We start from the raw sequence: 56,130 nt of genomic DNA on the forward strand, positions 1-56,130 counted from the left end.
AGCCGTCGAGTTCGGCGGCCAGCGCGCGGTGGCTGTCGGCGAAGAACGGCCAGTCGAGGTGGTCGCGGGCCGGCGCGCTGGCCGGCATCAGGTGCGCGGCCATGGCTCAGTTCCCCTTGAATTCGGGCTTGGCCTTGGCGGCAAATGCTTCGAAGGCGCGGCGGAAATCGCCGGTCGCCATGCAGATCGCCTGTGCCTGGGCTTCCGATTCGATCAGCTGGTCGATGCCCATCGCCCATTCCTGGTCGAGCATCTTCTTGGTCATGGCATGCGCGAACCACGGGCCGTCGGCGAGATTGCGAGCGAATTTCTGCGCCTCGGCGAGCAGTGCGCCGCGCTCGTGCAGCGCATTGTAGAAGCCCCAGGCATGGCCCTCGGCCGAAGTCATGACACGGCCGGTGAACAGCAGTTCGGCGGCGCGGCCCTGGCCGATGATGCGCGGAAGGATGCCGCAGGCGCCCATGTCGGCGCCGGCGAGGCCGACGCGGGTGAACAGGAACGCGGTCTTCGCCTCCGGCGTCGCGACACGATAGTCGGAGGACATCGCGATGATCGCGCCGGCGCCGGCGCAGATGCCATCAACGGCCGAGATGATCGGCTGCGGGCAGGCACGCATCTGGCGCACCAGGTCGCCGGTGAGGCGGGTGAAGTCGAGCAGGTCGGGCATCGGCATGCGGGTCAGCGGCTCGATGATCTCGAACACGTCGCCGCCCGAGCAGAAGTTGTTCTCGGCGCCGGTGATGACGACGACGCGCACGTCGCTGGCCCGGTGCAGGGCGCGGAACAGGTTGCCCAATTCCTCGTAGCTTTCGAAGGTCAGCGGGTTCTTCTTCTCGGGGCGGTTCAGCGTGATGGTCGCGACCTTGCCCTCGGCATCGGTCTCGAACCTGAAGTGCTTCGCCTGATGGCCCTGGAAGGGACGCTTCTTGTCCTGCATCGGGTTTGTCATCGTCATCCTCCCAGAACTTCGCCGCCGGCGACGGGGATCGCCTGGCCTGTGATTGCGGTGGCCTTTTCCGAGGCGAGCCAGAGCACGGCGTGTGCCACTTCCTCAGGCGTTACCAGCCGCCCTTGCGGGTTGGCGCGGGCGAGCGTGGCACGGGCCTCTTCCGCCGAACGGCCCGTCTTGCCGGTGATGGTTTCGACAGCATTGTCGAGCAGCGGCGTGTCGGTGAAGCCGGGGCAGACGGCGTTGACGGTGACGTCGGTACGGGCAAGTTCCAGCGCCAGTGCGCGGGTCATGCCGACCACGCCGTGCTTGGAGGCGCAGTAGGCGGAGACGTAAGCATAGCCGGTCAGGCCGGCGGTGCTCGCCACATTGACGATGCGGCCCCTGCCGGCGCGCCTGACCGATGCGAGCGCTGCCTGGGTGACCAGAAACGTGCCGGTCAGGTTGATGCCGATCACCCGGTTCCACAGGGCGAGGTCGGTCTTGTCGAAGGGCGCGGACGGCGCTTCGCCGGCGCAGTTGACGAGCACGGCGATGTCGCCGAACCGCTCGACCGCCTTGGCGACGCCGGTATCGACCGACGCCGGATCGGTGACGTCGAAGCCGTCGAGAACTGCCGCTTCTCCGCCTGCCTTGGCGATCTCGTCGCATACGGCTTCGAGCGGGCCAGAGCGGCGGCCGCACAGGCTGACGCGATGGCCATCGGCGGCCAGCGCCAGCGCAATGGCCTTGCCGATGCCACTGCCGGCGCCGGTGACGAGGGCGTGACGCTTGGCCATGCTCACGCTTTGCCCGCGGGGGCGGCGGCTTGCTGGGCGCGCTGCAGGTTGGTCACATATTGCTGGCGGCCCGAGCGGTACTGCTTCGGCCATTCCTGCTCGTCGTAGCCGATCTTCGCCGCCTCGTGCAGCACGAAGGCCGGGTCGGCGAGATGCGGGCGGGCAACCGCGCAGAGGTCGGCGCGGCCGGCGGCGATGATCGAGTTGGCGTGGTCGGCCTCCGAGATCGCGCCGACGGCGATGGTCGGCACCTGGATCTCGTTGCGGATCTTGTCGGAGAACGGCGTCTGGAACAGGCGGCCATAGACCGGCTGCTCTTCCTTCACCACCTGGCCCGACGAGCAGTCGATCATGTCGGCGCCAGCGTCCTTGAACATCTGGGCGAAGATCGCCGCGTCCTCGGGCGTGTTGCCGCCCTCGTACCAGTCGTGCGTCGACAGGCGCACCGAGATCGGCTTGTCCTCGGGCCATACGGCGCGGATGGCGCTGAATACCTCGAGCGGATAACGCGCCCGGTTCTCATGGCTGCCGCCATATTCGTCGTCGCGCAAATTGGTCAGCGGCGACAGGAAGGACGACAAGAGATAGCCGTGCGCGGCGTGCAGTTCGAGGATGTCGAAGCCGAGGTCTCGGGCGCGCTCCGTGGCGCTGACGAAATCCGCCAGCACGCGATCCATGTCCGCGCGAGTCATTTCGCGCGGCATGTCGGAGTGCCTGAGATAGGGTAGGGCGGAGGCCGAGATCAGCGGCCAGCCGCCTTGTTCGACCGGCTGGTCGATTCCCTCCCAGGGCACCCTGGTCGCGCCCTTGCGGCCGGCATGGCCGATCTGGATGCCGATCTTGGCCGGCGTCTGCTGGTGGACGAAGTCGACCATGCGCTTGAAGGCCTGTGCCTGCTCGTCGTTCCACAAGCCGAGGCAGCCGGGCGTGATCCGCGCGTCGGGCGACACGCAGGTCATTTCGGGGAAGACGAGCGCTGCGCCGCCCATGGCGCGGGCGCCAATATGCACGAGATGGAAGTCGTCGGGCAGGCCGTCGGTCGCCGAATACATCGCCATCGGCGACATCACGATGCGGTTCTTCAGCGTCAGGCCGCGGATGGTGAAAGGCGTGAACATCGGCGGCGGCACCGAGCCGTTGGGCGCCGGGTTGACGCCGGCGCGCTCGGCGAACCAGCGCTCGTAGCTTTCCAGCCAATCCTTGTCGCGCAGGCGCAAATTCTCGTGGCTGATGCGCTGCGAGCGCGTCAACATCGAATACATGAACTGCTCGGGCTCCAGCGTGTCGGCGTAACGCTTGCCCACCACCTCGAACCATTCCATGGCGTTGCGCGCCGCGTTCTGGATGCGGGCGACGTCAACGCGACGGATTTCTTCATAGGCTTCGAGTACGGCCGGAATGCTGGCCTTGTCGTGGCCGATGAGGTCGAATTGTCGGGTCAGCTCGATGGCGTCGTCGATGGCGAGCTTGGTGCCCGAGCCGATGGCGAAATGGGCGGTGTGGGCGCTGTCGCCCATGAGCACAACATGGCTGTTGCCGTTGAAGTGGCTCCACTTGTCGCAGATCAGGCGGCCGAAATTCAGCCAGGCCGAACCGCGCAAATGGCGCGCATTGGTCATCAGCTTGTGGCCGTCCAGCGTCTCGGCAAACAGCTTCTCGCAAAACGCGATGGACTGGTCCTGGTCCATCTCGTCGATGCCGTGCGCCTTGAACACGTCGTCAGTCGTCTCGACGATGAAGGTCGAGGTGTTGTCGTCGAAACGGTAGATATGGGCCTGGAACCAGCCGTGCTCGGTGCGCTGGAAATCGAAGGTGAAGGCGTCGAAACGCTTGTCGGTGCCGAGCCAGATGTAGCGGTTGGGCCGCATCACCATGTCAGGCTTGAAGATGTCGGCATATTTGTGCCGGATGCGCGAATTGACGCCGTCAGACGAGATGATGAGATCGGCGTCGGGGAAATCCTGATCGCCCTGCGCGTCGGTCTCGAACACCAGCTCGACGCCGAGCTCGATGCAGCGTTCCTGCAGGATGTTGAGCATCTTCTTGCGGCCGATGCCGACGAAGCCGTGGCCGGTGGTCCGGATCTTGCGACCCTTGAACACCAGCTCGATGTCGTCCCAGTGGTTGAAGGCGTCCTCGATGGTTTCGGCAGTGGCCGGGTCCCACTGGCGCATCGACTGCATGGTGGCGTCGGAGAAGACCACGCCCCAGCCGAATGTGTCAAAGGGACGGTTGCGCTCGACGACGGTGATGTGATGGCCGGGGTGCTGCTTCTTCATCAGCAGGGCGAAGTAGAGACCGGCCGGTCCGCCACCGATACAGACAATGCGCATGCCGTCCTCCTCCTGAAGCCGTGCGATCAGGAGGACATGCGTGCCCGACCCTGACCATGCGGGCACCATGGACGGTTTCCAAAAAAACTTCAAGCTTAAAGTTATTTTTGGGGACCGGACGCAAAGCGCACGCCCCGGTCGGCGTCGGCGCGACCGGGGCGGAGAGGGAGCGCGCACTATCGCGACAGGTAGGTCGCCGTATCCACCAGTTCGCCATAACCGAAGGCGATCGCCGCCATGACGGCGTCGTGGACCTGGGCTGCGGGCACGGTCTTGCCATTGAATTCGAGGTCGCGGGTGGCGCAGGCGTCGTGGACAACTGTCGTCTTGTAGCCGAAGTCGGTGGCGGCGCGGGTGGCGCCTTCGACGCACATGTGGCTCATCGCGCCGACGATCACCACCTGGTCGATGCCGCCGGCGTCGAGCGTCGCCTTGAGGTCGGTCTCGCGGAACGAATTGACGTAGTTCTTGGTGATGACTTTTTCGCCGTCGGCCGGGGCGACAGCGGCGTTGATCTCGATGCCTGATGTGCCCGGCGCGAAAATCGGCGCGTCGGCTGCCTTGGAGAGGTGGCGGACATGGATGACTGTGTCGCCCTTGGCGCGCGCCGCCTCGATGACGCGCGCGGCGTTGGCAGTCGCCTGCTCGATGCCGACGAGCGGCATGCGCCCCCCGGGGAAATACTCGTTCTGGATGTCGATGGCGATCACCGCGCGCTTGCTCATGTCCCCGATGCCTTTGCTGTTGGGAAGGATGTTGCACGGAAGATGCAATGGACTATGGTGCCGGCCCATTGGCGATATCGACATAACAAGGGGTGATTTCGACAAATGGGAGAAGCCGGCGTCATCGAGATCGGGCTGGTGTTCTACCCCGGCGCGCAGATGTCGGCGGTGCTCGGCATGACCGACCTGTTCGAGCTCGCCAACCGCACCGCCGGGCGCAAGAGCCGCGGCGCGCCACCCTCCACCTTGCGCGTCAGCCACTGGCGCACGGACGAGCCAGGACAGGCCCCGACGCGGGTGTTCGACACCCATCCCGATGCACCGGGTGTTCCCGAGATCTATGTCGTGCCGCCGGCGCTCGGCGATCCGATCTCGCCCGAGCATGCCGCGCCCGTGGCGGGCTGGCTGCGCCAGCGCCATGGGGCAGGCGCGGTCCTTGCCTCGGTCTGCGCCGGCGCCTTCGTGCTTGGCGAGACAGGGCTCCTGGCCGGGCGGGCGGTGACGACCAACTGGGTCTATGACGAGGCGTTCCGCACGCGCTTTCCGGAAGCCAGGCTCGACACCGACCGGCTGCTCATCGACGACGGCGACATCATCACCGCCGGCAGCCTGATGGCCTGGACCGATCTCGGGCTGAAGCTCGTCGACCGCTTCCTCGGGCCGACGGTCATGATCGAGACCGCCCGCATCCTGGCGCTCGATCCGCCCGGCCGCGAGCAGCGCTACTACAGCGCCTTCGCACCACGGCTCAGCCATGGCGACGCGGCCATCCTCAAGGTCCAGCACTGGCTGCAGGCGGGCGAGGGCAAGGACTTGAACCTCGCCACGCTGGCCGCATTGGCCGGTCTGGAAGAGCGCACCTTCCTGCGCCACTTCCAGAAGGCGACGGGGCTGACGACCACCGAATACGGCCAGCGCCTGCGCGTCGGCAAGGCACGCGAGCTTCTGCAGTTCACCACCCAGTCGGTGGACAAGGTGGCGTGGGAGGTCGGCTATGGCGACCCCGGCGCCTTCCGCAAGGTCTTTGCCCGCATCGTCGGGCTGACGCCGAGCGATTATCGCGCCCGGTTCCGCGCCTAGCTGCCCTTGGCCAGCGACGCGACGATCGAGCGCTTCAGCTTGCCGAGTTCATCGAGCAGGATGCCGCCGTCCTTGGCCGACAAGGTGCCGAACAGGTCGCCGATCCAGTCGGCATGGGCCGCAGCCATCTTCTCGAATTCGGCGCGGCCGAAGGGCGTCAGCGCGATGATCTGCACGCGGCGGTCTGTGGGCGAGGTGGTGCGGCTGATGTGGCCGCTCTCGGCCAGGCGCTCGACCAGCACGGTGATGTTGCCGGGCGACACCATCATGCGCTTGGACACCTCGCCCAGAACCATGCCGTCGGGCGCGCGTTCGAGCTGCGCCATCAGGTCGAAGCGGGGCAGGGTGGAATCGAACTCCTCGCGCAGCCGTCGGCGTATCTCGGTCTCGACCAGCGTCGAACAGGTCAGCAGGCGCAGCCACAGGCGAAGCTCGGTGCCGTGATCGGCCGGCGCTTCCAGCACCTTGGTCTCGCCGTCCACCCAGCCTTCGGCATTTGCCGCAGCCTCGTGCTCATCCATCTTGTGCCCGGTCATTCCTCACCTCACGAACCGCAAGGTCCGGTTCGACCCGGCTGTTGTAGTGCCGTTTCGCAGGTTATTACAAGCTTGAAGGTTCAAGGCGTGGGAATGTTTCCGGCAAGGACCGCGGCATAGGCTTCGGCGTCGATGTTGCCGCCCGAGATGACGCAGACGACGTTGCCCGTGGCGTGTTCGCTCTTCAGCGCCGCAGCCAGCGAAGCAGCAGCCGCGCCCTCGGCGACGACCTTGGCCTTGGCGAACAGCAGCCGCATCGCCTCGGTCACCTGTTCGAGGCTGACCATCACCGCGCCGTCGATCAGCTCGCGCGTCACGGGCCACAGCAGCGGCACCAACGACGGCCCGCCGATGCTCTTGACGAACGAGGGCCGCGTCTCGATGTCAACGATCTTGCCGGCGGCGAGGGCAGCGGTCACGGGTGCCGCGTTCCCGTCCTCCACGGCCAGAACCTTTACCCGCGGCCGCAGTGCCTTCAAGGCGCTCGCGACGCCGGTGGTCATGCTGCCGCCGCCATAGGGGGTGAGCACGACATCGACCTCGGGCAGGTCCTCGATGATCTCCACGCCGATGGAGCCATTGCCGGCCAGAACCGCCTGGTCGGTCACCGGATTGATCAGCAGTTCCGGGAAATCGGGCTTCTCGGCACCGATGATGTACTGCCACCACGTTTCCATGGAGATGAAGCGCACCTCGCCGCCGAGGCGGCGCACGCCCTCGATCTTGGTCTGCGGCGCACCGGAATACATGTAGGCGGCCATCGGCACGCCGAGAGCGTGGGCGGCCCAGGCCATGCCGTAGGCCATGTTGCCCGAGCTTGTCGTGGCGACGCCCCTGGCGAGCGCTACCCTGTCGCGAGAGAGCAGCGCGTTCAGCGCCGGCCTGAGCTTGAAAGCGCCAATGGGCGACAGCGTCTCGAGCTTCAGGAATATCTGGCGATCCGGCAGGCCGAGGTCGAGGCGCACGAGCGGCGTGCGCGGAATGTAGGGCGCGAGCCTGTTCCGCCCGGCTTCGATTTCCTGCAGCGACGGACGGCGGGGCGACGTCATTCGGCCGCCTGCCGCTTCCTCAGGCTACCGGGACGCGAAGAATGCTTGCCGCCGCTGTAGTCCTCGGTGTGGATGTAGACGTGCAGCGTGTAGCCGATATGCGCGATCATCAGCGCCTTGGCCCGCTCGACATCGCGGTCGAGCGCCGCTTCCATGAGTTCGGTGTGGTGCTCGATCGCCATGGCTTCGCGCAGCGCGGCCATTGCCTCCTCGTATCCCTCCTTCTGACCGGCGGCAGCGCGCAGCGTCGGGGCCAGGCCGAGGAAGCGGTGATGACGGCGCAATTGATCGGAAATCGTCGAACGGAAGCGCAGCAGCCAGCTCGAGGTCGCAGCGCTCAGCAGGGCGGTATGGAAGGCTTCGTGCTTTTCATCCCACTCGTCGACCGCCTCGTCGGCAGGGTCCTCGACTGCCGTCTTGCAACGCGTCAGGCGATAGTGGGCGGTCACTACCGCCGCTTCCCACTCGCTGCCGCCCTTGTCCATGGATTCGAGCAGCAGCGGCAACTCCACCACCATCCGGGCGCGGGCAAGGTCTTCGAGTTCTTCGCGGGAGACGGGGGCGACGGTGAAGCCGCGGTTGCTGATGGCGGTCACCAGACGCTCGGCCTCCAGCCGCGACAGCGCCTCGCGCAGCGGGGTCCAGCCGACCCCGTAGGTGTCCCGCAGCGCGCTGAGCTTCAGCGGGGCGCCGGGCATGAGGCGCGTCGTCAGGATTTCACGGCGCAGCAGGCGGTAGGCCGTTTCCGTCTTCGAGGAGTGCTCGTCATCCTGCATCGCTGTTCATCCGCAAGGCCGCTCGATTCAAAAATTATATATCATGCAGGCAACTGGCAAGAATTATATATAATATTTGACAGGAGCTCCCGGACTGCGCATGATCCGCGCCAGCCGCCGCAGGGATGTGCGGCGCCTTGTCAAATCTGGGAGGAATAGATGAGAAACCTGAAGTCCGGCCTGTTGTCGGGCCTGGTGCTGGCCGGCGCGCTCGCTGCCAGCCTCGGCGCCGCCATTGCCGAGCCGATCAAGATCGGCATCGCCAATTTTGGCGAACACCCGCAGCTCAACGCCTCGATCGCCGGCTTCAAGAAGGCGCTCGCCGACAACGGCTTCGTCGAGGGCAAGGACGTGGTCTACACCGAAAGCCACACCAACTTCGACGCCTCGCTGGTGCCGCAGATGATCGCCAAGCTCCAGGCCGAGCAGCCGAAGCTGATCTACACCGTGACCACGCCGGTGTCGCAGATCGCCAAGAAGGCGCTCGCGGGCTCGGGCATCAACATCGTCTTCTCCGCCGTGACCGACCCGGTCGCCGCCAAGCTGGTGCCCTCGTGGGACGCCGGCGACGAGGGCATGACCGGCGCCACCGACCTGCAGGACATGGCCGCCGTCATGGAATTCACCAAGAAGCTGCTGCCGAACGCCAAGCGTTTCGGCGTGCCCTACAATCCGGGTGAGGCCAACGACGTGGCCCTGCTCGAAAAGATCAAGGAAGTCGCCCCCGCGGCCGGCTTCGAGGTCGTCGCCGTGGGCGTCGACAACGTCAACGACATCCAGCAGCGCATCGCATCCTTCGCCGGCAAGGCGGACGTGATCTACACGCCGGCCTCGAACCTGCTCCAGCCGGCAGTTGCCGCCGTCTCCGCTGCAGCCCGCCAGGCAGGCATCCCGATCGTCAACTCCGACGACGGTGCGGTCCGCAACGGCGTCGTGCCAGCAAGCTTCGCCGTCAACTACACCCAGGTCGGCATGAACGCCGGCAAGATCGCCGCCGAAATCCTCAAGGGCAAGGACCCAAAGACGATCGCGCCGTCGCGCCCGGCCTATGAGGACCATGCGCCGACGATTTCGAAGAAGGCGATGGCGGCGTTCGGCGTCGAGATCCCCGAGTCGATGGCCGACTGCGGCTGCATCGTCGACTGATCTTCGGCTTCGTCAAACAGGTGGCGGCGCTCCAGGGCGCCGTCGCCATCTCGGGAGGAACGGATGCTCGAAATCCGATCTGCACGCAAGGTATTCTACAAGGGACAGCCCGACGAGAAGGTTGCCCTCGACGGCCTCAGCCTGAAGCTCGCCACCGGCGAGTTCGGCGTGGTCATCGGCTCCAACGGCGCCGGCAAGAGCAGCATGCTCAACGCCATTTCGGGCGCGCTGGTGCTCGATTCAGGCCAGGTCATCATCAATGGCGACGATGTCACCGGCATGCCGGTGCACAAGCGCGCCATGCGGCTCGCCCGCGTGTTCCAGGACCCGATGAAGGGTACGGCAGCGTCCATGACGGTGGCCGAGAACATGCTGCTTGCCGAGCTGCGCAGCAAGAAGCGCAGCTTGCGCCAGGGCCTCAACGCCAAGCGGCTTGCCGAATACAAGGAGCGGCTGTCGCTGCTCGGCCTCGGCCTCGAGAACCGTCTCGACACCCGCGTCGAACTTCTCTCCGGCGGCCAGCGCCAGTCGCTGTCGCTGATCATGGCCGTCGGCGGCCAGCCTGAGCTGCTTCTCCTCGACGAGCACACGGCGGCACTCGACCCGCGCACCGCCGACATCGTCATGCAGGCGACCGTGCGTGCCGTCGACGCGCTCAAGCTCACCACCTTGATGGTGACCCACAACATGCAGCACGCCGTCGACTTCGGTCACAGCGTCATCATGCTCGATGCCGGCAAGCTCCGGCTCGAGATATCGGGCGACGAGAAGGCCAGGACCACGGTACCCGACCTGATCGGACACTTCGCCGTCAAGACCGACCGCATGCTGCTGGCGAGTTGATCACCATGGACTTCATCCAGACCGTCTTCACGAGCTTCATCGCGCTCATTCCCGTCACGCTGGCGCAGAGCCTGATCCTCGCCTTCGTCGTGCTCGGCATCATGATCCCGTTCCGCACGCTCAACTTCCCCGACCTCACCAGCGAGGGTGCGTTCCCGCTGGGCGGCTGCGTTTGCGGCGTGCTGCTTGCCGCCGGCACATCGCCGCTGACCGCCATCGCGGCGGCCATCATCGCCGGCTTCCTCGCCGGCTGCTGCACCGCCTTCATCCACCTGCGCTTCCGCATCCACACGCTGCTCGCCGGCATCCTGATGATGACGATGCTCTACAGCATCAACCTGCGCATCATGGGCAAGTCGAACCTGTCGGTATTCGGTTCGCCCACCGTCTTCGACTGGGCGCCCTTCGTGCAGCCGGGTTTCCCCGCTGCGAAGATCATGGTTGCCGGCCTGATCGGCGCCATCGTCTTCGTCGTGCTCAACCTGTTCTTCAAGACCGAGAAGGGCACGGCGATCCGCGCCGTCGGCTCCAATCCCGACATGGCCGAGGCGCAGGGCATCAATGTCTGGGTCGCCACCATCGGCGGCGTCGGCCTCGCCAGCGCCTTCTCCGCCACCGGCGGCGCGCTGATGGTGCAGTCGCAGGGCTTCGCCGACGTCAACATGGGCCTCGGCATCCTGATCAACGGCCTGGCCGCGCTGATGATCGGCGAGGCGATCGTCGGCAAGCAGACCGTGTTCCGCCAGCTCGCGGCACCCTTCATCGGGGCCATCGTCTACTACCAGCTGGTCTCGCTCTGCCTGGCCGCCGGCATGCCGCCCCCCGACCTCAAGCTCGCCACCGGCCTGTTCGTGCTCGCCATGCTGGCGCTGCCCAGCCTGCGCCGCAGCCGCGGCCCGGCACCGGCCCGAGAAACCGTCCGCGAATAGTCGAGGATTGCCTGTATCATGAGTGGAATTCCGGATCTCGCTACTGTCGAGGCGATGGATGCCGCCGACAGTCTGCGCTCCATGCGCGACCGCTTCGTCCTGCCCGAGGGATTGATCTATCTCGATGGCAATTCGCTGGGGGCGGCCTCGCCGGCCGCTTATGCCGAGCTGGAAAAGGCGGCCCGCGAGGAATGGGGCAAGGACCTCATCCGCAGCTGGAACACGGCCGGCTGGTTCGACATGCCAGTCGAACTCGGCGACCGCATCGGGCGCCTGATCGGGGCCGCACCTGGCCAGACGGTGGTCGCGGACACCACTTCGATCAACATCTACAAGGCGCTGCACGCGGCGATGGGCCTTAGGCCGGATCGCAAGGTCATCGTTGCCGAGGGCGGCAGCTTCCCGACGGACCTCTACATGGCCGAAGGCGTGGTCTCCACCCGGCCGGGCGCGGTGCTTCGGCTGGAGGGCGTCGATGCACCGACCATCGAGGAACTGATCGACGATCAAGTCGCCGTGGTTCTCGTCAACCACGTCAACTACAAGTCGGGCGAGCTGCGCGACATGGCGGCGCTAACCAGGCGTGCGCACGAGGCAGGAGCGCTGGTGGTCTGGGACCTCTGCCACACGGCCGGCGCCCTGCCGGTCGAACTCGACCGCTGCGATGCCGACTTTGCCGTCGGCTGCACCTACAAGTACCTCAACGGCGGCCCCGGCGCCCCGGCCTTCATCTATGTGGCCGAGCGCCATCTCGGCAAGGCGGAGCAGCCGCTCAGCGGTTGGTGGGGCCATGCCCGGCCCTTCGCCTTCGAGCAAGGTTACGCGGGTGACGCCGGCATCCGCCGCTTCCAGTGCGGCACCCAGGGCGTGCTGTCGCTGCGCGCGCTGAAGGGCGCGCTCGACATCTGGGACGATGTCGACATGCAGGCGCTGCGGGCCAAGAGCGTCGCGCTGACCGACCTGTTCATCCAGCTGGTCGAGGCGAAGTGCGCCGGCTACGGCCTCAAGCTCGAAAGCCCGCGCGAGGGCGCCAAGCGCGGCAGCCAGGTGTCGTTCGAGCACGAGAATGCCTATGCGGTGATGCAGGCACTGATCGAACGCGGCGTGATCGGCGACTTCCGCGCGCCCGCCACCGTCCGCTTCGGCTTCACGCCGCTCTACATCGGTTTCAAGGATGTGTGGAGGGCGGTCGAGGTGCTGGAGGACATCCTGCGCACCGGCGCCTGGAAGGACGCCCGTTTTGCCGTGAAGTCGGCGGTGACCTGATTTCCGAATTGCCCTCCTCCTTATGGGGAGGGGAAGGGGCGTGAGCCCGCTCCCGACGTTCGAGAGCTGAGGGCCAGTATCCCTCCCCACAAGGGGGAGGGCGCCGCCAGCATTGCGACAAGCCTCCTTGTCCCCGTCATTACGGGGAGAAGGTCCCGGCAGGCGGATGAGGGGCAAAATCAAGTCGGCGATATGTCAAACGGGCGGCACTTGCCGCCCTTTTTCACACGCCGAGATAGCGGTCCTGTATGTCGGGCGTCAGCGCCTCCGGCGCGCCCTCGAACACCGTTAGGCCCTTTTCCAGCACGAAGCAGCGGTCGGCAACGGGCAGCAACTCCGACAGCGTCTTGTCGACGACGAGGATCGACTGCCCGGCGGCCTTGAGCTTGCGGATCGCGGCCCAGATGTCGTGGCGGATGACGGGCGCAAGGCCCTCGGTCGCCTCGTCGAGGATGAGCAGGCTGGGATTGGTCATCAGAGCGCGGCCGATAGCCAGCATCTGCTGCTCGCCGCCAGACAGCGTGTTGGCATACTGATCGCGGCGTTCGCCGAGGCGGGGGAACAGGTCGACCACCTTGTCGTAAGTCCAGTCGCTGCCGCGGGCGGCGGCGACGAGGTTTTCGAACACTGTGAGGTTGGGGAAGCAGCGGCGGCCCTCCGGCACCAGTCCGAGGCCGAGGCGGGCGATGCGGTGCGGCCGCTGGCCCGATATCTCACGGCCGTCGAAGCGGATCGAGCCACCGCGCGGACGCACGAGCCCGAGCACCGAGCCGATGGTCGTGGTCTTGCCCATGCCGTTGCGGCCCATCAGCGCCACGACCTCGCCCTCGCGCACGTCGAGCGTCACGCCGAACAGTGCCTGCGATGCGCCGTAGAAGGTCTCGACGCCCTTGAGTTCGAGCAGGCTCACGCGGCTTCTCCGAGATAGGCGCGGCGGACTTCCGGATTGTTGCGGATCTCGTCGACGCTGCCGGTGGCGATGACGCGGCCATAGACCAGCACCGAGATGCGGTCGGCGAGCGCAAAGACGGCGTCCATGTCATGCTCGACCAGCAGGATCGGCGCTTCCCGGCGCAGGCCGTCGAGGAACTTGGTCAGTGCCCTGGAGCCTTCAGGCCCCATGCCGGCCATCGGCTCGTCGAAAAGGAACGCCTTCGACCCGAGCGCCAATGCAATGGCGATCTCGAGCTGCCGGCGTTCGCCATGCGAGAGCTCCGCCGCCGGCAGGTGTGCGCGGGAGGCAAGGCCGACGCGCTCGAGCATCGCCATCGCCGGCTCGGTCAGGCTCCTGTCGCCCATCACGGGCTTGAAAAAGCGGAAGCTGGAGCCCTGCCGCGCCTGTGCCGCCAGCATGACGTTGCGCAGGGCGGAGAATTCCGGCGCCAACGACGAGATCTGGAAGCTGCGGCCGAGGCCGAGGCGGGCACGGGCGGCCATGTCGAGCCCGGCCATGTCCTGGCCGAGGAAGCGGATTGAGCCACTGTCTGGACGGATCGAACCGGAGATCTGGTGGATCAGCGTGCTCTTGCCGGCACCATTGGGGCCGATCAGGGCATGGATCTCGCCGGGCATCAGCTTCATGCTGACGCCGTCGGTCGCCTTGAGCGCGCCAAAGGTCTTGCGCAGTTCGCTGATTTCGAGGACCGGCTCAGCCATGACGTGCCTTTCCGGCCAAGAGGCCAAGCAGTCCGCCGCGCGCGAACAGAACGACCGAGAGCAGGATGAGCCCGAGGAAGAACTGCCAGCGCTCGGTGATGCCGCCCAGCACATATTCGATCAGCACGTAGAGCATGGCGCCGGCGACCGGGCCGAACGGCCGTCCCTTGCCGCCGAGGATGATCAGCACGATGAGTTCGCCCGACATCTGCCAGGACAGCATCGACGGGCTGACGAACTTGTTGAGGTCGGCGAAGAGAGCGCCCGCGATGCCCGTGACCATCGCCGATATCACGAAGGCGACGAGGCGGATGTTGAACGGGGCGATGCCGACGGCGGACAGGCGAACGGGGTTCTGCCGGGCAGCCTCCAGTGCTGCGCCGAAGCGCGAACCGCGCAGCATCCAGAACAGCGCGAGCGCCGCAAGCAGCAGCACATAGCAGATCAGGAAGAAGGGCAGTGGCTGCGCCGTGTTCAGGCCGGGGAACTCGTTGCGAACATAGATCGACAGCCCGTCCTCGCCGCCATAGGCCGGCCAGGACACGGCGAAATAGTAGATCATCTGCGCGAAGGCGAGCGTGATCATGATGAAGTAGACGCCCGCCGTGCGCAGGCTGATCGCGCCGATCGGCAGGGCGACGAGCCCGCAGACGGCGATCGCCGCAAGCCAGATGGCCGGCATCGATGTGGTGCCTTCGAAGCCGAACAGCATCGGCTCGGCGTTGAAGGCATGCGTCGCCAGGATGCCGGCGACATAACCGCCGAGGCCGAAGAAGGCGGCGTGGCCGAAGGACACAAGTCCGCCGAGGCCGAGCGCGATGTTGAGGCCGACGGACGCGAGCGCCAACACCGCGATGCGGGTGGCGAGCGTGATGTAGAACGGTTCGCCCATCGCCTGCGCGGCCAGCGGGAAGCCGAGCAGCAGCAGCGCCAGCGCCGAATTGACGGTGGTTTCGCGGATCATGAAGGGTGCGTTGGTCATGGCCGCCTCACGACTGCGCCGCAAACAGGCCGCTCGGCCTGAAGGCGAGGATGAGCGCCATGACGATGTAGATCAGCATGGAGGCGAGGGCAGCACCTATGGGACCGGCTTCGGCCGCCGGCATGGCGAGCGCCACCGCCTTGGGCAGCAGGAAGCGGCCCATCGTGTCGACGATGCCGACGAGGACGGCGCCGAACAGCGCGCCCTTGATCGAGCCGATGCCGCCGATGACGATGACGACGAAGGCGAGGATGAGCGCCGGCTCGCCCATGCCGACCTGCACCGACTGCAGCGCGCCGACCATGGCGCCGGCGAGGCCGGCAAGAGCCGCTCCCAACGCGAAGACGACGGTGTAGAGCGTGCGGATGTCGACGCCGAGGGCCGCGATCATCTCGCGGTCGGACTCGCCGGCGCGGATGCGCATGCCGAGCCGGGTGCGCGAGATCAGGAGGTAGAGACCGACGGCAACGACGATGCCGACGCCGATGATGGCGAGGCGGTAGAGCTGGTACTGGCCGCCGCCGGGCAGCGGCACGGCTCCCTGCAGCAGCGGCGGGATGTCGAGATAGAGCGGGAACGAGCCGAACAGCCAGCGCGTGCCTTCCGAGAACATCAGGATCAGCGCGAAGGTGGCGAGCACCTGATCGAGATGGTCGCGGTCGTAGAGCCTGCGGATGACCGTCACCTCGACGATCGCGCCGGCTGCGGCGGCAGCGACCAGGCTCGCGACGAGGCCGATCCAGAACGAGCCGGTGGCGGCCGCGACCGCAGCACATGCGAAGGCGCCGACCATGTAGAGCGAGCCATGGGCGAGGTTGATCAGCCCCATCACGCCGAAGATCAGCGTCAGACCCGCAGCCATGAGGAACAGCATCACCCCGAGCTGCAGGCCGTTGAGGAGTTGCTCGATGAGCAGTGCAATGGACAAGCGGATACTTTCGCTGGCTGGTCTGAGGATGCGACGAGGACGCCCCCCTCTCCCCGTTCACGGGGAGAGGGTAAGGGTGAGGGGCAGCGCCGGACTCAAAGGCGAGCGCGCCGCCCCTCATCCGCCCCTGCGGGGCACCTTCTCCCCGTAAACGGGGAGAAGGAAGCTCACATCTTGCACTGCTCGGCGTAGGCGTCGCCGCGCTTCTCGAAGGCGGTGCCGACGATCTTGTTGGTCAGAACGTCGCCTTCCTTCACCACCTCGCGAACATAGATGTTCTGGATAGGGTGGTTGTTGGTGTTGAAGGTGAAGTCGCCGCGCACCGACTTGAAATCGGCGGCCTTCAGTGCCGCGCGGAAGGCGTCCTTGTCCTTGACGCTGGCCTTGCCGAGCGCCGACAGGATCAGGTTGGCCGTGTCCCAGCTCTGGGCGGCATAGACCGAGGGCAGGCGCTTGTATTCTGCCTGGAAGGCTTCGACGAACTCCTTGTTGGCGGCATTGTCGAGGTCCTTGGACCAGCTGGCCGAGTTCTTGACGCCCAGCGCCGCATCGCCCACCGCCGGCAGGATGTCCTGGTCGAAGGAGAAGGCGGGACCCATGACCGGGATCTTCACGCCCGACTGCGCGTACTGCTTCATGAAGGCGATGCCCATGCCGCCGGGCAGGAAGAAGAACACCGAGTCGGCGCCGGAGTCGCGGATCTGCGCGATCTCGGCCGCGTAGTCGGTCTGGCCGACCTGGGTGTAGATCTCGCCGGCCAGCTCGCCTTTGTAGAAGCGCTTGAAGCCGGTCAGCGAATCCTTGCCGGCCGGATAGTTCGGGGCGAGGATGAAGGTCTTCTTGTAGTCCTTGTTGGCGTACTGCCCCATCGCCTCGTGGAAGTTGTCGTTCTGGTAGGCGACGTTGAAGTAGTTCGGATTACACTTGGCGCCGGCCAGCGCCGACGGGCCAGCATTGGGCGACAGGTAGATGATGTCCTGCGCCACTGCGTTCGGCACCACAGCCATTGCGAGGTTCGACCAGATGATGCCGGTGAGCAGGTCGACCTTGTCGCTCTGGATCATCTTCTCTGCCAACTGCACGGCGATCTCGGGCTTCTGTGCGTCGTCCTCTATGACGAGTTCGACGTCCTTGTTGCCCGACTTCTTCATGGCGAGTGTAAAAGCGTCGCGCATGTCGACGCCGAGGCCGGCACCGCCGCCCGACAGGGTGGTAATGACGCCGATCTTCACCGGCTCGGCATAGGCGAGGCCTGACGCCGCCATGGACAGGCCAAGAATTCCGGCCGCAATAATCTTCTTCATGAGTTCCTCCTCCCGAGTGTTCCCGTTTTTGATTGAAGTCCGTTAGAGCCGGGTGCGAACTTTCCAGAGTTCGGGGAACAGTTCAACCTCCAGCATCTTCTTGAGATACGAAGCGCCGGACGTTCCGCCGGTGCCGCGTTTCATGCCGATGATGCGTTCGACCGTGGTAACATGGTTGAAGCGCCAGCGGCGGAAGTAATCCTCGAAATCGACCAGCTTCTCGGCGAGTTCGTAGAACATCCAGTAGCGCTGCGGCTCGCGGTAGATCGCCTGCCAGGCAGTGAGCACCTCTTCACTCTCGCTGCGCGTCTCGCGCCAGTCGGTCTTGTTGGCTTCGGCGCCGACATCGAAGCCGTTGCGGGCGAGCAGCAGGATCGCCTCGTCGTAGAGCGACGGCTGGGCCAGGATCGCCTCCAGCCGCACCGTCAGTTCCGGCTCGTGCGCATGCGGCCGCAGCATGGCGAGGTTGCGATTTCCCGCCATGAACTCGATGGCCCGGTACTGCCAGGACTGGAAGCCCGACGACTGGCCGAGCGAGTTGCGGAACTCTGTATATTCGCTCGGCGTCATCGTGCGCAGCACGTCCCAGGCGCTGTTGAGCTGCTCGAAGATGCGCGACACGCGCGTCAGCATCTTGAAGCTTGGCTCCAGGCGGTCGGCGCGGATCGAGCGGATGGCGGCGCCGATCTCGTGCAGCGCCAGCTTCATCCAGAGCTCGGAGGTCTGGTGCTGGATGATGAACAGCATCTCGTCATGGGCGCTCGACAGCGGCGCCTGCGCGTCCAGCACCTTTTCGAGGTGCAGGTAGTCGCTGTAGGACATGCGGTCCTCGAACGACATCTGCGCACCCTCGGCCGAGGGATCGTAGGGCTTGCTCAATTTGCCTTCTCCGCGCGGAGCCGGAAGCGCTGGATCTTGCCGGTCTGGGTTTTTGGCAGGGCGTCGATGAACTTCACCGAGCGCGGATACTTATAGGGCGCGATCGTCGCCTTGACATGGTCCTGCAGGCGCTTGATCGTCTCGCCGTCGCGGGCGATCCCTTCGACCAGAACGACATAGGCCTCGACGATCTGGCCACGCTCGCCGTCCTCTGTGCCGATGACGGCGCATTCGGCGACGTCGGGGTGCGAGAACAGTGCTGCCTCCACCTCGGGGCCCGCGATGTTGTAGCCGGCGCTGACGATCATGTCGTCGGAGCGGGCGGCGAAGTGGAAGAACCCGTCCACGTCCTGGAAGAAGGCGTCGCCGGTCAGGTTCCAGCCGTCGCGGACATATTCGCGCTGGCGGTCGTCGGCCATGTAGCGGCAGCCGGTCGGGCCGCGCACGGCAAGCCGGCCGACCGTGCCGCGCGGCACCTCGTTCATGTCGGTATCGACGATGCGAGCCTCGTAACCGCCCACCGGCTTGCCGGTGGAGGCCGGCTTGCGGTCGGCGAAGCGGTTGGAGATGAAGATGTGCAGCATCTCGGTCGCGCCGATACCGTCGAGGATGGGCTTGCCGGTCTTTGCCGTCCATTCCTCGAACACCGGCCCCGGCAGCGTCTCGCCGGCAGAGACGGCGACGCGCAGCGACGAGAGATCCGCGCCCTCGTCCATGGCCTTCATCATGGCGCGATAGGCGGTGGGGGCGGTGAACGAGATCGTCGCCTTGTAGGTCTCGATGATGTGGATCATGTTCGGCGGCGTCGCGTGCTCGAGCAGCGTCGCGGCCGCCCCGAAACGCAGCGGGAAGATGGCAAGGCCGCCCAGGCCGAAGGTGAAGGCCAACGGCGGCGAGCCGACGAACACGTCGTCAGGTGTGACCTCGAGCACTTCCTTGGCATAGGCGTCCGCAATGATCAGAAGGTCGCGATGAAAGTGCATCGTCGCCTTCGGCACACCGGTCGTGCCCGAGGTGAAGCCGAGCAGGGCGACGTCGTCGCGGCCGGTCTTCACGGCCTCGAAGATGACCGACTTGTCGAGGGCGATGCGGTCGAGCTCGGCATCGTGGTTGGCGGTGCCGTCGAAGCCGATGACCTTCTTCAGGAACTTGCTGTCCTTGGCGCAGGCCACCATCTCGTCCATCAGGCGCGTGTCGCACAGCGCGATCGTGATCTCGGCCTTGTCGACGATCTTGGCGAGTTCGCCGGCGCGCAGCATCGGCATGGTGTTGACCACCACCGCACCAGCCTTGGTGGCGGCAAGCCAGCAGGCGACCATAGCCGGGTTGTTGGCCGAACGGATAAGCACGCGATTACCAGGCTTTACGCCGTAATTCTCGACCAACGCATGCGCCAGACGGTTGGTCCAGTCCGACAGCTCCTTGTAGGTGCGGCGGCGGCCGTTGCCGATCAGCGCGGTGTGATCGCCGAAGCCCTTCTCCACCAGGCGGTCGGTCAGTTCGACGCCGGCATTGATGTGATCGGGATACTGGAAGCCGTCGAGCAGGAAATCCGGCCACTGGTCCTGAGGGGGCAGGTTGTCGCGCGTGAACGTGTCGGTATGCGCTGACGGTCCAAGCATTCTGCCCCCTATATTGCCCATCGCAACGACTTCATCGCCGCGCTTGCGTTCTTGAATTTTAGAGGGGAGGTCGAGCACCGGTTCCAGTCAGGCCGCATTTCCGGCGACACCTTCGCACAGTCGACGATCTGACCGGCTTTCGGCGCAGCGAGACCTCCCATTCTCACCGATGGCCAAGCATCGCATCAGACCAAATTTATTTCAAGCCTAAAGTTTTTATCCGCTGGCACATTGACGCCGGCCGGTACGCCCGCCATTTCTGTGCTCCACGAACGATACCGCCAGAGGAGGGCGCCGGTGCTCGAACGTCATATCGCCGACTGGGACAACGCCTACACCAACGGCGCCAATATCGCCGGCGGCGACCGCTGGCCAGCGGCGTGGGTGGAGCCGGCCAAGGCGTTTCGTGACAGCCTCTCGGCTGCGGGCCGGGCTCAGCTCGATGTCGCCTATGGCGAGCAGCCGCGCAATCGGCTCGACCTGTTCCTGCCCGAGGGCAAGGCCAAGGGCCTCGTCGTCTTCGTCCACGGCGGCTACTGGATGGCGCTCGACAAAAGCTACTGGTCACATCTCGCCAAGGGGCCGGTAGACAGCGGCTATGCGGTGGCCATGCCGTCCTACACGCTGTGCCCCGAGGCCAGGATCGGCGCCATCGTGCGCGAAGTCGGCACGGCCATTGCCAAGGCGGCCACACTGATCGATGGACCCATCATGCTGACCGGACATTCCGCCGGCGGGCATCTGGTGTCGCGCATGGCCGCATCGGGCTCACCGCTCGCGCCAGAAGTCCTGGCGCGCATTCGCCATGTCGTCTCGCTGTCCGGCGTCCATGACCTCAGGCCGCTGATGAACACCGGCATGAACAAGACGCTCCACATCGACGAGACCGAGGCCCTGGCCGAAAGCCCGGCCTTGCTGCGGCCGGTTGAAGGCGCGCGCATCACCTGCTGGGTCGGCGGCGGCGAGCGTGCCGAGTTCCTGCGCCAGAACGAGCTTCTCGCCAATATCTGGACCGGCCTCGGCGCCATGACATCAGCCGTGGTCGAGCCCGACCGTCATCACTTCAGCGTCATCGACGGACTGATGGATGCAAGGCATCCTTTGACCAGGGCTCTGCTGACGGAATAGCTATTTGCCGGGATTGGAGCCCCGTCCGACGTCTGCGGATACGGCGCCGTCATCGCTGAGAATTCCGAAAGCGGCAGGCGCTTCAGTCGGCCTCGTGCATGGCGCGCCGCAAGCCGAGCAATGCATCCTGAAGGTCGGATCGCGATTCCATCGCCTCGGGGTAGACGGCATAGACCGGATAGGTGAATTCCGGCGCGCCTTCGACCCGCTCCAGTTCGGCCGCCGCGACCAGCGGCGCGACGACGCCCTTGCGGAAATATCCCATGCCGCCGGCCCTGAGGATGTAGCTCAGGCCGAGCGGACCGAGGCCGACGAACAGGCCGGGCTCGCCGAACGGATTGGAACCGGCATCGTGCTGGGCGGCAAATGTCGGGCCCCAGTCGACATAGACATAGTTCTCTGCCGGGTCCCGCCTGCCTTCATTCGGGGTGGTCCTGACCAGCACGAGTTGCTCCTCCTGCAGGATCTCGACCTTGAAACCGGGCAGCAGTTTCGGCGCGTAGAGCACGGCGATATCGAGAACGCCTGTACGTAGTTGGTCCAGCAACTGGTCTGGGACCCCGACATGGGCGCGGATGGCAATTTCGGGCTTTGCCTGCCTCATCCAGACCAGCCAGTCGAGCAGCAACGGGTTCCACAGGCTCAGCTCACCACCTATCGCCAGCAGGCTCGTGCGCCCCGAGGGGATAGCGAGCTGATGGCGGGCGCGCTCCCACACCTGCACGAAGGACAGCGCATAACGTTCGAAGTCCCGCCCCGCAGCCGTCAATTGTGCGCCGCTCCGATTGCGGACGAACAGCTGGCGCCCGAGTTCCTGCTCAAGCGTGCGGACCCGCGCACTGACCGTGGTCTGCGTCACATGCAGGCGCTCGGCAGCCTTGAGAAAGCTGCCGCCCTGGACGATTTCGAGGAACGTGCGGGCGCGGTCGATGTCCATGGCATCGATTCAATGCAATTTTCTTGCAGTAATCCAGCATTTAATTCCATTTGCCTTCCGGCTTGGATCGGCCCAGCTTCTCAAGGCGACGCAATCGTCGTGCTGCGACGGGAGAGGGAATGCGATGTCGGACAAGAGCGAACCCCATGAGCCAGCCGAATATGCGTCCCCGCCATGCTACATGCATGAATTCGAGCCGGCCCCAGGCACCGCGCCGGTCCATAAGGACAACTGGCCCGAAGTGGCCGGCTGGCGGAAAGTGGAAAGAGCGCGCCTGATCGACCAGCGCCTGACCGTCGGCGCGGACGAGCGAAAGGCCAGATCGGAAAGAATCGCCTCGGCCTTGGACCTGGCCATCGGCAAGGTGGGCGGACGGCTCATCAGCGTTTATTGGCCGTTCCGCGGCGAGCCGGACCTGCGCAACTGGGCCGTCAGCGTCATCGCCCGGGGCGGCCGCATCGCCCTGCCGGTCGTCATCAGGAAGGCGTGGCCACTGGAATTCCGTGGCTGGTCGCCGGGCGATCCGCTCGAGCGCGGCGTCTGGAACATCCTTGTCCCCGCCAATGGTCCTGCCGTGCAGCCCGACGTCGTCATCGCACCGGTCGTGGGCTTCGACGCGGCAAACTATCGGCTGGGTTACGGTGGCGGCTTCTTCGATCGCACGCTTGCGGCCGCGCCGAAGCGACCGCTCGCCATCGGCATCGGCTACACGGAAAGCCGCATACGCACCATCTATCCGCAGGCCCACGACATTCCGATGGATGCCGTCGTCACCGACGGGTGACGCGCCAGGTTCCAATGCCAGGCCTGCCCGCGGCGTCAGCGCCGGCGGGCAGGCGTTGGCAAAACCTCAGCTCAGCACCACGACCGTAGCCCCGACCGGCACGCGCTCGTAGAGGTCCTGGACGTGCTCGTTGGTCATGCGGATGCAGCCGTTCGACACTGCCCGCCCGATCGTCCAGGGTTCGTTGGTGCCATGGATGCGATAGTAGGTATCGCGGCCATTGCGGTAGAGATACAAGGCTCGTGCACCCAGCGGATTGGACTGTCCGCCCGGAACCCCATCGGCATACTTGGCGTATTTCTCGGGATCGCGCTTGATCATGTTCTTGGTCGGCGTCCAAGTCGGCCACTTCGCCTTGCGGGCGACTTCGGCCGTTCCCGACCAGGCCAGGCCGGCGCGGCCGACGCCAACACCGTAGCGCCGGGCGACGCCGACGTCCTCCACGAGATAGAGGAACCGGTTCTTGGGATCGACCACGACTGTTCCAGGAGAATATTGCGGTTCGAAATCCACGAGTTGCGGTTGGAACTTCGGGTCGAGGACGAAGGCCTTGGCCTTCGCCTTCTGAGCTGTGGCCACGGACGGCGCCGCAAACAGGGCGGCCACACCGAGCATGAGGGAACGACGATTTATCATGATGCACCTGTGAGAGAGAATTTTGCGAAAGGGCTAGGAGATCGCCTCGTCGCTGGGTGGTCGGTCGTCTCTGACAGGCTCGATGCCGGCAAGCGTTAGTGCAGTCGGCGGTTGGCTACGTTCGCGGATCTGCGTGGGCGCACCGAACAGCATGATACCGGTGAAGGCATGCACGGAATGGCATCCCGAAGCGGGCAGGGGATTGAAGGGACCGCCCTGGCCGCATCCGCCCGTCTCGATCACTGAGTGCTTGGCTGGCGCCGTGCTCAGGACCGCAGCCGAAGCTGGCGCCGCAAAATGCAGCGACAGCGCCAGTACTACGACCAGCCCCAACAACGACCGAGCCAGATACATGGACTTCATGAAAGACAGTCTGGTCCCCGACAGTTTTTCATCCGTTAGCGCTTCATCACAACTTCGTGAGCGCAGGGATGCACAGTGCATCGTTCGTTTCAGAAGGCGACTGCAAGCGTTTGCCGAAGCACTCGCAGCCGGCTCCACTCGAATTCATCGTAACCCTGGCTGGCATCCGCTGTCATACTACATCAATTGATTGTATTGCAGAAACAACTTCACTGGCAATGTTTCATCCGCAACCGCTCCGGCAGGTACCGGGATCGAACACCTACCGGACGCCTCCGATCAGGCTTGCACAGCCCCGACCGCTCGACCGGCGCTTCCGTCCGCCGGCACGCCCCTTCACAGCGCCGCAACGCTGCTGCAGGCAGGCTGGCGCATCTTTCATGGACGCCCGCCGGGGTCGTTGTTAACGTACCGAGCGCTGAACTTGGAGGATACGCAGCATGGACCGTTTCACCGGCGGTTGCCTGTGCGGCAACGTCCGAATTGTGGCGTCGGGCCGCCCATACCGGGTCGGCCTTTGTCATTGTCTCGACTGCCGCAAGCATCACGGGGCTCTTTTTCACGCTTCCGCGGTGTTTCCGCAGGACGCGGTGACGATCGAAGGCGAAACACGCGACTACGCCGGGCGGTTTTTCTGTCCCAGCTGCGGCTCGTCCATCTTCGCGCGCACCACAGACGAAATAGAAGTGAACCTGGGGTCCCTGGATGCCCCCGACCAACTGATGCCAACCTACGAACTCTGGACCGTCCGTCGCGAGTCCTGGTTGCCGCCGTTTCCGCTCGCAAGACGATACGAGCGCGATCGTGACGCCACGGGCCGCCTTGAGGAGTAGGCCGCACGGATGATTGATTTCAGAGGCAGGCCGACGGCTGGAAATGCGACAGTGGCGCGCGTGCAGATGTTCGCACCTCGCATAATCTATCTTATGGAACTTGCGTTTTGTTGGACAATGCCGGCTTCGCCAACTGGTCGTTCGGCACAAACGTCTGCTCTTCGACGTTGTCGAAGAGCAGACCACGGCATCATTGCTCAAGGCCCAGGCTCGCGGCCCAGCCCTTTGCGGGCACCTACACGACGGATGCCCCGATCTGCCGCGTCGACTTTGCCTGGTGGCGCCCCGCGTATGGAGGGCAAGCTGCTGCTTCCTTCCGTCGCCCATATCGGCGTCCTGCCCGGTCAGCGCGCTGTAGAGACGCTGGCCCAGGCGATCGTTGAAGGCATCGGAACGAAGTAACTTGGGGCAGGAACCGGGCGCCGCAATTTCGATCTCGGCTTATCGCCCGTCCATCCGGCCCGGCGCGCCGGCGGCCGATTCGCAGACCTCCACGTGCTTGCTCAGTGCCTCCTTGGACAGCACGGCACTGATCGTGCAAATGTCACGGTTCTGGAACTTGGGCATCTGCTGCAGTTCCTGAAGCCTTGCAAGCAGCTCCGCTCGGGTCATGCTGTCCTCCTTTGGCTCGGCCTGGCGGTAGCGGCGCTGCCACCGGGTCGAGTGCCATCAGCAGCGCGGACACGCGTGTTGAGCGGGATCTCGATGTCGACTTCGAGCGTCGAGACCTTTTCGCCGCGGTCCATTTTCACATTGACCTTGTCGCGATCGATCTGGACGTGCTTGGCGATGACGGCGAGGATTTCCTCCCGCAGTACCGCCACGAGGTCCGAGTGCCCTTCGGTGGCTCGCTCGTGCGCAAGCAGCACCTGCAGCCGCTCGCGTGCGGTCGGCGCAGAACTCTTCTTGTTGAAGAAATTGAAGATGCTCATGCCGCCGCCCTCCGCCCGAAAATCTTGCTGAGCAGCCCGCGCTTCTCGCCCGGAATGGTTACCGGCAGCGATTCACCGGCAAGCCGGCGCGCCGCGTCGAGATAGGCGAGAGCCGGCGCACTGCGGTTGTCGGCAAGCGTTACCGGTGCGCCCAGGTTGGAGGCGCGCAGGACGTCCATGCTTTCCGGAATGATGCCGAGCAGCGGGATCGACAGGATCTCGAGGACGTCGTCGACCTTCAGCATGTCGCCGCGCTCGGCGCGGTTGGCATCGTAACGCGTGAGCAGGAGATGCTTCTCCACCCGCTCGCCGCGCTCTGCCCGTTCGGTCTTGGAATCGAGAAGGCCGATGATGCGATCGGAGTCACGTACCGACGAGACCTCCGGATTGGTGACGACGACCGCGATGTCGGCGTGGCGCATGGCCAGGGTTGCGCCGCGCTCGATGCCGGCCGGGCTGTCGCAGATGATCCAATCGAAGGACTGCTTGAGTTCGCCGATCACCCGCTCGACGCCTTCCGGCGTCAGGTTGTCCTTGTCGCGGGTCTGCGATGCCGGCAACAGGTGCAGCGTATCCAGGCGCTTGTCGCGGATCAGTGCCTGCGGCAGCTTGGCGTCGCCCTGGATGACGTTGATCAGGTCGTAGACCACGCGCCGCTCGGCCCCCATGACGAGGTCGAGATTGCGCAGGCCGACGTCGAAGTCGACGACGACGGTCTTCTCGTTCCGCTGCGCCAGCGCCGCTCCGAGGGCCGCTGTCGAGGTCGTCTTGCCGACGCCGCCCTTGCCCGATGTAACCACGATTACTTTCGCCATCTCGCTCTCCTGTCCTCCGGTCTGCCGCCGATTCAGTTTAGAAGTTCTGCCATGATCGCATCGCCATCGAGCCAGAACTGGACGGCCTGGCCGCGAAGCTTGCGGTCCATGTGCTCGGCGGTCATGTAGAGGCCGTCGATCGCCAGCAGCTCCGCTTCCAGCTTCCGACAGAAGATCCGGGCCGACGCATTGCCGACCGAGCCGGCCAACGCCCGCCCCCTCAGTGCCCCGTAGACATGGATCGATCCGCCGGCGACGACTTCCGCGCCCGAGGCGACCGACCCCAGAATGGTGATGTCGCCTTCCGGAAAGACGACCGACTGGCCGGACCGCACCGGCTCATGGATGATGATCGATTGCACTGGGCGGACCATCTGGGTCTCGGCCGGCAGCGCCGGCGCCGGAGACGTGCCCTGCCCGTTCGTTTCGGTCGCCAGCGCCTCGAAATCGGGAGCCGGTCTGCCACCCTTCATGGCAGGGGGCATGCCTGGGCCCAGCAGCGAGGGACGAGCGCCCTCGATTCCCATGATCCAGACGTTGCGCTGGGCGAGCGCGCTGACGAGGTCCGCCAGTTGCGACCGGGTGATATCGAGGTTCTCGACATCGAGAACGATGGGGCGCCCGAGGAAAAAGCCCGCAGAACGCCCCGACAGGTCATCGAGCCGATCGAGCCATTCGCCGAAGGGCAGATCCGGCGAGAGCGTAAGCGCCAGGAAGGAGCGGCCCTTGAGGCGGATCGGACGCGTGTCTGTTAGCACTCTGGTCATCTTGGTTAATTTTCCGTTGCTTCGATGCCTATGGGCTGATGGTTAACCAATGGTTAACGCGGGCGCCCGGCGCGAGGTTGGAAACACGATTTGATCGGATGGAACCGCTTTCTACGGGGGGCCTGCATCGCAAGATTGTATCGGTCGGGAGCTTCGGCTCCCTCAGGTTTAGCTGCCCTTCAGCATAGCTGAGTCGCGCAGTTTAGCGCTTCGCTTTCGACGTTATGCAGCATGTTTCGGCACCGCCGACGCGGAGATCCACGCACGGGGCGGTACAGGGTCGATCACACTCTTTGGGAGATGAGCGGTACCCGGCGGAGGCCTGGTGCGACGCAACCTTGCGGCCCAACGAACACGCTGCATCCTGCTGTTTCGCAGCAGAGATTGCCATCGGGAGCATGACGGGCGATAGACTTGCGGTAACCGACAACGCTCGAACAAGGCCGACAGTCTGTTGAAATTCCGAACACCCGACCGGCAGGGGCAACGCGAGCGCCTCCAGTTGAACCTCGCCGACACCGTCGCCTACGCGGTAGGCGACGTGCACGGCTGCTACCGCGAACTGCGCTCGCTGGAGCAAAAGATCGTCGCCGATGCGGCACGGCTGCCCGGGCGAAAGCTCATCATCATGCTCGGCGACTACATCGACCGCGGACCCGACTCGGCGAAGGTCCTGGACCACCTGCTGGCTGCGCCGCCGGTCGGCTTCGAGCGCATTTGCTTGGTCGGTAATCACGAGACCCAGACGCTCGACTATCTCGACGGCAGGATATCGCTGGACGCATGGCTGGCCACCGGCGCGCGCAGCACGCTGTTTTCCTACGATATCGACCCCGAACATCTCGCCGAGATCTACGGAAACAGCGCGAGGCTCGACGGCTACATCCGCGCCAATTTCCCGCGCGAGCACATCGAATTCATGCGATCACTGCCGATCCTCGCCTATTCGGACCGCTTCGTCTTCGTGCATGCGGGAATCCGGCCGGGCGTGCCGTTGCTGGAGCAGGAAGACACCGACCTGCTCTACATCCGGGATGACTTCTTCGAAGCATCGCGGCGCCTCGATCGCTGGGTGATCCACGGCCATACGCCGATCGAGCGCCCTCGTCTCGACGGACGCCGGCTGGACATCGACACCGGTGCCTTCAAGACCGGCAGGCTGACGGCGGTGCGGGTCGGCGGCAAGAGCGGCCGCCTCCTGTACTCCTAATCGGCGATTGGCGATCCTCGCCGTCTTCGGATGGGACGACGGCCGCCGTACCTTGAAACGACGCCCCGCGCTTCCATTTATCTGGGAAGAGCGCACAGCTTTCCAGCCGAGGAAGTGCCAGGAGTGGGTCGCAGGGCCCTGCGGTCTCCCGAAACATATCCGCCCTCCTGGACGCGTGGACAGTCAGGATCTTCCTCGTCGCTGCCAGGCGAAGGGAGATGAAATATGGCCAAGGTTCTTTGCGTCCTCTACGACGATCCGGTCGACGGCTACCCGGCATCCTATGCCCGCGACAGCCTGCCGAAGCTTGATCGCTATCCCGGCGGCCAGACGCTGCCCAGCCCCAAGGCGATCGACTTCGAACCCGGCGCCCTGCTTGGTAGCGTGTCGGGCGAACTCGGCCTGAGAACATTTCTCGAAAATGCGGGACACAGCCTCATCGTCACCTCCGACAAGGACGGCCCCGACAGCGTCTTCGAGCGCGAACTCGTCGACGCCGAGATCGTGATCTCGCAACCCTTCTGGCCGGCGTACCTCACCAAGGAGCGCGTCGCCAAGGCCGGCAGGCTGCGGCTTGCGATCACCGCCGGCATCGGATCGGATCACGTCGATCTCGAAGCGGCGATGGAGCGCGGCATCACGGTGGCCGAGGTGACCTACTGCAACTCGATCAGCGTTTCCGAACACGTGGTGATGATGATCCTGTCGCTGGTGCGGAACTACATCCCGTCCTACGACTGGGTCGTTCGCGGCGGCTGGAACATCGCCGACTGCGTGGCCCGCTCCTATGACATCGAGGGCATGCAGATCGGTACCGTCGGCGCCGGCCGCATCGGCAGCGCCGTGCTGCGCCGGCTGAAACCCTTCGACGTGAAGCTGCACTATACCGACCGCCACCGGCTGCCCACAGCTGTCGAGAATGAACTCGGCGTCACCTTCCACCCCGACGCGTCCTCCATGGTCGGCATTTGCGACGTGGTGACCATCAATGCTCCGCTGCATCCGGAGACGGAGAACCTCTTCGGCGAGCAGATGATTTCCCGCATGAAGCGCGGTGCCTATCTGGTGAACACCGCGCGCGGCAAGATCTGCAACCGCGACGCCGTCGCCCGGGCACTCGAAAGCGGTCAGCTTGCCGGCTATGCCGGCGATGTCTGGTTCCCGCAGCCGGCCCCCAAGGATCATCCTTGGCGGTCGATGCCGCATCACGGCATGACGCCGCATATCTCGGGTTCGTCGCTGTCAGCCCAGGCGCGCTATGCGGCAGGCACGCGCGAGATCCTGGAATGCTGGTTCGAAGGCCGTCCGATCCGTGAGGAATATCTGATCGTCGACGGCGGCAAGCTTGCCGGCTCGGGAGCGCATTCCTACAGCGCGGGCGATGCCACGCGCGGATCGGAAGAGGCCGTGAGGTACAAGACCACGCAGTGACGGTGCAGAAACTGATCGCCGGACCAGTTCAGGTAGCGGCCTTCACCCTGGCCTCGCTCTTGTCGATGTAGTAGCTCGAATACTGGCCGAGGAACTGCTCGGATCCGCCATAGGCACCGTAGCTCGGCAGACGCTTGAGATCGACCTTGTTCAGCACCAGTCCAAGGATTTTGTTGGCGATGTGGGGCTCGGCATTGAGGGCGGAGCGCACCAGCGGGCGCGGCGTGGCACCCCACTCGGCCACCAGCACGAAGCCGTCGGCGAGCGGCGCGAACGCCTTGGCGTCGACGACCGGGCCAAGCGGCGGAAGGTCGACGACGATGTATTCGAACGTCCCTTTTGCTTCCTCGATGAAGCGGCGCATGCGTGCCGACGACAGCAGCTCGCTGGTGTGCGAGAAGCGGCCACGCACGACGGCCGGAACGATGGCCAGCTTCGACTGACGGTCTACCTTGACCACGGATTGCCATCCCTGGTCGTTGACCACCGCCTCCACCAGCCCCTGATCTGCGTCGATGCCAAGGCTGCGGCTGAGACCTGGGTTACGCAGATCGCCATCGACCAGCAACGTCCTTGCGCCATTGTTCGCGAGCAGCCCTGCCAGGTTGGCCGCCACCGTCGACTTGCCCTCCCCCGGAAGCATCGAGACGACGCCTATCACCTTGCAGCCGGCGTCCTGCAGCACGACATCGGCGGCGATCTTCGTGTTGCGCAACGTTTCGGCAAACATCGAGGCAGGCGAATCGATCGCAATGCGCATGCGTGCCCGCCTTTCGGCGGCCGCCGAGACCTTGGTCGGAGGTTCCGCCGGAGCTCCATCCTTGACGTATTTGCCGTCCTTGGCCTTGCCCTTCTTGTCGTCGGACGCACCGATCAGCGGCAGGTAACCCAGGAACTTGACGCCAAGGCGCTGGCGAACGTCGTCGGCGGTCCGGAAAAAGCGCTCATTGAATTCGTTGAGCGCGCCGAATGCCGATCCCATCATCAGCCCCAGCACCAGCGAGAGGCCGAGCACCAGGGACGTCCGCGGGCTCGAGGGCCCGCGCGGCATGGTCGCCTCTGAGATCACGCGCACCTTGGCGATCGGAAACGACTGCTGCTGCGACGCCTCCTCGTAGCGGGACAGGAAAGTCTGGTAGAGCGTACTGAGGGCGGTCGACTGCTGTTCCAGTTCGCGCAGGCGCACCTGGGCCTGGTTGGCGTCCGAATTCTGGCCGGTGGCCTTTGCCACGCTGTCACGGAGCGCGGTCTCCCGCGACTGCGCCACCTCGTACTCGTTGCGATAGGTCTCCGACAGCTGGCTGAGCTCGCGGAACATCTGGTTGGCGAGATCCGCCTGTTCCTTGCGCAGCGCAACCGCCTGCGGATGGTCCGCGCTGAAGCCGGAGGAGATTTCCTGTTCGCGTTTCGACACGGTGGCGTAGCGCTTCTTCAGCTCCGAGATGACCGGGTTTCCCGGATCCTCCGCCGACAGGGTCGAGTTGCGCACGGCTGCTTCCGGCCCGCTCTCGACGATGATGCGATATTGTTCGTAGCGGGCGCGCGACTTTGCCGTATCCGCCTGGGCGAGGATGAGCTGGGCGTTCAGGTCGGAGAGCTGCTGCTCGGCGATCGTTTCGCCGCGTGCCGCGGTTAGGCCGTTTGCGGCGCGGAATTTCTCAACCTCGAGAGCCGCCGCCTGCGAGCTCGCGCGCAGTTCCTCGATACGGCCCTGGAGCCAGACGGCGGCCTTTTCGGTGGCGTCGAAGCTGGCGTCGAGCTGGTCCGAAACGAAGGCATCGGCATAGGCCTTGGTGATGGCCGCCGCCAGCTGCGGATCATTCGAGCGATAGGCGATGGAGATGACGTAGCTGCGGCCCAGGCGTTCGGCCATGACATTGGCCTGCAGGGTCTGCACGGCCTGCTCCTTGAGGGTCGCATCTGCCGCCGCCTTGCGCTGGGCCTCGGTCAGTTCCGGTCCGCCGGCGGCGATGTCCGGACGCGAGCGGAACATCTGGACGACACTGCGCGCATAACCGAACAGCCGCGACACCAGCGATTGCGGCGGCTGCATGAAGCTGGGGTTCTCGTCCAGCTTCTGCTTTTCTACCACGACCGCCGCCAGCCGCGCCGACTTGATGATCTCGATCTGGCTGAGGATGGCCGCGTCGGTCTGCATGTTGACCGGCGTCGCCGACACCTCGTCGACGATCTTGTTCATGCCCTCGTCGATGAGGACGCGGGTCATGGCGGTGAATGTCGGCGGCGTGGTCTGCAGGTAGACCAGCCCGAGGACGAGCCCAACCAGCGCGCCCATGCCGACCACCCTGGCCTGGCGCTTGGCCATGGCAAGCAGGCGCTCGAGGTCGATGAAGTCGCTCGCCTCCCCCGCTTCCTGGGAAGCAGGCGCAACACGGCCGTTGAAAGGGAAGCTGGCGTAGTTCATCTGCGTTCCAGTTCTTGCTTGAGCGTAACGTCGCTCGAAGGGTTCTGGGCGAAGCCGATTTCAGCCACGCATTCTCGTTGCAAGCGGGCGTGCCTGCGGCACTGCCAAAACGGAATCGAGGGCGGCCGCGCGCGGCCGCCCTCGACGATTGGCGAACTCAGGCGGCGGCGACGTGATCCTGCTCGGCGACCATCTCGCGGATCGCGTCGAGCACCGAGTCGCGGATGTCGGCCCGCTTCAGCGCAAAGGCCACGTTCGCCTGGATGAAGCCTTCCTTCGAGCCGCAATCGAACATGCGGCCCTGGAAGGGCCTCGCGAAGAAGGCCTGGCTGGCCGCAAGGCGCACCATGGCGTCGGTCAGCTGGATCTCGCCGCCGGCGCCGCGCGTCTGCGTGCCGAGCAGCTGGAATATCTCTGGCTGCAGGATGTAGCGGCCGTTGATGTAGTAGTTCGACGGCGCCTTGGCCGGAGCGGGCTTCTCGACCATCGCGGTCACCTCGAAACCGGCGACGACATCCGGTCCCTTGCCGACGATGCCGTATTTGTTCGTCTCGTTGGGATCGCATTGTTCGACCGCAATCACGTTGCCGCTGGTCTGCTCGTAGAGTTCCATGATCTCGGCAAGACAGCCGCGTTTTCCGAACGACACCATGTCGGGCAAGAGCAGTGCAAACGGCTCGTCGCCGATGATGTCGCGGGCGCACCAGACCGCATGGCCCAGCCCGTGGGGCGCCTGCTGGCGCGTAAAGCTGGTCGCGCCGGGCACGGGCAGCAGGCTTTCCAGCGACTTGATCTGCTCAACCTTTCCGGCCTGCTCGAGCGTACCGACCAGTTCGGGATGAAGGTCGAAATAGTCTTCGATGACCGCCTTGTTGCGGCCGGTCACAAAGACGATGTGCTCGATGCCGGCCTCGAGGGCCTCGTCGACCGCATATTGCACCACCGGTCTATCGACGACCGGGAGCATCTCCTTCGGCATCGACTTGGTGGCCGGGAGGAACCGCGTTCCGAGACCTGCAACAGGTATCACCGCCTTCCTGACTTTCTTCATCGTGCCTTTCCTATCGATCACTGTAGTCTCCTCGTCTTTCGTCTGGCCGTACGGAGAGGCAGTCGCCTCACCTGCCCGGCCGACCCGCGAACTGCTCCGCGACCCGCCGCAACCGTACCGCGATCGGCATCCGCAGATGGCGGATCGCCGACGGGTCGCGCAAAGCCGTCCGCATCGCCTTGAGCGGCGACCGCGACTTGATGTGCTGAACCAATGACAGGAATGTGGCAGCCCTACTCAGGCTTCGAGTGCGGCGCGTGAACGCTTGGCGCGCCTCTCCGTCGAGCCTGTTGACACGCTCGAAAACGGCATCGGCGCACTGCATCGCCTCGACATGGCGAAGCTCAAGAATCCGTGAAATCGAGCCGCTACGGATATGGTAGGCATAGCCTACGGCGGGTTCGACGACACATCGGCCGCCCATGGCGAGGGCGCTGGCCAGCAGGATGAAATCCTCGCCGATGCGCAGGTCTTCTTTATAGCGGAGATGGTTGTCGTCCAGATATCCTCGCAAGAATATCGGCTTCATGTAACCAAAATTGAACGTACCTTCGAACAGCAGGTTACCATCGATGTAACGGGCCAAGGTGAGTTCCGGGAGCTGTTCGAGCTGTCCTGGGACGAACATCGTATCGGGGGCGGTGCCGTCCTCTCGAATCACCACGAGATTGTCGACGGCCATGGCGGCATCTTCGGCCTCGGCGCGCGATATCATCGTCGCGAGCCTGTCCGGCAGCACCGAATCGTCGGAATCGAGCACCGCCACCCAGCGCCCGCGGGCCGCGTCGAGCCCGGCGTTCCTGGCCGCGCCGGGGCCGCCGTTGCGCCCGAGCGGCACGACGCGCACGCGATTGTCGGCATAGGATTGCGCCACCGCCAGCGTCCCATCCGACGAGCAATCGTCCACCACGATCACCTCGACCGAAACGCCCCTCTGGGCCAGCGCGCTGTCCACGGCGCGGGCGAGCGTGGGTTCCGCGTTGTAGGCCGCGATGACGAAGCTGACGTCAGGCCGCACGCTGGCCTCCCTCGTCGCCATAGAGGCGGATTTCGCGCATGCCGATGAGCCCGCTCAGCACGCCGACATGCATGATGCCCCTCAGCAGGCTCCGGTTGCGGCCAACCGGCCGAAAGACGCCGAGGCCGGCCGCGGCGAAACAATAGCCGGCCTTGGCCGAAGCGAGGGCAAACGCCGGGACCAGGCCCATGCCGGAGGTCTTCGACCCCAGCAACCTGCCGTGCGTCTGCCCGACGCGGAAGCGGCGCTTGGTGAGCCAGCCGAAGGTCGCACGCGTTGCGGGTACGGGCTCCTCCACCCATGCATCCTCGGCATAGGCGATGCCACCTCCGGCCTCGAAGACCTGGCCGAAGAATTCGGTATCCTCGCCGCCCGTCTGGCCGCGCGCCAGGCTGAAGCGCCGGCCGGCGATGCTTTCGGCCGCCATCCTGAGCAAGACGTTGCAGGTGTAGCCGGTGCGGATCTCTCCGGCGACCAAGACCGGGTAGGTCGAGTGGAAGTCGCCCAGCCGCATCCAGCTCGGCGCAGTCGAACTGTAGCGTGCCCGGACCGGCCCGAGCACGACATCGGCGGAGGTTTTCTCCGCAGTCTCGGCCAGACGCCCGAGCCATTGGCTCGTCGCCTTCTCGTCATCGTCGATGAAGGCGATAAAGTCGGCGGAACTCGCCTCCAGACAGGCGTTGCGCGCGATCGAGATGTTGCGCGCCGGACAGTGGACATAGCTGATCGGCAGCGCCAACTGAGCGGCAAGATCGTCCACCAATGCGCGTGCGCTGGGCCTGTCGTCGTTGTCTGCGACGATCACGCCGATCCGGTAGCCCGCCGGCATTTCCATGGCGGCAAGCGAGCGCAACGTCTCTGCGAGGGCCGGTCGCCGGAAGGTGCAGACGCAGATGTCTATGCTGGCGGCAATCATCATGCGGCCCTGCTTCTCGTTCCGGCGCTGAGCAGCTGCAGCCAGAATCCCAGCGACCAGGCGAAATGCATGACCATTGCCGAAATGCCGGCCAGAGCCCGCTTGGGGGCCCCAGTGCGAAGACCAAGCATGACGCCATAGCCGAGGCAGGTGGCCGCCCACAGCATAAGCGGTGCGGCAAAGACCGCGTGCAGCGGCGCAAGCAGCGCCAGCGAAGCCGCAGGCGCCACCATCAACGGCGCCAATTGCCTGAGCTTGGGCGCGACCCGGTGCTTGAGCACGTTCTTGGCGCGGCCGCGCCCATAGCCGAAATACTGGCGATAGAGGCCGACGAGCGAGTTGCGCGGATAGTAGGTCATGCGCGTCCGGCCGCTCATCCAGATCTTGCAGCCGGCCTGGCGCAGGCGATGGTCGAACTCGGCGTCCTCGTTGTGGCTGAAGCTCTCATCGTACCCGCCTAGGTCCCGGAACGCGCTCACGCGCATCAGGGCGTGGTGGCCGTGATCGACCCACTCGCCCGACGAACGATGCCGGTGCTTCGAGCCGCCGGTGCCAAGCCTGGAATTCTGCGCGGCTGCGGCGGCCTGCTGCACCAGACCGGTGCCCTTGGTGAGCATCGAGACGACCACGGAATCGGCCCCCGTCTCACGGGCTTCCTCGATGAGGCAATCGCAATAGTCGTCGGGGTAGCCGCCATGCGCGTCGATGCGGATCAGATAGTCGACGCCGTCGCCGAAGCGCTCGACGGCGAGGTTGAGCGCAGCGCTCTGGATCCGCCTGGCATTGTCGATCATCACCACATTGGCATCTTCCAGCGCAGCCCTGCCAACGATGGCGCGGGTCGCATCGCGGCTGCCGCCGTCGGCGACGACGATGAACGCGCCGAGGCGATCCGCGGCCGGCCGAAGCTGGTCGAGCAGGGCGCCGATGTGGCGCTCCTCGTTGAGGCAAGGGATGACAATGATGCAGGAAGGGTTTTCAGGCATGCGTCGCTATGGAGATTGTTTCGTTTCAGGCGGCGATGGCGCCGGCCTCGCCGGCCCGTGAATCGCAGGCGACGCGTTCAAGCATCGCAACCAGCGCGCGGCAATCGGAGCGGTCACAGCTCCAGGTCTTCGGATCGCGGGCAAGCACGCCGCGACGCAAGATCTCGTAACGCTCCGGAGTGACGTCCTGGAGCGCTTCGGCGAGAACCTCGACCGTGGGTTTGCGGAGGATCACTCCGACGCCCTGCCGGTCCAGGAAGTTGGCGGTCTCGGTTTCCGCCATGGCTATCGGCACCGCGCCGAAGCGGCAGCCTTCATACAGCCGGTTGGGCAGTAGCCACTTCGAGTTCTGACCATCCTCGAAGAAGTCGATCGCCCAGGAGAAATGCACCTGCCCGTAGATGCCGGCCATGTCCTCCGGGTTTCGATAGGCACCCATAAACTGCAAATGGGGCTCGGATGCGACGAAACCGTGGAAGTCCGGGAACTCGGTGAGCGACGGCCGGCCACGCATGACCACTTCGAAGCGGCCTTGGCTGGCGCGGGTGAAGTCCGCCAGCAGTTCGAGCGAGCGACGGCAGCGCAAAGCGCCGAACCAGCCGATGCGCCAGGGCGGGCCTGCAACAATGGAGTCTAAAGCCGGCGGGACTGCATCCGAGGCAAGGTCCAGCAGCTTGTTCTCGACGAGCGCGACGGGGGCGTCGATCTGGCCGAACCTCTGAAAGTATTGCCTTACGAAGGCCGGCGAACTGGTCAGCAGAAGCTTCACATTGCGGCCAAGCATGCGCTCGACGCGGCGAAGGCCGATGCCGACCAGGTCTTCCCGCAGCACCAGCCGATGTATATCCAGGCACTCGTAGACGATGGCAGCGCGCGAGCCGAGCGCAGTTCGCGCCCGCTGCGCCAGCGCCAGCATCTCCAGATTGCGCGCCATGACGATGTCGGGGACCGGCACGCCTTTCAGCGACGCGGAAATGCTCGCGGCGGCCTTGGCCACCGCGCCGAGCCGTTGCGCGAAGCGGCCATCACGGGTCGGTCCGAGGTCGACGGGCTTCAGGCCCTCGACGTCTTCGACCGGTTCCGCGGTCCGGCGAAAGCCGGCCAATGTAAGACGTGCGCCTCCGGCCTTGAGCATGATGACCCGACGGCGAACAGCTGGATCGGATACGTCATGCACGAGGTACAGAACATGCAGCATGAATCCACGCTCGCAGTTTGGCCCACCCGCGGGGAAAGCTAGAGGACGATTTGCTGCGTCGCAACAATTATTGACCGGCAGCCACTCAACTCTTGTTGCGCCGCAAAATAGCCCGTTTAGTCTGGCCTTGTCCCAGCGTCCGGATGGAAACGAGGAGGCGAGCCTGCATGAAGAAAGTCATCGTCGAGAACACGGTCTGCCTGAACACCGGAGACGCCGCGATCCTGCTCGCCATCAGGCATATTCTGAAGTCGGCCTATGACGGCGAGCTTCGATTCCAGGTTTTCGACAGCCAGCCCGAGGTGGCCTCGCGGCTCTATCCGAAGCGGGACTATCCCGACATCGAGATCCGCAAGCTCCTGTCCGAATCGATCTTCAAATACCCCTATGACGACAACCGGCTGAAGAACCTCGCCAAGCCGATCTACAACAGACTGGCACTGAGCGCATTGCGGCACTACGGCAAGAGCCGCGCGCTCGACGAGACCATGTTCGGTGCCGAGGACCGTCGCAGCCTCGACATGTATCGCGAGGCCGACCTGGTCATCACCACCGGCGGCACCTACCTGGTCGAGAACTATAATCTGGAACGGCGTCTCAACCAGTTCCGGATCGATGCGCTGTTCGGCAAGGACCCAGTCTTTTTCACCCAGTCGCTCGGGCCATTCGACAAGGACTACAATCGCCGCGAACTGAAGCCCGTGTTCGCCCGCAGCCCATTGATCCTGCTTCGCGACGAGCGTTCGCGCCAGCACCTGCGCGATCTGGTCGACGATCCCGACAAGTGCCATGTCGTGGCCGACTCGGTGTTCGCGCTCGCCGACAAGAAGCGCATCGAGGCTATACTCTCGTCCGGCGAAGCTCCCGTGCCGACCGGTCGCGTCGGCATCTCGGTGCGTCATTGGAACTACGTCAACGACGGCGCAGACGGGATGGGTCGCTACATGGATTCCGTCCGCGAAGTCGCCACCAGGCTGGTACGCGATCACGGCAAGCAGGTGACCTTCGTTTCCACCTGCCAGGGCGTGCCGGAATACGCCCACGACGATTCGAAGACCGCGCGCGCGATCGTCTCGGGGCTTGCTCCCGAGATCGCCCAGCATGTGACCGTCGATCCCTCCTTCCATACGCCCGAACAGTTGATGGAACTGGTCAAGGGCTTCGACTTCGTGGTGGCGACACGCATGCACATGATGATCATGTCGCTGTGCGTCGGCGTCCCGGTGCTGCCGATCGCCTACGAATTCAAGACCAAGGAACTGGCCAAGCGGGTCGGCGTGGCCGACCTCCTGCTCGACATCGACACCGTCACGCCGGACAAGGCTGGCGACAAGCTGACCGCCTTCCTGGCCGACCTCCAAGGTTATCAGCGCACGACGCTCAAGGCAGTGCTCGAGGAGCATGCCTCGGCGATGTCGGCGGCGGATCTTCTCCGGCCCCTGCTTGCTGATCCATCAGCGGATGTTGCGGGCGATGGTCTTCCAGGCCTCGGCAAGGGCGCGACGGGACTGCGGCACGGCGAGCATGAAGATCAGCGCCACCGCGTAGCTTAGGATCGCCGCGGAAGCGGCCGCTACGATGTTGGACTGAGCGACCAGCGTTTCCGGCAGATAGCCGTAGCCGATCCAGGCCACGGCCGCGGCCACGATGAGCAGCGCCTGGACCATCAGGAAATCGATCGACGACACCGGCCCGACGCGCTGCATCAGCACGGCTAGGACCGGCAGCCGCAGCACATAGCCGCTGATCGCATAGGCGGCGGCAACGCCGACCGCGCCCCATTTCAGGCCGACGACGAAGGACAGCACCGTCGTCAGCGCCGAATAGATGCCCCACCGGAACATCGTCCTGGTCTTGCCCTGGCAGATGAATATCCAGCCGGTCGTGCTGGACACAGGCTGCATGAGGCCGGCGATCCCGAGCCAGGCAAAGATGGGCGCCACCGGCAGCCAGCGCTCGCCGAAGAGGATCGACACGACCGGCTCGGCGGCGATGGTGAGCGCGGCGATGCCTGGAACGGTGATCGCGGCAAGCAGCCAGTTGGTCCTGAGGTAGAGGTTGCGGAAACGCGGCTTGTCGTCCTGTATGCGGCTGAGCAGCGGCACCATCAGCCGCGAGAGCGGCTGGTTGATGTTCTGCAACGGGAACAGCAGAAGCTTGTAGGCGCGGTCGTAGTAGCCGAGTTCGATCGGTCCCGAGAACTTGCCGATCAGGATGTTGTCGAGGTTGCGCGAGAAGAAGTTGACCAGGTTGAACCCCGTGAGGTTCGCCCCGAAGGACAGGATCTCGCGATCGACCTTTACGTCGGGCCTGCCCGGCTGCCACCGCGTCGCCCACCAGGCGCCGAGCAGGGTAACCAAGGTCCCGACCGCCGGCCCGATGACCAGCGACCAGTAACCGAGCCCGGCATAGGCCGCCGCTACGGCGGCAACCAGGCTCGCGGCGGCGGTCAGCACGTCATTGATCGCCAGTTGGCCGAACTGCAAGTGGCGGTTCATGAGCGCAAGCGGCAGGGCAGCAAGGCTGCCGAACAGCAGCGGCAGGGCCGCAGCCAGCGTGATCCCGGTCATCCTCGCATCGCCGTAGAAGGCGGAAACCGCAGGCGACAGGGCTGCCACGGCAGCTGTGCAGAAGAGCCCGGCAAGGGCGCTGATCCAGAACACCCGGTTGAGCTGCGCCTGGTCGATCTGCGGTCGCTGGATGACCGCCTGTTGCAACCCCAGATTCTGGAACAGTCCGACAAAGGCGACGATGGGGCCGACCGAAGCGACGAGGCCGAAATCCTCCGGCACGAGCAGCCGCGCCAGGATGACCACCGACAGCAGCTGGATGACCATCTTGGCGGCCTGGGCGCCGGCAGTGAACACGCCACCGCGCAACGCGATGCGTCCGAGTGGCTGGGGCTCGGCGGTCATGCAGTTGCCCTCGTTTCGACCAGCCGAACCAGCGTGTCGGCGAACGCGTCGTTGAGCCGCGTGGAATTGAATTCGTCTTCCACCTTCCGCCGTGCCGCCACGGCGAGCCCTTCGCAGTCCTCGGGATTGTCGGCGGCCCAGATCAGCTTTTCAGCGAGCGCCGCCACGTCGCGCTCGGGGGCCAGCAGGCCGCTGACGCCGTCCTCGACCAGTTCGGGAATGCCCGAATGGAAGGTGCTGACGACGGTCAGCCCTGCCGCCATGGCCTCCATCAGCGCCACCGGAATGCCCTCGAGGTCACCGTCGCCTGCCTTGACGCTGGGAAGCAGGAAGACATGCGCCTCGCCGAGCCGTCGCCTGACCTCCGAATGCGGAAGGGGTCCGAGGAAGTCGACACGCGAGGCGACCCCCAACCTCGCTGCAAGTTCCTTCATGTCGCTGAGGAGTTCGCCCCCGCCGACGACGGTATAGGTCCATTCCAAATTCGGACGCCGCGACCAGACATGCGACAGCGCGCGGAGCGCGTATTCGATGCCCTTTTTCTCAGTCAGCCGGCAGACCGAAATCAGCGCCAGCGTGTCGATCCGCGCTGTCGGCCGGAACGCGATCTCCTCGGTTTTCACGCCCATGTGGTGCACGACGGCCGTTTCTGGCCTGGCGCCTGCGCCGATCAGCGCGTCGCGGAAGAAGCCGTTGACCGGCATCTGCAACGCCCCCTGCTCGAAAACGGCGCGGTAGCGCGACAGCGTGCCATCATGCATGGGCGCGCCCACGTCGTGGCCGTGGAATACCGTCACCAGCGGCGCCGAAATGCGCCGCCGATTCATCGCCCTGGCGACCCGCAGGCCGTTGTTGCCGAAATGGGCGACGATGACGTCGTATTTCTCGAGCTTGCCGGCGAGAGCGATGTCGAGCGCGGTCGACGCCTTGTCCCACAGCCGGCCGGACCAGTTGCGCATATGGGGACGCAGTGGCGCAAGCGGGCCCCACCACCTCGCCGCGCCGGCGGGCAGGTTGCGCCAACGAGCCTCGTCGATGTTCGGTTCCCGACCGAAGGTCGTCTGGTTGCAGACGACCCCGACCTCCATTCCTCGGTCGAGGCATCCCGATATCTGGTCGAGGACGAAAGTCTCGGAAAGAGAGGGGAACTTGTCGACTACGAAACAGACCTTCATCGCTTCGCGCCCTTGGAAATCGATCGGCAAACGAGCGTGCCTAGGCCGCGGCCCGGTCGAGGCGCTGTGCCGCGGCCTTCTCGAGCACGGCCATGAAGGTGGCGAACTGTGCGTCGGGCTCGAGTTGGGGGCGTCGGGAGAATTCGCGCGCCGCTTCGGACAGCCGCTCATATTCGACCTGGTCGTCCCACAGCAGCCGTACCCCCGCGACCCAAAGGTCGAGCGGTGCATCGTAGTCGAGCACGATGCCGCCGCTGCCGATGGCCTCGGGCAGGCCGCCGCGCCGCGAACCGACGACCGGGATGCCGCTGCAATGCGCCTCCGAGGCCACGCGACCCCAGGCCTCCTCCCATTTGCTCGGCGCAAGCAGGACCTTGGTGCGGCCGTAGACCGTCTTCATGTCGTTGGTTCGGCTTTCGAGCCTGACATTGCCGAGCGGCGCGATCGTTTCCTCGATGCGCGCGCGGTGATCGTCGGCCAGCTTCCAGCTCTCGACGAACAGGAAGGGAATGTCGCGACAGCGCTCCGCGATCCTGACGGCAAGTTCGAAGCCCTTCTCATTGTAGGGGTTGATCAGGGTGACGTACTGGCCGCTCGTCGTGGTGGCATAGTGCGCCGGATTGATGGTCGGCGGGATGACCGTCGATTCGATGCCGAACTTGTCCTTGTAGGTGCGGGCCGTGAACTCCGAATTGGCGATGTAGTGCGCCGAACGCAGTTCCCTGAGATCGCCGGCGAGTTCGTGGAATTCGACGTTCCTCAGATAGACGACCAGTGGCACGCCCTGCGCTTCGAGCGCTTTCCCGATCGGCACCGACTTATGGCACTGGACCACCGCGACGTCCGGCCCGAGCTTGTCGACGGCGAAATCCGCGGCCTCCCACGGGAACCAGGCGCGCACGACGGGGTAGCCGGGGAAGCAGTCGATCACGGCGCGCTGCCCCAGCAGCTTCATCTTCGCCCGCGCCTTGAGGCCGAACATGCCGTCGCCGAACAATGCGGCAAGCACCGAGGCCTCGTGGCCATGGGCACGCAGCTGCTCGACCAGGTGATGGGTGCTCGACTGCACCCCGCCGCTGAATTCGGGCGTGTAGCCGTTGCCGCCGGCGAAAAGTACCTTCATGCGCTAGCTCCGGTTGGTTTCGTCACGCGGCCTGCCTGCCGATGCTGAAATATTGCAGGCCGTGGCGGGCCACGATCCTCGGATCGAACAGGTTGCGGCCGTCGAAGATGACCGGCGTGGTGAGCGAGTTGCGGACGACGTCGAAGGCAGGCGCGCGGAAGTTCTTCCATTCCGTGGCGATCAGCAGGCCATCGGCTCCACGCAGGGCCGCCTCCTTGGTGCCGCACAGAAGCAGGTCATCGCGCTGGCCGTAGATCGACTGGCACTCCTGCATTGCCTCCGGATCGTAGGCCTGCACCTTGGCGCCAGCCTTCCACAAGGCCTCCATCAACGTCCGCGAAGGTGCCTCGCGCATGTCGTCCGTATTCGGCTTGAAGGCCAGCCCCCAAAGCGCAAAGGTCTTGCCGGCGAGGTCGCCCTTGAAGAAGCTCATGACCTTGTCGAACAACACCGACTTCTGAGCGTTGTTGCGGTCTTCGACCGATTTCAGCAGCGTGGCGTCGAAGCCGACGTCCTCGGCCGTGCGGATCAACGCGCGAACGTCCTTGGGGAAGCACGAGCCGCCATAGCCCAGCCCCGGATAGATAAAGTGGTAGCCAATGCGCGGATCGGAGCCGATGCCCTTGCGGACCTCCTCTACGTCGGCCCCCAGCAGTTCGGCGAGGTTCGCCATTTCGTTCATGAAGCTGATCTTGGTGGCCAGCATGCAGTTGGCCGCATATTTGGTGAACTCCGCAGAGCGGACGTCCATCACGATCATCTTCTCGTGGTTGCGATTGAATGGCGCGTAGAGCTCGCGCATCACCATTTCCGACTCTTCGCTGCCGGTGCCTACGATGATGCGATCAGGCTTCATGCAGTCGGCGACGGCCGATCCTTCCTTGAGGAATTCGGGATTGGAGACAACGTCGAAGGTGAGGTCTTCGCGGCCGCGCGCCTTCAAGGCCTGAGCCATCGTTGCCCTGACGCGGTCGGCGGTGCCGACTGGCACGGTCGACTTGCCAACGACGATTTTCGGCCCCTGCATCTCTCGGCCGATCGCCTCGGCGACCGAGAGCACGTATTTTAGGTCGGCGGACCCGTCCTCGCCCTGTGGCGTTCCGACGGCAATCATCTGGATTTCGCCGTGGTTCACCGCAGCCGCGGCGTCGGTGGTGAAGACGATCCGGCCTTCTGCGTGGTTTTCTCGCACGAGAGCCTCGAGCCCCGGCTCGAAGATTGGAATGAAGCCCTGGTTCAGCCGCTCGACCTTAGCCGCATCGATGTCGACGCAAACCACGTCGTGGCCGACCTCGGCGAGCACGGCCGCCTGCACGAGGCCGACATAGCCAATTCCAAAGACCGTCAATTTCATAAATTCAATCCCGTTGATGCTGGCCGGCCCAATGGCGGTCGGCCCCTTCGTTTCGCAAGTGGATCACTGCAGCTTGCAGGCCACCGATTCCTCAAATTGGCACGGTTCGCCCAGCGCCGTGAAGGCCAGCCGGTCCACCGACATGGTCACCACCCTGCCCGGGTCGGCGAACGGTCCCATCCATTCGCCGAGGGTATCGCTGCCCCACAGGCTGAAGAAGATCTTCTGCGCATTGCTCGGCAGCGGCGTCGCCCCTGTCGCCTCATGCACCAGTTGGCCGTCGACATACCAGCGCAGCCGCTCCTTCTCCCAGACGAAGGCATAGTCATGGAAGCCCTTGTCGGCGCCGCCCGGCACGTCGACCAGCTTCTCGTTGTAGGGCTTGCCGCCGACATAGGTATTGACCTGGACCTTGGAGGGATCCTTGGTCAGGACCTCGAAGTCGATCTCGTCGTGCGGCTGCTTGTCGACCGGACCGATATAGGTGAAGAACGCCGCATTGAGCCCGGACCCGGTATCGGTTTTCACCCGCGCTTCGTAGACGCCGTAGCTGAAGCGCTCCCTGGTCTGGACCTCTCCGCAGGAATATTGGCGTTCCTTGTAAGGCTTCTTCTCGAAGCTGAGATTCAGCATCCCTCCGGAAACCTTGACCTGGCTCTTCGACCAGGTGCAGTTCTGGTGCTTGCCGTTGTTCCAGCCGTCGGAAACGAACCAGCGCGAGCCGCTGAGACCATCGAAATTGTCGACGAAGGACTTGCCGGTGGCATCCTGAGCCTGCGCGCCCGACGTTGCTGTCAGCATGCCGGCGAGTGTCGCACAAGCGGCAACTGCACCAAGGCGGCCGATCGAGAGGGATTTGACAGCTTCCATTGCCAGTTCATCCTTGTCCTGCTTGCGCCTCCCGCCCGAGAATCGCATTCGAACTTCCGGCCGAAGGGCTGATCCCTCGGCCAGCAAAATCTCCTCCATCCTCCCTTGGTGACTGTGCCGCCTATGGCCGGCGCTATATGTTTCCGCCTGCCGGTTTGGTCGCCAACTCCTCGTCGGTGCCGCGACCATCGACGACAAACGTGTCCACCAAATGACGAAGCCGGTCGATGAACGCCGCCTGGGCCTCAAGGGCGTCGATGCGGCGGCGGCATCCCTTTATCGACTTGGTCATCTGGTCCATCTCCGCGATGCGCTGCGGAGATGCCGCATCGTTGTCGACCGCTTCCGCCAGAAAGGCGGCGTTGGCCGAAACGCTTTCATAGCGGTTTCTGATCCCGGTGCCTTCCGAGTCGATCTCGGCGGCAAGTCGCACCAGAATCTGCGAAAGTTGCTCGAAGCGCACCTTGTCGGTTTCCCGATCGCGGTCGGGGCTGCGGGTCTTGAAGCCGAAGATCGCGGCCATGCTAGGTACTCCGTGCCGATTCCGAGGCCATCATGAAGCTCCGGCATTGTCGCCGGCAAGCACCTTGCCAGACAGGAGGTAGCGTTTTCGAAGCGCGCCTTCCGGCCGGGAAGGTGCCAAGTATCGACGCAGCGGCTCGAGCTTGTCCATCGCCACGCCGCGCGCGACGCCGAGAAAATTCGCTGGCGAGGCCAAGCCGAAGGCGAGCGCGGCACCGGCACCTTTTGCAGCCTTCACGTCGAGAAAGTGCCGCAGGCGGTACTTGTCCCGGACATGCCGTTCATGCCGTCGCAGCCATGCCTTGGCCTCGTTCGCAATCCCAGGCACCGCCAGAAGCGACAGGTCCGCGTCCGCCAACCGCCGCAGATCTTCGGTACGATGCTGGCCGCTGAGCGAATCGCGCCGCACCATCGCGCCGTAGCCGCACGAGCGGATCAGCTTGAAGCGGGCGCCGGCGAGCATCGCCCGGGCGTAGAGAGCATAGTCCTCGCCGAGCCGCAGTGCCTCGTCATAGTCCAGGCCATGCCGTTCAAGGAAAGCGCGCCGCATCACCGGCTTCAGGAAACCGAGCTCGCCGCGCTGCGCGCCGCGGCGCGAAATGTTGCCCTCGATGAACTGCGCGAAACCCAGGAAGCTGGGCTCGGCGGCGAAATGCTTCACGTCCCCCGATAGGACCTCGCACGCAGAGCCACCCTGGATGAAGACGATGTTGTCGGCGGCCAGATCCCAGTCGGAGCTGGTGACGAGGTTTCTGAATCTTCCCGGCAGGAAGAAATCGTCGGCATCGAGGATGCTGACGAGCGGCGCCCGCGAATGGCGTATCGCTGCGTTGCGGGCGAAGGACGGCCCACGATTGACGTCGAAGCGAAGCACCGTCAGCCGGTGGCTACCGTCGTCGGCGCCGCGCGCGACGGCCTCCGTCGCGTCCGAAGAGGCGTCGTCGACCACCACCACCTCGGCCACCTCGGGCTCGCGCAGAGCCGAGGCAATCGCAGTAGCAATCGTGTCCGCCGCATTGCGTGCGGCAATGATGACGCAGACGTTGGTTCCGTTCACGCCGGCTACCTTTCCGTCATTTCCCACCGTCGCAAGAGCTATATTGCAGGTGCGAACAAGGGAACCCCAATTTTTGTTACGGCGGTTCATCTTCGAGTTCGGAAAGCACTCGACAACCGCCCTCGTCGCGCCTTTCAAGCACGGATATAGTTTATCGATGTCACCAGATATCGGGCCGTCACCAAGTCATCTTCGCTCGTCGATGCCCGCTTTGGCTACCAAACGGCCGACTACGAAGGCGAGTGACTACCTGCCCGTCAGTGCGAGCTGCCCTTCGGCGTGAGGTCGTCTCCCGGCACCACGGAGGCAGTTCCCGCTGAGGGCTTGCCCGCATCCTTGGCCTGGGCGGGCTTGGGCGCGCCGCGCAGGACCATTGCGAGGACGACCAGGAAGTATCCTACTTGAAGAATCACTGCGCAGATGACGCCGCGTAACAGAATCATGCCCCAGCTGGCAGCATCCAGGTATGACCAGATCGACACGATGATGATCACGATCACCATGCCGAATACGAACTTTGGCAATGTCATGCCGTTGCCCGTGAGGTTCGAGGCATCGGCGCTGAATTCATCACCATGTTGCTTGCAACTCCCCTAGCCCCGGCAAGCTTCCGCCAGCCTGTGTCCGTCGCATATATTTATGCGTCAACGATCTGGCCGCCACTCAATCGCAAGAACGCGCCCCTACTATATTGGCCGCTCCATCTGCCAGCAAGCCAAACACCCCTTCGGCCCGAATCCGCATAATGTTGCGCCGCACTATTTGCCGTCCCGTCTGCTGAAAATTCCTGTCTTCCAAAGCCGGCTTCGCCCAGAAGAATCTTCACCACTCAATCGCCATTCGTAACATTTTTTGTTTTTCTATGAACAATCCGGCGCCTTCGGCTAAATATCTCGTATATATTCTTAAAATCCTGGCATGTTGGTTTCCATATAAGACGGATACGAAATATTATATTCTTGGCCACAAAACTGTCACATTGCGCATTCTGTGTGCACACCATGGCCAACCAATCGTCATTGATTAGCGCTATTGTTTCAAGCGCCAAGAAATCGTGTGTTGCGACGCAACATGGCGTTGGTAACGTCGCCCGCGGCAATTCATGGCCAACTGGAGTTGCAGCATGAGGGAAACAGCCAAGTCGACCAGCTTGGACCTCCAATATATAGACGCGGAGACAGCGCCTCCCCTGGGGGGCGCCATCAAACGCGCATTCGACATCGCCTGCGCCGCAGCTGCGATCATCGTCCTCAGCCCGCTGTTCCTACTAATAGCGCTGCTGGTGAAAGTCTCGGACGGCGGGCCGGTCCTTTACGGCCACCGCCGCGTCGGGCGAGGCGGAAGCGTCTTCCCCTGCCTGAAGTTCCGGACCATGGTGACGGACGGGGACGCGGTGCTCGCGGCGCACTTTCGCGATAACCCGGACGCCAAGAGCGAATGGGAAGCGACCCGCAAGCTGAAGGACGACCCGCGCGTCACGCGGGTCGGAACGGTGCTGCGCAAGCTGAGCCTCGACGAGCTGCCGCAGCTCATCAACATCCTGCTCGGCGACATGAGCATCGTGGGGCCGAGGCCCGTGGTACGCGACGAACTCGAATATTACGGCAAGGCCGCCGTCTTCTACCTGAAGTCCCGGCCCGGCCTCACCGGCCTGTGGCAGGTCAGCGGCCGCAATGACGTGTCATACGACAGCCGGGTGGCGTTCGATCGCCACTATGTGGAGAACTGGTCGCTGGTCCAGGACATCCGCATCATCCTGAAGACGGTTCCGGCCGTCTGCCTGTCACGCGGCAGCTACTGAGCCGCGACGCTAGAAGTCGTGCCCTGGGTTGGGGGCTGGCACGGCATTTCCCACCCCGCCACGGTCCAGGCAACCGGGCAAAGGAACGGACGAACGACTTGATTTCGCACCACATGAACCGCCGCCGCTGCGCGGCGAAAGTCCCGGCTTGGCTCGGCGGCGTCCTCGCCGCAGCGCTGCTCGCCTCCCCTGCTCTCGCCGCGGAATACCTGCTTGGCAGTCAAGACAAGCTTACGATCCGCGTCGTCGAATGGCAGACGGTCGAGGGTGCGTTCCGTGACTGGTCCTCGGTCAGCGGCGACTACACGGTCGGGCCGACAGGCAACCTTTCGTTGCCGTTCGTCGGCGAAACGGCTGCCGCCGGCAAGACGACGGCCGAGATCGCCGAGACCATCGGCAAGACGCTGCAGGAAAAATTCGGCCTTCCCGACCGGCCCGAGGCATCGGTCGAGGTGGCACAGTTCCGCCCATTCTACATCTCCGGCGACATCCAGACGCCCGGCCAGTACGCCTACGCACCGGACCTCACCGTGCTCAAGGCGATCAGCATTGCCGGCGGCCTGCGCCGCGCCGCCGACGCCGGCGCCCGCATCGAGCGCGACGTCATCGCCGCCAGGGGCAGCTACGACGTGCTGACCGACGAGCAGCTACGGCTGCTGGTGACAAAGGCGCGGATCGAAGCCGAACTCGCCGGCAAGGCCGAGGTCGTCGCGCCCGAGGACATCGCGTCCAACCCTCTGGTGCCGGCGATGATCGCCGACGAAACGGCGATCATGACCGCCCGGCAGAAGAAGGTTTCGCTCAGGCTCGCAGCCCTCGACGACCTCAAGAAGCTGCTGCAGAGCGAGATCGAATCCCTCGGGCAGAAGTCGGAGACCCAGAAGCGCCAGGTCGAATTGGCCAAGAAGGAACTCAGTGGCATCGGGTCGCTCGCCCAGAAGGGCCTTGTCGTGAACACCCGCGTGCTTTCCACCGAGCGTTCCATTGCCGAGATGGAAGGCAAGATCCTCGACCTGGAAACCGCAGCGCTGCGCGCCAAGCAGGATATCAGCAAGGCGGAGCAGGACGCGATAGATCTCCGCAACGATACCGAGTCGGAGTTGGCGGTCGAGCGGCAGAAGGTGGTGGCAGAACTCAACGCCGTGACGCTCAAGGCCCGCATGCAAAAGGGCCTGATTTCCGAAGCGGTGGGCCTCGCGCCTGCCGCCGTGACGGCCGCAGGCGGCGAGCAGTCCATGTCCTATGTGCTGGTCCGCAACGAGGGCGGCAAGGCCAAGCAGGTCACCGCGGCGGAGGACACCCCCGTGCTGCCGGGCGACGTGGTGAAGGTGCAGCGCGTCGACGTGCCTGTGCGCTAGGCAAGATCCCGCGACGACCGGCGCCAGAGATGCGCATCAGAAAATCAATCCTCATCCGTCCGGGCGACAACACGCTCTACGGAGCTTTTGCGGTCGCCGTCTCGCTGTTCGTCTTCGCCTACTCCTTCCGCCTCGGCCAGGTTTCGATCCTCGCCTACTACGCGGTGTGGCTGCCGCTGATCCTGGTCGACTATCGCTTCACCCTCGACCGGCTCGTTCGCTCCCCGCAACTGCTGGCCTTTTCGCTTATCGCCTGCCTGTCCTACTTCTGGTCGGACGCGCCGGACGTAACCGCCCGCGCCGCGGTGCAATATCTGACGCATGTCGTCTGTGCGGTGATCGCCGCCCGCGTCATCGACGCACGCACGCTCGCCATCGGCGCGCTGGCGGGTATCGCGGTCGTCCTCGTCTATTCGATCCTGTTCGGCGGGTCGGTCTACGATGCCCTGGACGGAACCTACAGCTTCGTCGGCGCCTTCGGCTCCAAGAACCAGCTCGGCTTCTACGCCTCGCTGGGCATTGTCTTCGGCTGCTATTTCGCGCTCTTCCTGACACGCGGCCGCGCGGCTCGTCTCGGCGCATTCGGTGTTGTCGTGCTCTCGGCCGTGCTCCTGGTCTTGTCGCAGTCGGCAACGTCGATGCTGGCCACGCCGGCGGTCGTCGCCATGATCGTCGCGCTGGCCGGGCTGGACGCCTTTTCGCCTACCCACCGCAAGGTCTTCTTCGCCGCCGGAACGGCGATTGCGCTGGCCGCAACAATGGTCGCGCTGAACGCCGGTGCCGTCGACATGGTGCTTGGCGCCTTCGGCAAAGATTCGACCCTGACGGGCCGGACGTATCTTTGGCAGGAGGGCCTGAAGGCAGCCGCCTTCGCACCCTATCTCGGCGTGGGCTACCAGGCCTACTGGGTGCAGGGCTTTTCGGAGGCAGAGCGGCTGTGGAGCGAATTCTATATCGCCTCGCGCACCGGTTTCCACTTCCACAACACCTACATCGAAGCACTGGTCGAACTCGGCTATGTCGGGGCGGCGGCAATCGTCCTGCCGCTGCTCGCTATCCTGCGCCTCTGCATCCAGCGGCTGCTCGGCGAGCGTGACCGGACCGAAGCGCTGCTGCAGACGGGGCTGCTCGCGCTACTGGTGATCCGGTCCTTCTTCGAGGTCGACATCCTGCAGCCCTACGTCATCGGCTCGTTCCTTTTGTACTACTGCTGGGCGCGTGCGAAGGAGCCTGCGGCAAGGCCGAGGATTCCGGCCAGCCGTGGCACGGCACAAGACGAAGCACTAGCCGGAGAACTCTACGCCTGGAGACGGTAGCGACCCCCCTGTCCCCGAGCCGGCATAGCTCGAAGCCACCGGACGAGAGCCGGCGCGGTATTGCGCATTGATCCCGGGCGGACTTTGAACGATAGTTTCCCAGTGTTGTTGAGGACCGCTGGACTATGCGTACACGGGTCGCCAACCAGATCAGGAAACGCAAGGCAGTCGCGGCAGCGCTCGACCGCCAGAAGATATTCATCAGTTCCAGACGGTTCCGCGGCAACGGCCAGCCCATTTCGCGGGTCCTGGTCTCCGGCCAGTATTATGATGTCGGCGACGACCTGCTGGAGCGCCTCATGGCGGGAGCCACCCCAAAGGACCTGGAGCTCGAGAGGGTGCCGGACGACACCACGGGTCCGCGTTAGTTCGGGCCATGGCGGCTGAAAAGCTTCGCAGCTACCGGCAGAAACGAGACTTCTCGAAGACGAGCGAACCGCGCGGCCGCACGGAAGCGGCGCAAGGCAACCGTTTCGTCGTGCACAAGCATCACGCCACGGCCGATCACTACGATCTGCGTCTCGAACTCGACGGCGTGCTGAAAAGCTGGGCGGTGCCGCGCGGCCCCTCGCTCAACCCTGCCGACCGGCGGCTTGCCGTCGAGACCGAGGATCATCCGCTCGAATATGTCGACTTCGAAGGCCTGATCCCCGCGGGCGAGTATGGCGGCGGACCGATGATCGTCTGGGACACCGGCACCTGGGCGCCAATGGAAGAAGCCCACGCGGCACTGGAAAAGGGCGCCTTCAAGTTCCGGCTGTGGGGCGAGAAGCTGCGCGGCGGCTGGATGCTCGCCCGGCTCAAGCCGCGGCCCGACGAAGAGAAGCGCAACTGGCTGCTGATCAAGGAGCACGATCCCGCTGCCGATGCCGAGCTCGACATCCTCGCCGCGCGTCCGGAAAGCGTGAAATCGGGGCAGCTGATCGAAGAGTTGGCCCCGCCCCGCAAACCGCCGACCAGGCCCGAGGACCTGAAGCCCGAAGAGCTCGCCGGCGCGGTCCGTTCGGCTATGCCCGCCCGCATCGAGCCGCAGCTCGCGAGTGCGATCGAAAGTCCGGTCTCCAGCAAGGACTGGCTGCACGAGATCAAGCTCGACGGCTACCGGACCATGGCGCATGTCGCGGACGGCGCAACGAGGCTGATCACCCGCAGCGGGTTGGACTGGACCAAGCGCTACGGCACGCTGCCGATGGCCTTCCGCCGCCTGCCATGCAGCGAAGCCATCATCGACGGCGAGATCGTCGTCCTCGATGAGCGCGGCATCAGCCGCTTCGCCGCCCTTCAGGACGCGCTCGCGAGTGGCTATGACAGGCAACTGGTGTTCTATGCCTTCGATCTCCTCTACCTCAATGGCTGGGACCTGACGAAGGTCGAACTCGGCGAGCGCAAGGCGTTACTGGAAAAGCTGCTCGCCGGCCATGTGGATGCCCGCAGCGCCCTGCAATTCAGCGATCACGTTATCGGCGACGGCAAGGCGCTCTACGACAGCGTCACCGAGATGGGGCTCGAGGGCATCGTCTCCAAGCGTATGTCCGCCCACTATGTTTCCGGGCGCACGCACAGCTGGACGAAGACCAAGGCGCTGCAGCGCGGCGACTTCGTCATCGCCGGCTACACGACATCCGATGCGGCCGAGGGGCTGGCGGCGCTCGCGCTCGGCGAATGGGACGACGGCGAACTCCAATATCGCGGCAAGGTGGGAACCGGCTTCGACGCCGGGACGTTGGAAAGCTTGCTGCACCGGCTCGAAGGTCTCCGCGAGGGTGCTGCCAAGCTCGACGGAGCGCCGAAGGAGGTCATTCCGGTGCGGCCAGTGCTCAATGCCCGCATCCACTATGCAAACCGCACCACGGACAACGCATTGCGCCATGCCGTATTCAAGGGGCTGCGCGAGGCGGAGCTCACCGCTTCGCCGCAGGTCGGGCGCAAGCGGCTCATCACCGACGCCGACCTCGCGGCCATAACGATCACCAATCCGGAGCGGCGGATCCTCGGCAAATCAGGCCCGACCAAGCTCGACATCGCCGTCTACTATGCGGCGGTCGGCGATTTCATGCTGCCGCACATCCTGGGCCGGCCGGTGTCGCTGTTCCGCTGCCCGAGCGTAAAGGTGCAGGACTGCTTCTTCCAGCGCCACGCATTTTCCGGCATGCCGCCGACCATCGCTTCCTTCGACACCAGGAACTCCGACGACGAGACCAAGACCTACATCTCGGTCGAGGACGCCAAGGGCTACCTGGCGCTCGCCCAGTTCGGCGTGGTCGAGTTCCATACGTGGGGGGCACTGCGCAAGCACCTCGACAAGCCGGACAGGATCGTCTTCGACCTCGACCCCGGCGATGGCATCGCCTGGCGCGATGTGGTCGAGGCGGCCGTGCATGTGAAGGTCGAGCTCGAAAAGCTCGGCCTCGTCCCCTTTGCCAAGACTTCGGGAGGCCGAGGCATCCATGTCGTGGTGCCGCTCAAGCGCAAGCTCGGCTGGAAACAGGTGCACCAGGCGACGAGCTTCATCTCCTCGCAGATCGCCGCCACCGCACCCTCGACCTTCACCACCGTGATGGGCAAGGAGAACCGCAAGAAGCGCATCTTCATCGACTTCCACCGCAATGCCCGCAGTGCCACGGCGGCAGCACCCTATTCGCTGCGGGCGCGGACCGGGATGCCGGCCTCGACGCCGCTGAGCTGGAGCGATCTCGAGTCCATCGACGCTCCCGAGGATTTGAATTATTCTTCGCTGCCGGGTCTTCTGGCCAAGTCAGGCGATCCCTGGGCAGATATCGCAGGCCATGCCCGAGATATTCCGGCCTCGGTCAGTGCCAAGGACAAGTCTTGATCATGTAATCGCGTAGGAGACGAGAATGGCCCCCAGGGCGACTTGGAAAGGATACCTGAAGCTGAGCCTGGTGAGTTGCCCGGTTCGGCTCTACCCCGCCACCAGTTCGAGTGAGCGCATCAGCTTCAACCAGCTGCACAAGGACACTCACAACCGGATCAACATGAAACCCGTCGATCCGGAAATCGGGCTCGTCGATCGCTCCGACCTCGTCAAGGGATATGAATACGAGGACAAGAAGTACGTCATCATCGAGGAAGCCGACCTCGAAAGCGTGCGCATCGAGTCCAACCACACGATGAACATCGAGGCCTTCGTCGACGAGGACGACGTCGACGTCATCTACCAGGACTCGCCCTACTATCTCGCCCCCGACGGGGCAATGGCCGAAGAGACCTTCGTCGTGCTGCGCGAAGCCATGCGCAAGTCCGGCAAGCTCGCCATCGCACGGCTGGTGCTGTCGAGCCGCGAGAGGGTGGTGACCATCGGCTCGCGCGATAACGGCATGTTCGTCTGCACCTTGCGCAATCCGAGCGAGGTGCGGGGCACGGCCGAATATTTCGGCAACATTCCCGCCGGCAAGCCGGAGCCTGAAATGCTCCAACTCGCCGAGGCGCTGATCAAGCAGAAGCTCACCAAGTTCGATCCGAAGAACTACGAGGATCGCTACGAGATCGCCCTGATGAACATGATCAAGGAGAAGCTGAAGGGCCACAAGCCGATCATCGCGGCTGCACCCGAGCGCGGCAACGTCATCAACCTCATGGACGCGCTGAAGGCGAGCCTCGGCCAGTCGAAGCCACCGGCCAAGAGCAAGGGCAAGACAGAGGCTGCCGAGAAGCCCGCCGCCAAGCTGACGGCGGTCGCAGGCGGCAAGGCGAAGGCCAAGAAGTGACGGCGGCCGCTGGCCAGGTCTTCGGGCTCGTCGGCGCCCTAGCCGCATTTCCGCGTCGCCTCGCCGCGCGCGAGGTCGAGCGGCAGGGCGGCGAATTGCAACACGGCATGACGCGGCGCACGACCCATGTCGTGTTCGGGCGACGACTGATCGACAAGGCGAGCGAGGCCAAGCTCGAAGCGCGCCGCGACACGCAGCCGGCCGGCGTGATGCCACTCAGTGAAAACGGCTTCCTGCGCATGCTCGGGCTGCTCGGCGCGCCGGAACAGTCGAAAATGACCCGGCAATCCCTCATCGAGCAATCGAAGATCCCACCCCGTGCGCTCGACATGCTCTCACTGTTCGACGCTTTCGAGCATGACGCCGAGCCCTACTCGTTTCGCGACCTGATCCTGGCACGCAAATATGCCGGGCTGCTTGCTTCCGGCGCCGGCTGGAGCGCCATCGCGCGCTCTGTCCACCGTTCGGGCGCAATCGCCTCGTTGACTGCACTGTCCCTGCACGCGGATGGCCGGGACGCCATCTACGCTCGGCTCGGCGAAGGCCTCGCCGAGCTCGACGGCCAGGGACTGCTGCCGCTCGCCCGCAAGGAGGACGTCGAGGCGGACGAGCTGTTCGCCCTTGCCGAGGATGCCGAGGAGGACGGTCATTTCGCCGAGGCGGCGGCGCTTTACGGCCGCTGCCTCGCGGTCGATCCGGCCGACAGCGTGGCCGCCTTCAACCGCGCCAACTGCCTGCGCGCCGACGGCCTCGAGGCGGAAGCCGGGCAAGGCTACATGCGGGCGATCAAGCTCGACCCCAGGTTCGTCGAAGCCTGGTTCAATCTGGCAGGCCTGCTTGCCGCGCAGGGCAAGGCGGGCGCTGCCCGTCGCCATCTCCGGAAGGCGATCGCACTCGACCCTACCTATGCCGATGCCATGTTCAATCTCGCCAACCTGGAATACGAGGCGGACAATCTCCTCGAGGCGAGACGCTGGTGGTCAGCCTATCTCGTACTCGACGCCACCTCCGAATGGGCGCAGACCGCCGCCCGGGGCGTCCAGTATGCCGACCTTCATCTCAAGCAACGCACGGCAGGCTGAATGAGCATCGCATTCCTGTACGACGGCGCCGAGGATGCCCGAGCCACCATCCTGCTCGCGCACGGAGCGGGCGCGCCAATGGACTCCGCCTCCATGAACGCGTCCGCCACAGCCCTGGCGGGCATTGGCTTCCGCGTCGCCCGCTTCGAGTTCGGCTACATGGCGGCGCGACGCACGGAAGGCGCACGCAAGCCGCCGCCCCGCGCCGAGACGCTCAATCCCGAATATCGGGCGGCGGTGGAACAACTGGGCGCGAAAGGACCGCTCGTCATCGGCGGCAAGTCGATGGGCGGTCGTGTCGCCAGCATGGTCGCCGACGACCTTTTCGCGCGAGGCAGGATCGCCGGCCTGCTCTGCCTGGGCTACCCGTTCCATCCGCCGGCGAAGCCGGAGCAGCTCCGCACCAGGCATCTGGCCGAGCTACAGACGCCGACGCTGATCGTCCAGGGCACGCGCGACGAATTCGGTACGCACGACGAAGTACCGGGCTATGCGCTTTCCGACAGCATCGAGTTGCTCTGGCTGGAAGACGGCGACCACGACCTCAAGCCGCGCAAGGCGATCTCCGGCTTCTCCGCCGCCGATCACCTCAAGACCATGGCCGAGAAGGTCGCGGC

General features: G+C 64.8%; 55 protein-coding genes (2 of these 55 running past the window's edge). 19 read left to right on the forward strand and 36 right to left on the reverse strand.

The features are described 5' to 3' along the window. The 5 genes from J2X50_RS14450 to J2X50_RS14470 form a co-directional block, all read right to left on the reverse strand. On the reverse strand, positions 1-103 hold the 5' end (the start) of the coding sequence (locus J2X50_RS14450; RefSeq protein ID WP_429095991.1) for an acyl-CoA dehydrogenase family protein. 1,091 nt of this gene lie to the left of the window's left edge; the window shows 103 of its 1,194 coding nt (coding positions 1-103); the start codon lies at positions 101-103; the stop codon falls past the left edge of the window. 3 nt (positions 104-106) lie between these two features. Continuing rightward, positions 107-955, reverse strand: coding sequence for an enoyl-CoA hydratase family protein (locus J2X50_RS14455; RefSeq protein WP_429095993.1), 849 nt, complete (start codon positions 953-955; stop codon positions 107-109). Then, positions 952-1,728, reverse strand: a complete 777-nt coding sequence (locus tag J2X50_RS14460) for an SDR family NAD(P)-dependent oxidoreductase (RefSeq protein WP_429095994.1) — start codon at positions 1,726-1,728, stop codon at positions 952-954. The genes J2X50_RS14455 and J2X50_RS14460 overlap by 4 nt, the downstream gene beginning before the upstream one ends. Before the next feature lie 2 nt (positions 1,729-1,730). Then, positions 1,731-4,061 carry a bifunctional salicylyl-CoA 5-hydroxylase/oxidoreductase gene (locus J2X50_RS14465; RefSeq protein WP_429095995.1) on the reverse strand — a complete coding sequence of 777 codons (2,331 nt, stop codon included), beginning with the start codon at positions 4,059-4,061 and terminating at the stop codon, positions 1,731-1,733. 176 nt (positions 4,062-4,237) lie between these two features. Beyond that, the gene (locus J2X50_RS14470; protein WP_429095996.1) at positions 4,238-4,786 is read right to left on the reverse strand and encodes a cysteine hydrolase family protein; all 549 of its coding nucleotides are present in this window, start codon (positions 4,784-4,786) and stop codon (positions 4,238-4,240) included. A 105-nt stretch (positions 4,787-4,891) separates the two neighbouring features. Here J2X50_RS14470 and J2X50_RS14475 point away from each other — a divergent pair, with 105 nt between their 5' ends. After that, positions 4,892-5,866, forward strand: a complete 975-nt coding sequence (locus J2X50_RS14475; RefSeq protein ID WP_429095997.1) for a GlxA family transcriptional regulator — start codon at positions 4,892-4,894, stop codon at positions 5,864-5,866. On the opposite strand, the gene J2X50_RS14480 is transcribed toward J2X50_RS14475, so the two are convergent. From J2X50_RS14480 to J2X50_RS14490, 3 genes are all read right to left on the reverse strand, one after another. Beyond that, the gene (locus J2X50_RS14480) at positions 5,863-6,402 is read right to left on the reverse strand and encodes a MarR family winged helix-turn-helix transcriptional regulator (RefSeq protein ID WP_429095998.1); all 540 of its coding nucleotides are present in this window, start codon (positions 6,400-6,402) and stop codon (positions 5,863-5,865) included. The two genes, J2X50_RS14475 and J2X50_RS14480, sit on opposite strands and share 4 nt — an antisense overlap. Positions 6,403-6,482: 80 nt before the next feature. Then, positions 6,483-7,451 carry a pyridoxal-phosphate dependent enzyme gene (locus tag J2X50_RS14485; RefSeq protein WP_429096000.1) on the reverse strand — a complete coding sequence of 323 codons (969 nt, stop codon included), beginning with the start codon at positions 7,449-7,451 and terminating at the stop codon, positions 6,483-6,485. Next, entirely contained in the window at positions 7,448-8,227 is a 780-nt protein-coding gene (locus tag J2X50_RS14490; RefSeq protein WP_429096002.1) for a GntR family transcriptional regulator, read from the reverse strand. Before J2X50_RS14490 ends, J2X50_RS14485 begins: the two co-directional genes overlap by 4 nt. A 159-nt stretch (positions 8,228-8,386) precedes the next feature. Between J2X50_RS14490 and J2X50_RS14495 the strand changes: the two genes are divergently transcribed. The 4 genes from J2X50_RS14495 (at position 8,387) to kynU (ending at position 12,411) form a co-directional block, all read left to right on the forward strand. Then, positions 8,387-9,373 (forward strand): ABC transporter substrate-binding protein, encoded by a 987-nt coding sequence (locus J2X50_RS14495; RefSeq protein ID WP_340037209.1) that lies wholly within the window; start codon positions 8,387-8,389, stop codon positions 9,371-9,373. Between the two features lie 63 nt (positions 9,374-9,436). Further along, positions 9,437-10,216, forward strand: a complete 780-nt coding sequence (locus J2X50_RS14500; protein WP_429096004.1) for an ABC transporter ATP-binding protein — start codon at positions 9,437-9,439, stop codon at positions 10,214-10,216. 5 nt (positions 10,217-10,221) lie between these two features. Next, positions 10,222-11,145, forward strand: coding sequence for an ABC transporter permease (locus tag J2X50_RS14505; RefSeq protein WP_429096006.1), 924 nt, complete (start codon positions 10,222-10,224; stop codon positions 11,143-11,145). 18 nt (positions 11,146-11,163) lie between these two features. Then, entirely contained in the window at positions 11,164-12,411 is a 1,248-nt protein-coding gene (gene kynU, locus J2X50_RS14510) for a kynureninase (RefSeq protein ID WP_429096007.1), read from the forward strand. Between the two features lie 223 nt (positions 12,412-12,634). Here kynU and J2X50_RS14515 read toward each other — a convergent pair whose 3' ends face one another. The 7 genes from J2X50_RS14515 to J2X50_RS14545 all read right to left on the reverse strand — a co-directional run bounded on the left by J2X50_RS14515 (position 12,635) and on the right by J2X50_RS14545 (position 19,782). Next, a complete protein-coding gene (locus J2X50_RS14515) occupies positions 12,635-13,321 on the reverse strand; it encodes an ABC transporter ATP-binding protein (protein WP_429096009.1) in 687 nt (228 codons plus the stop codon). Next, on the reverse strand, positions 13,318-14,067 hold the full coding sequence (locus tag J2X50_RS14520) for an ABC transporter ATP-binding protein (protein ID WP_429096011.1): 750 nt from the start codon (positions 14,065-14,067) through the stop codon (positions 13,318-13,320). The genes J2X50_RS14515 and J2X50_RS14520 overlap by 4 nt, the downstream gene beginning before the upstream one ends. Further along, positions 14,060-15,031 (reverse strand): branched-chain amino acid ABC transporter permease, encoded by a 972-nt coding sequence (locus J2X50_RS14525; protein ID WP_429096187.1) that lies wholly within the window; start codon positions 15,029-15,031, stop codon positions 14,060-14,062. Before J2X50_RS14525 ends, J2X50_RS14520 begins: the two co-directional genes overlap by 8 nt. Before the next feature lie 25 nt (positions 15,032-15,056). Beyond that, positions 15,057-15,977, reverse strand: a complete 921-nt coding sequence (locus tag J2X50_RS14530; RefSeq protein WP_429096013.1) for a branched-chain amino acid ABC transporter permease — start codon at positions 15,975-15,977, stop codon at positions 15,057-15,059. A gap of 167 nt (positions 15,978-16,144) precedes the next feature. Continuing rightward, positions 16,145-17,281 carry an ABC transporter substrate-binding protein gene (locus tag J2X50_RS14535; RefSeq protein WP_429096015.1) on the reverse strand — a complete coding sequence of 379 codons (1,137 nt, stop codon included), beginning with the start codon at positions 17,279-17,281 and terminating at the stop codon, positions 16,145-16,147. 42 nt (positions 17,282-17,323) lie between these two features. Continuing rightward, on the reverse strand, positions 17,324-18,160 hold the full coding sequence (gene kynA, locus J2X50_RS14540) for a tryptophan 2,3-dioxygenase (RefSeq protein WP_429096017.1): 837 nt from the start codon (positions 18,158-18,160) through the stop codon (positions 17,324-17,326). Then, positions 18,157-19,782 (reverse strand): AMP-binding protein, encoded by a 1,626-nt coding sequence (locus tag J2X50_RS14545; protein WP_429096019.1) that lies wholly within the window; start codon positions 19,780-19,782, stop codon positions 18,157-18,159. The genes kynA and J2X50_RS14545 overlap by 4 nt, the downstream gene beginning before the upstream one ends. A gap of 297 nt (positions 19,783-20,079) precedes the next feature. Here J2X50_RS14545 and J2X50_RS14550 point away from each other — a divergent pair, with 297 nt between their 5' ends. Continuing rightward, complete coding sequence (locus J2X50_RS14550; RefSeq protein WP_429096021.1) at positions 20,080-20,910, forward strand: alpha/beta hydrolase; 831 nt, start codon at positions 20,080-20,082, stop codon at positions 20,908-20,910. Between the two features lie 82 nt (positions 20,911-20,992). Here the strand turns inward: J2X50_RS14550 and J2X50_RS14555 are convergent, their stop codons facing one another. Beyond that, positions 20,993-21,847 (reverse strand): LysR family transcriptional regulator, encoded by an 855-nt coding sequence (locus J2X50_RS14555; protein WP_429096023.1) that lies wholly within the window; start codon positions 21,845-21,847, stop codon positions 20,993-20,995. 124 nt (positions 21,848-21,971) lie between these two features. On the opposite strand from J2X50_RS14555, the gene J2X50_RS14560 reads away from it, so the two are divergent. Next, entirely contained in the window at positions 21,972-22,631 is a 660-nt protein-coding gene (locus tag J2X50_RS14560) for a 5-formyltetrahydrofolate cyclo-ligase (RefSeq protein WP_429096025.1), read from the forward strand. 66 nt (positions 22,632-22,697) lie between these two features. On the opposite strand, the gene J2X50_RS14565 is transcribed toward J2X50_RS14560, so the two are convergent. Beyond that, positions 22,698-23,246, reverse strand: coding sequence for a L,D-transpeptidase (locus J2X50_RS14565; RefSeq protein WP_429096189.1), 549 nt, complete (start codon positions 23,244-23,246; stop codon positions 22,698-22,700). A 54-nt stretch (positions 23,247-23,300) separates the two neighbouring features. After that, positions 23,301-23,630, reverse strand: a complete 330-nt coding sequence (locus J2X50_RS14570; RefSeq protein WP_429096027.1) for a hypothetical protein — start codon at positions 23,628-23,630, stop codon at positions 23,301-23,303. 440 nt (positions 23,631-24,070) lie between these two features. Between J2X50_RS14570 and J2X50_RS14575 the strand changes: the two genes are divergently transcribed. Continuing rightward, on the forward strand, positions 24,071-24,463 hold the full coding sequence (locus J2X50_RS14575; protein ID WP_429096029.1) for a GFA family protein: 393 nt from the start codon (positions 24,071-24,073) through the stop codon (positions 24,461-24,463). A 441-nt stretch (positions 24,464-24,904) separates the two neighbouring features. Here the strand turns inward: J2X50_RS14575 and J2X50_RS14580 are convergent, their stop codons facing one another. Genes J2X50_RS14580 through minC form a run of 4 tightly spaced genes read right to left on the reverse strand, consistent with a single transcriptional unit; the run spans position 24,905 to position 26,977 of the window. Next, positions 24,905-25,075 (reverse strand): hypothetical protein, encoded by a 171-nt coding sequence (locus J2X50_RS14580; RefSeq protein ID WP_429096031.1) that lies wholly within the window; start codon positions 25,073-25,075, stop codon positions 24,905-24,907. Further along, on the reverse strand, positions 25,072-25,395 hold the full coding sequence (gene minE / locus J2X50_RS14585; RefSeq protein ID WP_429096033.1) for a cell division topological specificity factor MinE: 324 nt from the start codon (positions 25,393-25,395) through the stop codon (positions 25,072-25,074). Before minE ends, J2X50_RS14580 begins: the two co-directional genes overlap by 4 nt. Then, positions 25,392-26,210 (reverse strand): septum site-determining protein MinD, encoded by an 819-nt coding sequence (minD, locus tag J2X50_RS14590; RefSeq protein WP_340037190.1) that lies wholly within the window; start codon positions 26,208-26,210, stop codon positions 25,392-25,394. The genes minE and minD overlap by 4 nt, the downstream gene beginning before the upstream one ends. Before the next feature lie 32 nt (positions 26,211-26,242). Next, positions 26,243-26,977, reverse strand: coding sequence for a septum site-determining protein MinC (gene minC, locus J2X50_RS14595; protein ID WP_429096036.1), 735 nt, complete (start codon positions 26,975-26,977; stop codon positions 26,243-26,245). Between the two features lie 454 nt (positions 26,978-27,431). On the opposite strand from minC, the gene J2X50_RS14600 reads away from it, so the two are divergent. Beyond that, positions 27,432-28,187 (forward strand): metallophosphoesterase family protein, encoded by a 756-nt coding sequence (locus J2X50_RS14600; protein ID WP_429096038.1) that lies wholly within the window; start codon positions 27,432-27,434, stop codon positions 28,185-28,187. A 225-nt stretch (positions 28,188-28,412) separates the two neighbouring features. Continuing rightward, entirely contained in the window at positions 28,413-29,618 is a 1,206-nt protein-coding gene (locus J2X50_RS14605; protein ID WP_429096040.1) for an NAD-dependent formate dehydrogenase, read from the forward strand. Between the two features lie 28 nt (positions 29,619-29,646). Here the strand turns inward: J2X50_RS14605 and J2X50_RS14610 are convergent, their stop codons facing one another. From J2X50_RS14610 to J2X50_RS14635, 6 genes are all read right to left on the reverse strand, one after another. After that, a complete protein-coding gene (locus tag J2X50_RS14610) occupies positions 29,647-32,043 on the reverse strand; it encodes a polysaccharide biosynthesis tyrosine autokinase (RefSeq protein ID WP_429096042.1) in 2,397 nt (798 codons plus the stop codon). Positions 32,044-32,200: 157 nt separating this feature from the next. Next, positions 32,201-33,094 (reverse strand): UTP--glucose-1-phosphate uridylyltransferase, encoded by an 894-nt coding sequence (locus J2X50_RS14615; RefSeq protein ID WP_429096044.1) that lies wholly within the window; start codon positions 33,092-33,094, stop codon positions 32,201-32,203. A gap of 67 nt (positions 33,095-33,161) precedes the next feature. Continuing rightward, entirely contained in the window at positions 33,162-34,133 is a 972-nt protein-coding gene (locus tag J2X50_RS14620) for a glycosyltransferase family 2 protein (protein ID WP_429096046.1), read from the reverse strand. After that, positions 34,102-35,028, reverse strand: a complete 927-nt coding sequence (locus tag J2X50_RS14625) for a glycosyltransferase family 2 protein (RefSeq protein ID WP_429096191.1) — start codon at positions 35,026-35,028, stop codon at positions 34,102-34,104. Before J2X50_RS14625 ends, J2X50_RS14620 begins: the two co-directional genes overlap by 32 nt. Continuing rightward, positions 35,028-36,014: a glycosyltransferase family 2 protein gene (locus J2X50_RS14630; RefSeq protein WP_429096048.1), complete on the reverse strand. Its 987-nt coding sequence runs from the start codon at positions 36,012-36,014 to the stop codon at positions 35,028-35,030. Before J2X50_RS14630 ends, J2X50_RS14625 begins: the two co-directional genes overlap by 1 nt. A gap of 25 nt (positions 36,015-36,039) precedes the next feature. Then, positions 36,040-37,212 (reverse strand): glycosyl transferase family 1, encoded by a 1,173-nt coding sequence (locus J2X50_RS14635; RefSeq protein ID WP_429096050.1) that lies wholly within the window; start codon positions 37,210-37,212, stop codon positions 36,040-36,042. Positions 37,213-37,379: 167 nt separating this feature from the next. Here J2X50_RS14635 and J2X50_RS14640 point away from each other — a divergent pair, with 167 nt between their 5' ends. Next, positions 37,380-38,765 carry a polysaccharide pyruvyl transferase family protein gene (locus J2X50_RS14640; protein WP_429096051.1) on the forward strand — a complete coding sequence of 462 codons (1,386 nt, stop codon included), beginning with the start codon at positions 37,380-37,382 and terminating at the stop codon, positions 38,763-38,765. Here the strand turns inward: J2X50_RS14640 and J2X50_RS14645 are convergent. The 8 genes from J2X50_RS14645 to J2X50_RS14680 form a co-directional block, all read right to left on the reverse strand. Then, positions 38,667-40,127: a lipopolysaccharide biosynthesis protein gene (locus tag J2X50_RS14645; RefSeq protein ID WP_429096053.1), complete on the reverse strand. Its 1,461-nt coding sequence runs from the start codon at positions 40,125-40,127 to the stop codon at positions 38,667-38,669. The genes J2X50_RS14640 and J2X50_RS14645 overlap by 99 nt on opposite strands. After that, complete coding sequence (locus J2X50_RS14650; protein ID WP_429096055.1) at positions 40,124-41,302, reverse strand: glycosyltransferase; 1,179 nt, start codon at positions 41,300-41,302, stop codon at positions 40,124-40,126. Before J2X50_RS14650 ends, J2X50_RS14645 begins: the two co-directional genes overlap by 4 nt. 40 nt (positions 41,303-41,342) lie before the next feature. Next, positions 41,343-42,425 carry a glycosyltransferase gene (locus tag J2X50_RS14655; protein ID WP_429096057.1) on the reverse strand — a complete coding sequence of 361 codons (1,083 nt, stop codon included), beginning with the start codon at positions 42,423-42,425 and terminating at the stop codon, positions 41,343-41,345. Positions 42,426-42,447: 22 nt separating this feature from the next. Next, positions 42,448-43,779, reverse strand: coding sequence for a UDP-glucose dehydrogenase family protein (locus J2X50_RS14660; RefSeq protein WP_429096059.1), 1,332 nt, complete (start codon positions 43,777-43,779; stop codon positions 42,448-42,450). Between the two features lie 63 nt (positions 43,780-43,842). Then, positions 43,843-44,649 carry a glycoside hydrolase family 16 protein gene (locus J2X50_RS14665; protein WP_429096061.1) on the reverse strand — a complete coding sequence of 269 codons (807 nt, stop codon included), beginning with the start codon at positions 44,647-44,649 and terminating at the stop codon, positions 43,843-43,845. A gap of 133 nt (positions 44,650-44,782) precedes the next feature. Next, positions 44,783-45,172, reverse strand: a complete 390-nt coding sequence (locus tag J2X50_RS14670) for a hypothetical protein (protein WP_429096062.1) — start codon at positions 45,170-45,172, stop codon at positions 44,783-44,785. Positions 45,173-45,202: 30 nt separating this feature from the next. Continuing rightward, entirely contained in the window at positions 45,203-46,228 is a 1,026-nt protein-coding gene (locus J2X50_RS14675) for a glycosyltransferase family 2 protein (protein ID WP_429096064.1), read from the reverse strand. Between the two features lie 257 nt (positions 46,229-46,485). After that, positions 46,486-46,758 carry an exopolysaccharide production repressor protein gene (locus J2X50_RS14680; RefSeq protein ID WP_429096066.1) on the reverse strand — a complete coding sequence of 91 codons (273 nt, stop codon included), beginning with the start codon at positions 46,756-46,758 and terminating at the stop codon, positions 46,486-46,488. Between the two features lie 593 nt (positions 46,759-47,351). On the opposite strand from J2X50_RS14680, the gene J2X50_RS14685 reads away from it, so the two are divergent. The 8 genes from J2X50_RS14685 to J2X50_RS14720 all read left to right on the forward strand — a co-directional run. Beyond that, the gene (locus J2X50_RS14685) at positions 47,352-48,029 is read left to right on the forward strand and encodes a sugar transferase (protein ID WP_429096068.1); all 678 of its coding nucleotides are present in this window, start codon (positions 47,352-47,354) and stop codon (positions 48,027-48,029) included. A gap of 98 nt (positions 48,030-48,127) precedes the next feature. Continuing rightward, entirely contained in the window at positions 48,128-49,387 is a 1,260-nt protein-coding gene (locus J2X50_RS14690; RefSeq protein ID WP_429096070.1) for a polysaccharide biosynthesis/export family protein, read from the forward strand. 29 nt (positions 49,388-49,416) lie between these two features. Continuing rightward, positions 49,417-50,703: an O-antigen ligase family protein gene (locus J2X50_RS14695; RefSeq protein WP_429096072.1), complete on the forward strand. Its 1,287-nt coding sequence runs from the start codon at positions 49,417-49,419 to the stop codon at positions 50,701-50,703. 125 nt (positions 50,704-50,828) lie between these two features. After that, positions 50,829-51,071 (forward strand): hypothetical protein, encoded by a 243-nt coding sequence (locus tag J2X50_RS14700; RefSeq protein WP_429096074.1) that lies wholly within the window; start codon positions 50,829-50,831, stop codon positions 51,069-51,071. Between the two features lie 8 nt (positions 51,072-51,079). Continuing rightward, positions 51,080-53,536, forward strand: a complete 2,457-nt coding sequence (ligD, locus tag J2X50_RS14705; protein ID WP_429096076.1) for a DNA ligase D — start codon at positions 51,080-51,082, stop codon at positions 53,534-53,536. Between the two features lie 25 nt (positions 53,537-53,561). Next, positions 53,562-54,431: a Ku protein gene (locus tag J2X50_RS14710; RefSeq protein WP_429096077.1), complete on the forward strand. Its 870-nt coding sequence runs from the start codon at positions 53,562-53,564 to the stop codon at positions 54,429-54,431. Continuing rightward, positions 54,428-55,513, forward strand: a complete 1,086-nt coding sequence (locus J2X50_RS14715; protein ID WP_429096078.1) for a tetratricopeptide repeat protein — start codon at positions 54,428-54,430, stop codon at positions 55,511-55,513. The genes J2X50_RS14710 and J2X50_RS14715 overlap by 4 nt, the downstream gene beginning before the upstream one ends. Continuing rightward, on the forward strand, positions 55,514-56,130 hold the 5' portion of the coding sequence (locus tag J2X50_RS14720) for an alpha/beta hydrolase family protein (protein WP_429096079.1). The gene runs 25 nt beyond the window's last position; 617 of the gene's 642 nt are visible here — the first part of the coding sequence; its start codon is at positions 55,514-55,516; the stop codon falls past the right edge of the window.

This window comes from Aminobacter sp. BE322, from assembly GCF_050433525.1.
Taxonomy (GTDB): Bacteria; Pseudomonadota; Alphaproteobacteria; order Rhizobiales; family Rhizobiaceae; genus Aminobacter.

Bases quoted from the DNA above. Each gene is read 5' to 3' on its own strand.
- J2X50_RS14455 (WP_429095993.1), bottom strand. From the start codon at position 955: ATGACGATGACAAACCCGATGCAGGACAAGAAGCGTCCCTTCCAGGGC.
- J2X50_RS14460 (WP_429095994.1), bottom strand. From the start codon at position 1,728: ATGGCCAAGCGTCACGCCCTCGTCACCGGCGCCGGCAGTGGCATCGGC.
- J2X50_RS14465 (WP_429095995.1), bottom strand. From the start codon at position 4,061: ATGCGCATTGTCTGTATCGGTGGCGGACCGGCCGGTCTCTACTTCGCC.
- J2X50_RS14470 (WP_429095996.1), bottom strand. From the start codon at position 4,786: ATGAGCAAGCGCGCGGTGATCGCCATCGACATCCAGAACGAGTATTTC.
- J2X50_RS14475 (WP_429095997.1), top strand. From the start codon at position 4,892: ATGGGAGAAGCCGGCGTCATCGAGATCGGGCTGGTGTTCTACCCCGGC.
- J2X50_RS14480 (WP_429095998.1), bottom strand. From the start codon at position 6,402: ATGACCGGGCACAAGATGGATGAGCACGAGGCTGCGGCAAATGCCGAA.
- J2X50_RS14485 (WP_429096000.1), bottom strand. From the start codon at position 7,451: ATGACGTCGCCCCGCCGTCCGTCGCTGCAGGAAATCGAAGCCGGGCGG.
- J2X50_RS14490 (WP_429096002.1), bottom strand. From the start codon at position 8,227: ATGCAGGATGACGAGCACTCCTCGAAGACGGAAACGGCCTACCGCCTG.
- J2X50_RS14495 (WP_340037209.1), top strand. From the start codon at position 8,387: ATGAGAAACCTGAAGTCCGGCCTGTTGTCGGGCCTGGTGCTGGCCGGC.
- J2X50_RS14500 (WP_429096004.1), top strand. From the start codon at position 9,437: ATGCTCGAAATCCGATCTGCACGCAAGGTATTCTACAAGGGACAGCCC.
- J2X50_RS14505 (WP_429096006.1), top strand. From the start codon at position 10,222: ATGGACTTCATCCAGACCGTCTTCACGAGCTTCATCGCGCTCATTCCC.
- kynU (WP_429096007.1), top strand. From the start codon at position 11,164: ATGAGTGGAATTCCGGATCTCGCTACTGTCGAGGCGATGGATGCCGCC.
- J2X50_RS14520 (WP_429096011.1), bottom strand. From the start codon at position 14,067: ATGGCTGAGCCGGTCCTCGAAATCAGCGAACTGCGCAAGACCTTTGGC.
- J2X50_RS14525 (WP_429096187.1), bottom strand. From the start codon at position 15,031: ATGATCCGCGAAACCACCGTCAATTCGGCGCTGGCGCTGCTGCTGCTC.
- J2X50_RS14535 (WP_429096015.1), bottom strand. From the start codon at position 17,281: ATGAAGAAGATTATTGCGGCCGGAATTCTTGGCCTGTCCATGGCGGCG.
- J2X50_RS14545 (WP_429096019.1), bottom strand. From the start codon at position 19,782: ATGCTTGGACCGTCAGCGCATACCGACACGTTCACGCGCGACAACCTG.
- J2X50_RS14555 (WP_429096023.1), bottom strand. From the start codon at position 21,847: ATGGACATCGACCGCGCCCGCACGTTCCTCGAAATCGTCCAGGGCGGC.
- J2X50_RS14560 (WP_429096025.1), top strand. From the start codon at position 21,972: ATGTCGGACAAGAGCGAACCCCATGAGCCAGCCGAATATGCGTCCCCG.
- J2X50_RS14565 (WP_429096189.1), bottom strand. From the start codon at position 23,246: ATGCTCGGTGTGGCCGCCCTGTTTGCGGCGCCGTCCGTGGCCACAGCT.
- J2X50_RS14570 (WP_429096027.1), bottom strand. From the start codon at position 23,630: ATGAAGTCCATGTATCTGGCTCGGTCGTTGTTGGGGCTGGTCGTAGTA.
- J2X50_RS14575 (WP_429096029.1), top strand. From the start codon at position 24,071: ATGGACCGTTTCACCGGCGGTTGCCTGTGCGGCAACGTCCGAATTGTG.
- J2X50_RS14580 (WP_429096031.1), bottom strand. From the start codon at position 25,075: ATGACCCGAGCGGAGCTGCTTGCAAGGCTTCAGGAACTGCAGCAGATG.
- minE (WP_429096033.1), bottom strand. From the start codon at position 25,395: ATGAGCATCTTCAATTTCTTCAACAAGAAGAGTTCTGCGCCGACCGCA.
- minD (WP_340037190.1), bottom strand. From the start codon at position 26,210: ATGGCGAAAGTAATCGTGGTTACATCGGGCAAGGGCGGCGTCGGCAAG.
- minC (WP_429096036.1), bottom strand. From the start codon at position 26,977: ATGACCAGAGTGCTAACAGACACGCGTCCGATCCGCCTCAAGGGCCGC.
- J2X50_RS14605 (WP_429096040.1), top strand. From the start codon at position 28,413: ATGGCCAAGGTTCTTTGCGTCCTCTACGACGATCCGGTCGACGGCTAC.
- J2X50_RS14610 (WP_429096042.1), bottom strand. From the start codon at position 32,043: ATGAACTACGCCAGCTTCCCTTTCAACGGCCGTGTTGCGCCTGCTTCC.
- J2X50_RS14615 (WP_429096044.1), bottom strand. From the start codon at position 33,094: ATGAAGAAAGTCAGGAAGGCGGTGATACCTGTTGCAGGTCTCGGAACG.
- J2X50_RS14620 (WP_429096046.1), bottom strand. From the start codon at position 34,133: ATGGCGACGAGGGAGGCCAGCGTGCGGCCTGACGTCAGCTTCGTCATC.
- J2X50_RS14625 (WP_429096191.1), bottom strand. From the start codon at position 35,028: ATGATTGCCGCCAGCATAGACATCTGCGTCTGCACCTTCCGGCGACCG.
- J2X50_RS14630 (WP_429096048.1), bottom strand. From the start codon at position 36,014: ATGCCTGAAAACCCTTCCTGCATCATTGTCATCCCTTGCCTCAACGAG.
- J2X50_RS14635 (WP_429096050.1), bottom strand. From the start codon at position 37,212: ATGCTGCATGTTCTGTACCTCGTGCATGACGTATCCGATCCAGCTGTT.
- J2X50_RS14640 (WP_429096051.1), top strand. From the start codon at position 37,380: ATGAAGAAAGTCATCGTCGAGAACACGGTCTGCCTGAACACCGGAGAC.
- J2X50_RS14645 (WP_429096053.1), bottom strand. From the start codon at position 40,127: ATGACCGCCGAGCCCCAGCCACTCGGACGCATCGCGTTGCGCGGTGGC.
- J2X50_RS14650 (WP_429096055.1), bottom strand. From the start codon at position 41,302: ATGAAGGTCTGTTTCGTAGTCGACAAGTTCCCCTCTCTTTCCGAGACT.
- J2X50_RS14655 (WP_429096057.1), bottom strand. From the start codon at position 42,425: ATGAAGGTACTTTTCGCCGGCGGCAACGGCTACACGCCCGAATTCAGC.
- J2X50_RS14660 (WP_429096059.1), bottom strand. From the start codon at position 43,779: ATGAAATTGACGGTCTTTGGAATTGGCTATGTCGGCCTCGTGCAGGCG.
- J2X50_RS14665 (WP_429096061.1), bottom strand. From the start codon at position 44,649: ATGGAAGCTGTCAAATCCCTCTCGATCGGCCGCCTTGGTGCAGTTGCC.
- J2X50_RS14670 (WP_429096062.1), bottom strand. From the start codon at position 45,172: ATGGCCGCGATCTTCGGCTTCAAGACCCGCAGCCCCGACCGCGATCGG.
- J2X50_RS14680 (WP_429096066.1), bottom strand. From the start codon at position 46,758: ATGACATTGCCAAAGTTCGTATTCGGCATGGTGATCGTGATCATCATC.
- J2X50_RS14685 (WP_429096068.1), top strand. From the start codon at position 47,352: ATGAGGGAAACAGCCAAGTCGACCAGCTTGGACCTCCAATATATAGAC.
- J2X50_RS14695 (WP_429096072.1), top strand. From the start codon at position 49,417: ATGCGCATCAGAAAATCAATCCTCATCCGTCCGGGCGACAACACGCTC.
- J2X50_RS14700 (WP_429096074.1), top strand. From the start codon at position 50,829: ATGCGTACACGGGTCGCCAACCAGATCAGGAAACGCAAGGCAGTCGCG.
- ligD (WP_429096076.1), top strand. From the start codon at position 51,080: ATGGCGGCTGAAAAGCTTCGCAGCTACCGGCAGAAACGAGACTTCTCG.
- J2X50_RS14710 (WP_429096077.1), top strand. From the start codon at position 53,562: ATGGCCCCCAGGGCGACTTGGAAAGGATACCTGAAGCTGAGCCTGGTG.